We start from the raw sequence: 56,357 nt of genomic DNA, 5'->3' as shown, positions 1-56,357 counted from the left end.
GCACCCGGAACGCGATCAGCGACCCGACGCTCCAGGCGGCCCCGGCCAACACGGAGCCGGCGGTGAACAGCAGCAGCGCGGTCAGGTAGGTGCGGCGGGCGCCGAAGCGACCGATCGCCCAGGCCGCGGTGGGCATCACCGCGACCAGGGCGAGCGCGTAGCCGCTGGTGACCCAGCCGATCGTGGTGAGGTTGGTGTCGAGGTCGTCGACCAGCCTCGGCAGGGCCACCACGGTGACCGTGGTGTCGATCACCGCGAGCAGGCCACCCAGGGTCAGGTACCAGCCGAGCCGTCGCGCGGACGTGTCCATGTCGTCTGCTCAGGGCCGGACCCGGCGGGCGGTGCGCAGCGCCTCGGCCCACCAGGCCAGCTCGCTGAGCGTGGCGTCGGCCGCCTGCCGCAGCGGCTCGTCGTCGACCAGCCGCCCGTCGACGTCGAGTCGTTCCCAGGGCGCCCGGAGCACCACTCCGGAGCGGGTCGTGGCGGCCTGCACCTCGGCGAACACCAGCCGGAGCTGCTCCACCGCGCGGATGCCGCCGGAGCTGGCGCCGTACGACACGAAGGCCACCGGCTTGCGGGCCCACTCCCGGTAGTGCCAGTCGATGGCGTTCTTCAGGGCGGCCGGGAAGCTGTGGTTGTACTCGGGCGTCACCACCACGAATCCGTCGGCGGCGGCCAAGCGGGCACTGATGGGGCTGGTCGAGTTACCGCCCGGAGGGGTGTCGGCGAACGGTAGCGCCACCTCTGCGAGGTCGACGAGGTCCAGTTCCAGGTCCGCGCGGCGGCTCCCGTGCGCGACGAACCAGTCGGCGATCGAGCGGCCCACCCGAGGATGCCGGACGCTCCCGACGAGCACGGCGACGGTCGGTGCGGTGTCCTGTTGCGTAGTCATGCCTCGGACGCTAGGACTTGAAGTAATGATGAAGTCAATGGCGGCGGGGGAATGGCGATGGGCGCGTTGACGGTCGGCGAGGTGGCCCGCGAGAGCGGGGTCAGCGGCTCCGCCGTGCGGTTCTACGAGCGGCAGGGACTCATCACGGCTGCCCGCACCGGCGGCAACCAGCGGCGTTTCGACGCGGACGCGGCCTGTCGGATCAGGGTGGCGCGGGTGGCCCAGCGCGTCGGTCTGACCGTCAACGAGATCCGCGACCTGCTCGCGGCCCTGCCCCCCGACCCTCAGCTGGCGGACTGGCAGGGCCTGCACGATCGGCTCACCGCCGAGGCCGAGCGCCGCATCCGCGACCTGCACGCGGCGCTTGACGACATCGGCTCCGGCCGCCGTCTCTGCGACCTCTGAACCCGCCCGTTCCATAGTCCGCTGATCGTCGCCCGCGTGCCCTGATGATCAGGGCAGGTGCCCCGGCTGGTTCAACCACGGCCATCCGGATGACGGCGGCGAGCAGTTCGCCGACCCGGGCCCAAGCCCCAAGCCCCAAGCCCCAAGCCCCAAGCCCAACGCCCAGGGGCCCCCTTGACGTCCTTTGCTCTGCTTCAACGGAGGCAACACCAAGGGCCTCACACTGTCTCCTCCGTTGAAGCAGAGCAAAGGACGCGTGAGGGGTGCGGTGGGCCCTGAGCCGGCCAGCTTTCCACAGGTTTATCCACAGGGGTTGAGTGGTGGGTTTCGGCCGAGAATGGTTGTCGGATGGCTTCCGCGCTCGTTCCTCTTCCGCCACCCGGCCCGACTGCCGGGCGCTTTCCCATCACCGGCCTGGTCCGGCGGGCCCGCCGGATCAAAGGGCTGGGCCAACGTCAGATGGCCCGCTTTGCCAGGGTCTCTCCGTCGACCGTGGGCAAGGTCGAGGCCGGCAGTCTGACACCGAGTCTGGCCGTGCTCGAGCGCCTACTCGGCGCGGCCGGGCTCTATCTGGTCGTGGTGGACCAGGACGGCCGGATCATCCAACCTATGGCCGACCGGGATGACGTCCACGACGGCGCCGGACGCCGCTACCCCGCCCACCTGGATACGATCCTCGATCCCGAGCCGGGGGAGTGGTGGGGGGACATCTACGGGCTGGCACGACCACCGGAGACCTACCACCGCAGCTCGGCGGACCGCGAGGCGCGACGCCGACGTAGCCAGTGGGAGGTGCGGGTCGCGCAGCATCGGCACCTGCCACCGCCGCCGATCACCCGGGAGTACTACTGACACGCCGAACGGCCCACCCTCCGCGCGAACCCGGAGGGTGGGCCGTCAGCGCCAGCGATCAGTCGTCGTTGGTGATCGTTCCGGTGGCGAGCGGGTCGGCCAGTCGCAGGCCGGGCACGCCGGCCACCAGCAGGGTCAGCTTCTCGTCCGACTCGCGTCGCCGGTCACCCCGCACGCTGACCGGGAAGGTCACCGAGGTGTCACCGGCGGCCAACACCTTGCAGCCGGCGTACGTGTCGAAGTCCGAGCCCGCCTGCGCCGTGAGACCGACGGTCGCGGCACACAGCAGCACGGGCTGCGACAGCGGCCGCGAGACGGTGGCGGTGAACACCATCTGCCGGGTGCCCTGGTCGCCCTCGACCACCGAGGTGTCGGCGACGGTTAGCGACGCCCGCGAACGGAACCTCGCCACCTGCGGGTCGTGGTCGCTGGAACCCCGTGAGCCGTCACCGGTGAACTCCGCCGGCCAGTCGGCGTTGACGTGCGCCGCCCGCACCTGCACCAGGTCGCCGTAGAGCGCGTCGTTCACGAACAGGTGGTCGAGCGTCTGCGCCTGCCCCTCGAAGCTGTACGAGTACGCCGAGGCCGGCACGTCCGCCACCAGGTTGTCCCACAGGTTGTGCAGGCCCGCGTCGTACAGCGGGGCGAGCTGGTCCGACGGAGTGGGCTGGGCGGCGGTGGCGATGGGATCGTCCGGGCGGGGGAAGACGTTCAGGTCACCGCCGTACACGACCCGGGCGTCCTGGTCGGCCGCCTCGATCGCGGTGACGATCGCCGCTCCGTACGCCGCCTGCTCCCGCCGCTGCCCGACCCGGCTGTCCGGACCGGAGGAGTAGTGGTTGCTGAGCGCCCACAGGGTGAACCGCTCGGTCGAGCCCGGCGCCGCGGCCACGATGAACTTGCCCAGCTGGGGTGCCCGAGTGAAGACGTTGTTCCCGTCCTTGCCCGTCGACGTGTCCACGTCGGACGGCAGCACCGCGTTGAGCGCCTTGGGGTTCTGCACGTCGGCGTTGCCCGGCAGGCCGGCGGCGCGGTACTGGACGGTCGGCGTCGCGCCCAGCAGCGGGTCGCTCGCCGTCACGGCCGCCAGCGACAGCCGGTCGGTGCGGTACAGGAACGCGGCGGTGATCCCGCGGGCGTCCGCCCCGGTCCGGTCGTAGGCAGCGGCGTACGCCGGCCCGCCGGCCGCCGCCACCGCGAGCGCCAACTCCTGGATGCTGTCCGGAGCGCCGTCGGCGTTGTTGGTGTCGCCGCAGGCCAGCGCCGCCCCGGAGACCGTGCAGATGTCCTGGTCCTCGGCCTCCTGCACCAGGATCAGATCCGGTGCGTGCAGATCCTTGACGATCTGGTCGGCGAGCGACGTCAGATGCTGGCGGTAGTCCTCTTCGCTGCTCGGCACGTAGTCGAACGGCGGGCTGACACCGGTACAGCCGGCGTTGCCGGTGAAGTCGCAGCCGTCGAACGGGTCGTCGCGGTAGTCGTACAGGTTCTCCACGTTGTAGGTCGCGATCGCGACCTCCTGGGAGCGGTCGGCGGGCTTCGGCGGGTTGTTCTTCGACGGGTCGGCCCCGGCGTCGAACTCGGCCCGCTCGACCTGCACGCCGTACTTCTCGAACGAGTAGTAGACGCCGCCCACCGCGTCGGCGCGCAGCGTGTCGAAGGTGTGCGCTGGCGGGAGCAGCGCGGTGCTGTCACCGGCGGTCGCCTTCACACCCATGCTGCCGAGCAGCACACGCTGCCCGTTGCCGTCGTCGAAGCGCCGGGTCGGGTCATTGTCCAGCGGGTGCGAGTCCCGGAAGACCCGCCGGGCGTACGGGTCGGCGCGGTCCAGCAGCGGATCGTCCCGATCGACGACCCACAGCTCCGCGTCGGCGGTGGACGAGAAGACGTCGCGGCCGCTCACCGCGCCGCTGCCCGCGCGCACCCGCAGTCGGGCGCCCTCGTGCCGCTCCCACCAGCGCTGCGCCTCGGTCAACTCGACCGGAGGCGTCGCGTCGGTCACCGTGACCGCAGTGTCCACGTCCAGGCCGGTGGCGATCCGACGGACCAGCGAGGCGCCGGAGAGCTGAGTGAAGTTGTAGTACTCCGACACCCGCGCCCGCAGCACCACCTCGTCGCCGACCGTCGGCACGTAGCCGCCGACCAGCGACGTGAACGTGCCCATGAAGACGAAGATGCCGTCGGAGCTGGTCGGGTCGCCGTCGGTGTCGCCGCTGCGGCTCTGCAGGAAGAACCCGTTCTGCTCCGCCCCGGCCGACGTACGGGCCAACGTCCGCTGGGTGATCACGCCACGGACGTCGTACATCGTGCTGCTCGTGCCGTTGCCGCTCGCCGGTGCGAGCGGTGACCGGTCGGCGGCGGACTCGGCGTCGGTGGTCGGACCCTGCACCTCCCCGACGGTCAGTTCCCGGGTCACCTGCACGGCCAGCGCGCAGCTCGCGGTGCCACCGCCCGCATCGGTCGCGGTCACGGTGACGGTGTACGCCCCGGCCGTGAGGTCGGCGCTCGCGCCGACCGTGGCGCGGGCCGTGCCGCCCACCGCGTCGGCGGGGTTGAATGCGGTACGGGTGATCGAGCCGCTGGCCGGCGGCGGGCTGACAGCGGTCACCGCCAGCTCGACGATCTCATCGTCCGGGTCGGTGGCGGTGACCTCCCGGCTCGCCGCCGTTCCCGATGCGGTGACCAGTGGACCGCCGCAGGTCACCGTCGCCGGGACGTCGACCGGCCCACCGCCGTCCACGCTGTGCGAGCCGAGCCCGTCGAAGGTGTCGACCGGGAAGCCGGACCACTGGGCGGCGGGGTCGAACGCGTCCGACGGGTCGGTGTCGCCCGCGGTCACCGAGGGCAGGCGGCGCAGCGTGTTGTCCGCCGTGCTGGTGGTGCCCGTGCCCCACTCGGTGCCCGGGTCGATGCCCACCTGCCCGATCGAGTCGAGCACGGTCGTGCCCCGGCGCAGCACGATCGCGTCGTCGCCGTTGAACAGGCTCGCCCCGGTGGTCTGGTCCGCCTGGGCGAGGATGGCCGCCCCGGCCGAGGCGCTGGCGAACACGAAGGCGTCCCCGGCGGCGACCGTCCCGGTCAGCGCGATCGTGGTCGCCGTCGTGGAGCCGTTGAAGTAGAGCTGGAGCTGGTAGCCGCCAGCGGTGAGGTCGACGGGAGCGCCGGTGCCGTTGAACAGCTCGATCGCCTTGTTGTTCGACGAGCCTTCGACGTACTCGGAGATGAACAGGTCGGTAGGCGCGGCGCTGGCCGCGCCGGGGGTGACGCCGAGGGCCGTGACGGTCACTGCGGCGGTGGCGATCGCGAGCGCGGCTGTTGTGCGGCGCGGGCGCATAGGGCCTCCACGATGGGTGGACGGGGTCAACGCACGTTAAGGTGCCCCACTGTCCACCGTCCATCCCCTAGTGGACACTTTCGTGAATTCCTCAGCGTGGCGGATCGAGGCGGTGCACCAGCTCGGCGACGTCGACGCTGTATTCGCACCAGTCCCGGTCGGGCCGGTAACCCAGCTCCGCGTTGACCTTGAGCATCGCCTCGTTGGCCTGTGCGTTCCAGGTCTGTACCTCGGCCAGCTCCGGCTCGGCGGAGCGCAGCTCCAGCAGCATCCGCGCCTTGATCGCCCGGTCGATGCCGTAACCCCGGTGGTCCTGCCCGACGATCGTGTCGTACTGGTCGGCGCGGGTCGGGTGCTGCGCGGGCACCACGACCTCGGTCAGGCCGGCCACCTCATCGCTCTGCTCGTGCCGGGCCAACACGATGTACGGCTTCATACCGCGCCGGTGCAGGGTGTCCAGGCTGTCCCGCAGGCGCTCCGGGTCGTAGGAGCTGGGACGTAGCTCGCCGTCCTCGACGTCGCGCACCTCGGCCTTGGCCCGCGCGTACGACTCGATCAGGTCGTCCGGTGGGCCGCCCGGGTAGAACTCCAGGTGGTAACCCGCGCCGATCCCGCTGGCCATCTCGGTCAACTCGGCCCAGTTGACCGAGGTCAGGTCGAGCACGCTGCGCGTCTCCACGTACTCACGGGTGAAGCCGAGCGACTCGTAGAAGGCCACGGCCGGCGTGTCGCCGACCACCTCGACGCCGATCGACTGGAAGCCCTCCTGGTAGACCCGCCGCGCCGCGCGCAGAACCAGGTCACGACCGAGGCCGCCGCGTCGTACGGACGGGTGGACCAGCACCTCGAGCACACCGATGTCACCGAGCAGCAGCACGTGGACCTGGCCGAGGACGGCACCGACCTCGCCGGGAGCGCTCGGTTCGGCCTGGGCGAGCCAGGAGATCCGCCGCTCACCCGGCATCACCTCGCCGAGATACTCCCGTAGGGAGGTCTCCCGCCACGGCGGGTCCTGCGGCAGATCGGCCGCGAGCACCGCGTTCAACGTGGTCAACAGCGACGCGATCTCGGCGGACGAAGCGGTCCTGGGGTCCCACTCGCGCACCATCACCCGTCTAGCTTGCCGCTAACGGCTGCCCGGGGGAAGTGTCCGGTCCTCCAATGTGCGTGGACGATCACATCACAGGCGGCTGGCCCGTCCGTACCGGTCAGCGGTGTCGTAGACGGCCTGGGCGTACCGCCGTACGTCGTTGTACGACAGGATCGCGTTCCACCAGTCTCCCGGGATGCTGAGGTTGCGGCCACCCTTGCAGAGGTAGTTGCCGGCGGCCAGCGCCGCGTCGTCCAGGTCGTGCGGGTCCTTGATCCCATCCCCGTCGGCGTCGGCCCCGATCTCCTGCCAGGTCGTCGGGATGAACTGCATCGGCCCGATCGCCCGGTCGTAGATGCTGTCCTTGTCGAGCGCCCCGCGGTCGGTGTCGATGATCCGCATCCGGCCACCGTTGCCGTCCAGCGGCAGCCCGATGATCGGGGGTAGCGCCTTGCCGTCGGCACCCAACTGCGCGCGGTTGGCCGAGCCGTGCCCGGACTCGACCTGACCGATCGCGGCCAACGTCGTCCAGCTCAACGCGCAGCTACGGTTGGTCTGGGCGAGCATCTGCTCCGCGTACCCGTACGCGCGCATGGCGGTCGGTGGGATGCCGACCTTGGCCCCGACCTCCTGCGCCCAACCCGCGAGGGCGTCCGACGGGCGACCGCCGACCGTCGGAGCGACGGCCGGCCCGGTCGGCACGACGCCGGTGGGGAACGCGCCGGTCGGCACCGCGCCCGTCGGCACCATCCCGGTGGGCAGCGGGCCGGTCGGCCGTGGGTCGAGTGGCAGCGCCGGCGGCACGGCCACGGTCGGTGCGGCCGAGGCGTCGACGGCCACCGGCTTGGACCCGCCGATGGTCGCCGGGACGAGCAGCGCTCCCGCTGCGGCGGTCGCCGCGACCAGGGCGAGCAGGAACACCCCGGGAACGGTGAGTCGACCGCTGGGCCGGCGGGACCACTCCCGGGTCGCCCGGGCGGCGGTCACCGCGGCCTGGCGCGGCGGTGGCAGACGGACGGCGTGCGCGAAGGGCACGCGCCGCCGCCGACCGGGCGTGACCGCCGGTACGACGGCGACGCCGTCCACCTTGGTAGCCGTCAGGTCGGTGGCGCCCGCCGCGACTGTCCCGTCGTCGGTCGTGGCGGTACCGGCCTTACCGTCGCCCGTCTTCGCCTTCGCCTTCGCCGGATCGACGGCCGTGGTGTCGGCCTTTGTCGTGTCGTCGCCGTCGGTGTTGTCGCGCGCCGGGTTGTCGGCGCCTCCCTCGGCCCGGTCCGCGGTGGCGGTGGCCGTACCGGCGGTGTCCGCAGCGGCGGTGTCCGCGTCGGCGGCATCGGCGGTGGGGGCCACCTTCGCGGCAATGTCGTCGGCGGCGTCCTCGCCCCGGTCGGCGGCGGGGGCGTCGACTGTCGAGGCAGGAGCAGCGTCGGCCGAGGCCGGGGATTCGCTCTTCGCGTCGGTCGTGCCGCTGTTCAACCAGGGACGGCGCGGGCGAGGCACGGCCGCAGGCGCCGGATCCGGCGCGGCGCCCGACTCCGCCAGGGGCCCGTCCAGCGGCGCGGCCGGTCGAAGCGGTTGCACACGCGTCTTGTCCTCGCCGTCCACCACCCGTCGAGTATCACTCATGTCCCGACGGGCGTCAGGTCGACGTACCCTTGGTCGCATGCCCCGGTACGAGTTCCGATGCCGCGCCTGCGGCGACACCTTCGAGGTCAACCGTCCGATGGCGGAGGCCGGAGCGCCGGCCACCTGCCCGCAGGGTCATGCCGACACGGTCAAGTTGCTCTCGGCGGTGTCGGTCACCGGTCGCGGCACCGGCGCCGCGCCGGCGGGCGGTGGTGGCGGCTGCTGCGGTGGCGCCTGCGGCTGCTGACCCGGCGGTTTCGGCGGCAGACTCGTGAACCGCCCTTGCCGGGACCGGGTTCGAGTGGCACCTTGAGGCGGCACGTGCCCGGCCGTTCTCACGATGCGTGACCGCTCGGACTCAGGCAGCATGAACCCGACGTCACGGGCGGAGGTTCCACGCATGTCGCCACGGATCCAGCTCCCGAGCGGTTGGGTGACCTTCGTGTTCACCGACATCGAGGGCTCGACCCGGCTGGCCCAGTTGCTCGGCGCGGACTACCGCCCGGTGCTCGCCGAGCATCGACGGTTGCTGCGGCGCACTCTGGCTGCCACCGGTGGTGCCGAACTGTTGACCGAGGGCGACTCGTTCTTTCTCGCCTTCGACGACGCGGCGGCGGCCTTGACGGCCTGCCTGACCGCCCAGCGGGCCCTGGCCAGCCACGAATGGCCGACCGAGGAGGCCGCGCCCCGGGTACGGATGGGCCTGCACACCGGCTACGCCGAGCCCCGCGACGGGGAGTACGCCAGCCCCGAGGTGCACCGGGCCGCCCGGGTGGCCGCGGCGGCGCACGGCGGCCAGGTGCTCTGCTCGGCGTCCACGGCCCGCCGGGCCGATCCGCTGCCACCGGGCGCCACGCTGCTGGACCTGGGCCTGCACCGGCTGCGTGGCTTCGACGACCGGGAGCGGCTGTTCCAACTGGTCGCGCCCGGGCTGGAACGGCAGTTCCCCCGCCCGCGTACCGCCGAGGCCGTGGCGCACAACCTGCCGACCCAGGTGACGTCGTTCGTCGGGCGGCAGGTCGAGCGCGCCGAGCTGAGCGCGCTGGTGGAGCGGCACCGATTGGTCACGGTGCTGGGCGCGGGCGGCGCGGGGAAGACCCGACTCGCCGTGGAGCTGGCCGGTGGCGTGGTCGAGGCGTACCCCGATGGGGTCTGGTTCGTCGACATCGCCGCGGTGACCGACCCGGGGTTGGTGGCGTTCGCGATCGCCGCGGTGCTCGGGCTGCGGCCCGAGCCGGGCCGCCCGATGCTGGACACGCTCGTCGAGTACGCGGCGGCCCGCCGGATGCTTGTCGTGCTCGACACCTGCGACACACAACCGGCCGCGTGCGGCGAGGTCATCTCGCGGCTGCTCTCCGGTGGGGGCGGCGTGCGGGTGCTGGCGACCACCCGCGAGTCGTTCAGTCTGCCCGGTGAGGTGGTGTGGCGGATCCCGCCGCTCTCGGTCGACAAACGTGCCGACGGCGCGGAGAGCGATGCGGTCGCGCTGCTGCTGGACCGTACCGCTGCGGCCCGTGGCGGCCGGCAGCCGGAGCCGGCCGAGTCGGCCGATCTTCGCCGGGTGGTGCAGCGGTTGGACGGGCTGCCGCTCGCCATCGAGCTGGCGGCCGCCCGGCTGCGGGTGCTCTCCGTCGGTCAGCTCGCCGAGCGGCTGGACGACGTCCTCGGCACCCTAGACGCCGGCCGGGAGGACCCGGAGCCGCCGCCGGTGGAGCGGGGCTGGTCCGGCAACCAACAGGACACCGTGGACCTGGTGGCCGCGGCGATCGGTACGCCGCCGCCCACCGCGGCGAGCCGGGCCGTGCAGCGGTCAGCCACCGAACGGCACCTGACCATGCAGGCCACCGTCACCTGGTCGTACCGGACGTTGGGGCCGCGGGCCGCGCGGCTGTTGCGCTGGATGGCCGTCTTCGCCGGGCCGGTGGACCTGCCGACGGTGGAGTGGCTGCTCGGCGACGACCCGCTGGATCCGCTGTCGGTGCTGGTGGACAAGTCGATGGTGTTGGCCGAGCCGCGGGCCGCCGGCAGTTCGTACCGGATGCTCGACCCGATCCGGGCGTACGCGGCGCGGCGGCTGGCCGAGGCGGGTGAGGAGCAGGCCGCCCGCGACCGGCACGTGGCCTGGTCGGCGCACGCTCTGGATCGGGCCCACCTCGGCCCGGACGGGCGGCCCGTGACGCTCTCCCTCTACACCCTCGATCCGCTGGCCGACGAGCTGCGGGCCGCGCTGCGCTGGTGTGCCACCGGTGGCAGCGCCCGCGCCGGTCTGCGCCTGACGGGCGGGCTGGACCAGTGGTGGCGCGAGCGCGGGCTGGCGCGGGAGGGTCGACTCTGGCTGTTCCGGCTGTACGGACGGATCGCCGAGACGGGTGAGCGGATCCCGGACGCGGAGCTGGCGGCGGCATACCACATGCACTCGCTGCACGCCGGCGCCGACGGGGAGTTCGCGGAGGAGTTGCGCTACTCGCAGCGGGCGGAGGCCGCCGCCCGGCAGGCCGGTGACGCCGGTCTGCTCGCCCGGGTGCTCGCCGGCCGGGCTGCACCGCTCGTGGACATGGGCCAGTTCTTTGAGGCCGAGCGGGTCTGCCGGGAGGTCATCGACTGGGCGCACGGGCAGGACGTGGTGGGCGAGGCGCTGTTCGCGGTGTTCAGCCTGGCCGAGCTGCTCTGGCGGCGGGGCGCTCTGGCGGAGGCGGCGGACCTGCTGGGCGCGGCGCGTCCGGTCGAGGCCGCCCGCCCGGTCGAGCGCGGCCGTCGTTCGGTGGACATGCTGCTCGGGATGGTCGCGCTGGCCCGCGGCGACGTGATCGCCGCGCACGAGCACCTGTTGGTGGCGCTGCGCTCGCGGATGGGGCACGGCTACCACGGCCGGGCCTGCGACACTCTGCACGCGATCGCCGTTCGGTGCGCGCTGGGCGGGGACCCGACGACCGCCGCGCGGCTGTTCGGCGCGGCGCAGGCCACCCGGGCGAGCATGCGGGCGACGCCGGGAATCTACGGCGGCTACTGGGCCGACCAGCAGGCGGAGCTGCGGGCGATGATGGGCGACGTCGCGTTCGACGACGCGTACTCGGAGGGCGCCGAGTTGAGCCTGGACGAGGCGGTAGCGCTCGCCCTCGACGTGGAACACCCGGACCTCGCGGTGGACTCGACCCGCTTCAGCACCGACCTCTCCCACCCCGCCCCACCCCAACACCCCGCCACAAAAACCGAACACGCCTAACCGCCCACCCCCACCCCCACCGCCCCCCGTGAACCTTGTTGATCAAGAGGTTCGCGTCAAAAATCGTGCCTCCGCTGACGCAAACCTCTTGATCACCGGGCGAGGGGTGGGGGTGGGGGTGGGGTTAGGGGCGGGTGCGGGCGTTGGATTCGGCTTGGGCCTTCATCTGGGCGGCTCGGTCGATGTCGGACTGTTGGACTGCGGCTACCGAGCCGAAGATGTGGACCGCCTGGTAGTAGGTCCAGGCCAGGCTGTAGCAGGCCGGGCGGACGACCGTGTTGTACGTGGCGCAGACCCGCTTGAGGTCGGCGTAGAAGGCGCTGTCGAGGCGGGCCTTGTTGGCGGAGAACTGGCCGACCGCCTTGTAGTTGCGGTAGCCGAAGTCGTGCCGGTAGCAGCCCAGGTTGAAGGTGAAGCCGAGCGGGTTGTCCGGGCTGGACGAGCAGTAGTCGGTGGACCAGACGAAGTTGTACTCGGCCCAGGGGGCCCGGTTGAGGCGGGCGCTGTTCCAGGAGTTGTGGCTGGACGCGCTGGTCTGGGTCCAGCTCGACAGCACGGACAGCTTCTCGGCGGGGGTGACGGCGGCGGCGGGGGAGGCGATGGCGAGGGTGGCGAGCAGCGCGAGCGCGCCCGAGGTGAACAGGGTGGTGAGACGTCGGGGCACGGTTTACCTCCGCGGGGTGGGCGGTGGGACGGAAGTTACCGGCTGGTCACCGGATGTCGACAAGTTTCGATCAATTGATCAGCCTGCCGGTATGCGCCGCGCCAACTATCGGTGACATGCGTTGAAACAGACGAATGCCCCGGACGCGGGTGCGTCCGGGGCAGTCATCGGACCTGGTCAGCGCAGCAGGAACGCCGGCGGGCTGACGTGGCTCTCGTTGGCCGTCCGGTCGAGCGCGGTCACCAGGTAGGTGTAGCGCCGGCCCGGCTCGGCCGACGGGTCCACCCAGGACTGGACGCCGCCCGGGGTGGCCCGGACGGTGTCGACCAGTCCGGTGGCGTCGGTGGTGGCGCACTGCCCGGGCAGCGTTGTTCCGTCGAACCGGTAGATCGCGTACGAGGTGGCCGTGCCCAGGGGGCCCTTGCCGTCGGCCGGCTGACGCCAGGTCAGCCGTACCCCGTCGGTGTCCCGCGCGACCCGGGTGACCACCGGCGGCAGCAGCGGCTTCGCCGGCAGGTGTGGCATGGCCGGCACGAGGGCCGGGCGCGAGTAGTGCTCGGCCGCGTAGATGTCGGTGGCGTCGAGCCGGTTGGCCCGTACCTGGACGGCGGAGAAGTGCACGTTGCCCTGCACCTCCGGGTACGACCGGTTGAGCGTCAGGTGGTCGGACAGCTCACGCGGGTTCTGCCAGTACGGCCCGTACGCGGGGTCGCCGCTCTTGTAGTCGGCCTGGCCGATGTAGAGCTGCACCCGGGTTCCGCGTACCGTCTCGGCCCACCACGGCACGAGTCGCGCGTAGTCGGCCGCCGGGTACTGACCGATGTACCAGTAGAGCTGCGGCACGACGTAGTCGATCCACTCCTGCTTGATCCACTTGCGGGTGTCAGCCGAGATGATGTCGTACGACTGGCTGCCGGTGGTGTCCGAGCCGAGCGGGTCGGCGCTGGCGTTACGCCAGATGCCGAACGGGCTGACCCCGAACTTCACCCACGGCTTGGCCGCTTTGATCTTGCCGTTCATCTCCTGGATCAGCAGGTTGATGTTGTCCCGCCGCCAGTCGGCCCGGTCGGTGAAGCCCCGGTTGTACGCCGCGAACGTGGCATCGTCGGGCACCTGCCAGGTGCCGCTGGGGTAGGGGTAGAAGTAGTCGTCGAAGTGGACACCGTCGATGTCGTACCGCTGGACCGCGTCCATCATCGCGGTCTGGACGAACTCGCGGACCTCGGGGATCCCGGGGTTGTAGTAGAGCCGGCTGCCGGCCACGCCGGCCGGCGGATAGGCGAAGGTCCAGTCGGGGTGCTGCCGGGCCGGGTGGCCGGGCGCGAGCTGGCCGAGGTCGGCGCCGGCGCCGCCGGGCGCCGGCATGGAGGCCCGGTACGGGTTGAACCAGGCGTGGAATTCCAGGTTGCGCTTGTGCGACTCCTCGACGAGGAAGGCCAGCGGGTCCCAGCCGGGGTCCTGGCCGCGCACCCCGGTCAGGTACTCCGACCACGGCTCGTACGGCGAGGGCCAGAGCGCGTCGGCGGTGGGCCGGACCTGTACGACCACAGCGTTGTGGTGCAGTCGTTCGGCGAGGTCCAGCAGGCCGCGGTATTCGGCCTGCTGGGCGGCGATCCGGTCCGGGCTGGTCTGGGAGGCCTTGCTGGGCCAGTCGATGTTGACCACCGACGAGATCCACATGGCCCGGAACTGGCGCTTGGGGGTGGCCGGGTTGGTGACACAGGCGGCGGCGGTGGGGGTGGTGGCGCTCGCCGGGGTCGCGGCGGCGAGTGAGCCGAGCAGGATCGCGGTCAGGCCGGCGGCGGTGAGGCGGAGTGCTTTCATGCGGTATGTCCCTTCGCTGGGGCTCCCGGTGCAGTCTGCGAGCGACAAGATTCGCCGCTGCCTATCTGTGTACAGAAGGAAATTTTCACAATCGTGTCGCCGCCGCAAGTGTTCGTGGTTGACCATTCGTCCCGCTGGGTAGCAACGCCGGTCACTGGCCGCCACGGTGGTGGTCGCACGGTGTGAAGGGGTGAGCGCATGTCCGTGCTGCGAACCAAACCGATCAAGGACGTCATAGCCCAGGGCGAGGCCGACGGCAGCGACGGCAAGCTCGGGCTGAAGAGGCGACTCGGCGCCCTCGACCTCACCGGCTTCGGCATCGGCATCGTGATCGGCACCGGGATCTTCACGCTCACCGGCATCGAGGCCCGCGACAGCGCCGGCCCGGGCGTGGTGATCTCCTTCGGCATCGCCGGCGTGGTGGCCCTGCTCGCCGCCCTCTGCTACGCCGAGCTGGCCTCCAGCGTGCCGACCGCCGGCAGCGCCTACACCTACGCGTACGCGACGATGGGCGAGATCGTCGCCTGGATCATCGGCTGGGACCTGCTCCTGGAGTTCGCGCTCGGCGCGGCGGTGGTGGCGCGTGGCTGGTCCGGCTACCTGGCCGAACTGCTCGACCTGCCGACCCGGTGGTTCGGCGAGGAGGGCAGCGTCGTCAACGTGGGCGCGATCGCCATCGTGCTGATCCTCGGCATCGTCGCGATCGTCGGCATCCGGGAATCCGCCCGGATCACCAACCTGCTGGTGCTGGTCAAGGTGGCGATCTGCGTCTTCGTGGTGGTCGCCGGCCTGTTCTTCGTCAAGGCCGCCAACCTCACCCCGTTCATCCCGCCGGCCGAGCCCGCCGGCAGTGGCGACGACGGCATCAAGCAGCCGGTGACGCAGGCGCTGTTCGGTCTGGAGCCGTCGGTCTTCGGCTTCGTCGGGGTGCTCAGCGCCGCCGCGGTGGTCTTCTTCGCGTACACCGGCTTCGAGGCCGTCGCGAACCTGGGCGAGGAGACCCGCAAGCCCAAGCGGGACCTCACCCTGGGCCTGCTCGGTACGCTGCTGATCTCCACCGTGCTCTACATCGGCGTCTCGCTGGTGGTCGTCGGCATGGTGCCGTACACCGAGATCGACCGGGGCGCTCCGATCGCGTCGGCGTTCGAGTCGGTGGGCGCCGGCTGGGCGGCGACGCTCGTCTCCATTGCGGCGGTCGCCGGTCTGACCAGCGTCATCCTGGTCGACCTGGTGGCGATGGGCCGGATCGGCTTCGCCATCGCCCGGGACGGGCTCATCCCGCCCTCGATCGCGGCCGTGCACCCGCGCTGGGGCACCCCGTACCGGATCTCGGCGATCATGACGGTGGCGGTCGCGCTGCTGGCCGGTTTCCTGCCGCTCTCCGCCCTGGCCGACCTGGTCAGCATCGGCGCGCTCTGCGCGTTCGTCTTGGTCTCGCTCGCCGTGCCGATCCTGCGCCGCAAGCGTCCGGACCTGGACCGGCCGTTCCGGGTGCCGTTCTCGCCGGTGCTGCCGATCGTCTCGGCGGTCGCCTGCCTCTACCTGATGCTCAACCTGTCCGTGGAGACCTGGCTGCGGTTCCTGGCCTGGATGCTGCTCGGCGCGGTGATCTACTTCGGCTACGGCTACCGCCGCAACCGCCTCGCCCGCCACGAACCGGCCGTCGCTCCGGAGCAGCGCGAGCCGAGCGCCTGACCGGCCGTCGCGCCGGAGCAGCGCGAGCCGAGCGTCTGACCGATGTGCGTGCGGAGGGGTCGAGCACCCCTCCGCACGACCGACTCAGGGACGGTGTTGCGGCGTACCGGTCGGACCCTTGACGACCGGCTTGCCGTCGACCCAGGTCACCTCGTCGAGCCACACCTGCCGGCCCGGGTCGGTGCTGCCCTCCTGGCCGGGCGGCCAGGCGTGGTAGACGAGCCAGGTACGGCCGTCCTTGACCACCATCGAGGCGTGACCCGGGCCCGAGGCGGCGTCGCTGCTCTTCAGGATCGGGTTCTCGGCGGCCTTCACGCACGGGCCGGTGGGGCTCTCGCAGACCGCGTAGCCCTCGGCGTACTCGGCGCGGTCGTAGGCGTTGGCGGCGAAGAACAGGTACAGCCGGCCGTCCTGGCGGTGGAGGAACGGCCCCTCGATCAGGGTGCCCTCCCACGGTTCGGTCTGCTTGAGCAGCCTGGTCGGCTCACCGACGAGGGTCAGACCGTCCTCGGCGAAGCGCTGCGACCACAACCAGGTGTCCACCCCGATCGCGTTGCCGTCGTTCTTCCAGAGCAGCCAGAGGGTGCCGTCGGTGTCCCGGAACGGGCTCGCGTCGATCGCCCCGCCCAGCTCCGCCTGGCAGATCAGCGGGCCGGACGCGTCGTCGGAGTACGGGCCCTGCGGTGCGCTGGCCACCGCCCGCCCGACGCACTGCCGGCCGGACTCCCGACCGGCGACGGTGTAGTAGAGCAGGAACCTCTCCGGTGCCAGTTGGATGACCTCCGGCGCCCACGTCTTGCCGGGGTCCGCCCAGTCCGGCAGTGTCGGCAGCGCGTCCCCGGCCTCGGTCCACTCGACCAGGTCCGGCGAAGTGCGCACCGGAACGTTGCGGCCCTGCGCGTTGGTCGAGAACAGGTACCAGGTGTCACCGACCTGGATCACCTGCGGGTCCGGGGCGTCGGTGCTGATGACGGGGTTGGTGAACATGCGACTCCCGTTGCTCGTGTCGGTGGCCTTGTCGCCGTTGGAGCAGCCCGTGACGAGCAGCGCGGCGGCGAGGGTGATCGCCGCCGCGCCGGATCGCCGGGCGGTTGCCCGGGTCATCCCTTCAGGCCGCTGCGGGAGACGCCCTGGATGATGTGCCGCTGCGCGAGCACGAACAGGATCAGCACCGGCAGGCTCGCCAGCACCGCACCCGCCATGATCACCGGGTAGTCCGTGACGTACGAGCCCTGGAGCAGCCCGAGGCCCGGCGGCAGGGTCAGCTTCTCCGGGCTGAACAGCACGAAGATGGGCCACAGGAAGTCGTTCCAGTTGGTCAGGAACGACAGCACGGCAAGGGTGGCCAGCGCCGGCTTCGACAGTGGCAGCACCACCTTGTAGAAGATCTGCCACTGGTTGGCGCCGTCGAGGATGGCCGCCTCCTCCAACTCGTTCGGCAGCGAGAGGAAGAACTGCCGCAGGAAGAAGACCCCGAACGCGCTGGCCGCGCCGGGCACCACGATCACGGCGAGCGTGTCGATCCAGTTGAGCTGGTCGACGATCAGGAAGTTCGGGATGATCAACGAGGTCGGCGGGATGAACAGCGTCCCGACGATCAGCGCGAAGCTCACCCCGCGCCCGGCGAACTTCAGCCGGGCCAGGGCGTACGCGGCCATCGAGGCGGTCACCAGCACCAGCAGCGAGTGCAGCGTGGCGGCCACCATGCTGTTGAGGAACCAGCGCAGCACCGGATTCGCCGAGTTGGTGAGGATCTGCTCGTAGCCGTAGCCGGAGAGCGGGTTCGGCAGCCAGCTCGGCGGGATCTGCTGGGCGGCGGTGTAGGTCTTCAACGAGGTGATGACCATCCAGGCCAGCGGAACCAGGAAGATCAGGGCCAGCGCGACCAGGGTGGCGTAGAGCGCGACCCGGCCGGTGGCGGCACCGCGGTTGGTCCGCGTGGGCGTCGTCATGGGGGTCCCCTCAGTCTTCCCGGTAGCGGAAGAGGCGGAAGTTGGCGATGCTCACGACCGCCAGCATCAGGGCGAACACGATGCTCATCGCGGCGGCCCGGCCGGCGTTGTTGTTGCGCAGGCCCTCCTCGACGATGAACCACACCACCGTGCGGGTCTCCGTGCCGGGCGTCCCCTGGGTGATCAGGAAGGACTGGCCGAACATGTTCGCCGAGGCGAGCACGGTCGTCGTGATCACGAAGAGCAGGACGGGACGCAGGCCGGGCAGGGTGACGTTGCGGAACCGCTGCCAGGCGGTCGCGCCGTCCACCCGGGCCGCCTCGTACAGCTCCGGCGAGATGTCCTGGAGACCGGCCAGGTAGATCACCGCGTTGAAGCCGGAGGTCCACCAGACCGTGACCCCGACCAGGGAGATCCACGCCCAGGGCAGGTTCGTCACCCAGGGGGTGTCCGACGGCAACCCGACCACGCCCAGGAGCCGGTTGACCAGGCCCAGGTTGGCGTCGAGCAGGAACCGCCAGAGCAGGCCGATGACCGCCACGCCCAGCACGTACGGGGCGAAGTAGATCGCCCGGAAGAAGGTCCGGCCCGGGAAGGAGCGGTTCAACAGCAGAGCCAACCCCAGGGGTACGACCACCAGCAGCGGAACCGACAGCACCGTGAAGATCGCGGTGGCCCGTACGCTCTGCCACCAGTCGCCGTAGACGGCGGAGTCGCTGGAGAAGAGCTGCTGGTAGTTGTCCAGCCCGACGAACGGCCGGTTCGGGAGCTGGAAGTCCCACTGGTGCACGCTCAGCCAGAGGCCCAGGACGATCGGCAGCAGGCCGAAGACCCCGAACAGGACCAGGTACGGGGCGAGGAACAGGTATGGCGTCGCCCGTCCGGTCCGGCGCACGGAGGCGGCCCGGCGGGCTGCTTTGGCCGCCGGGGGCGGCGCGTCACCGCGCGCCGCCCCGACCTCGATCACGTCCGCCACGGGTGATCAGCTCCCGTACTTCTTGCGGTTGTCCTCAAGCTGCTTGTTGGCCTTCGCCACGCCGTCGTCGAGAGCCTGCTTGGGCGACTTCTTGCCCAGCGCGGCCTCGTTGAAGGAGTTGTAGAAGGTCGTCATGACCTCGCCCAGGCCCGGGGCGGCCGGCGGGAAGGCCGCGTACTCCAGCTCGGGGGCGAGCGACGAGATCTCCGGCAGCGCCTTGAACTCGGCGCCCTCGCGGACCTCCTTGCGGGCCGGGATCTGCCCGCCCTTGGCCCAGTCCAGCGAGTGCTGGCTCAGCCAGTTGATGAAGACCTTCGACCCGGAGACCTTGTTGGCGTCGTTGGCCCGCTGCTTCACGATGGTGAAGTTGTGCGAGTTGGCCCAGGCCGCCGGCTTGCTGCCGATCTGCGGGAGCGGCGCGACGCCCCACTGCACCTCGGGGCTCTTCTTGAGGTCGTTGATCTGCCAGATGCCGTTCCAGGTGAAGGCGTTCTTGCCGCTCTTGAACGCCAGGTAGTCGGCGTCCTGGCCGACGTTGGCCGGCGAGTAACCCTGCTTGATCATGTCGACCAGCCAGGTGCACGCCTCGACCGCCGGGTCGGAGTTGAACGTCGCCTTGCTCACCTCGGCGTCGAAGAGCGTGGCGCCCCACTGGTTGAGCACGGAGTAGAAGGTCATGCCGCCGGTGAACTGGAACGGGCTGACCCAGAAGCCCTGCACACCGGCCTTCTTCAGCTCGACCAGGGCCGCCGTGTACTCGTCCTTCGTCGTCGGCGGCTTGTTCGGGTCGAGGCCGGCCTTCTGCATGACGGCCTTGTTGTAGTAGAAGCCCAGCGGGTGCATGTCCAGCGGGATGCCGTACCGCTTGTTGTTGTAGATCCCGCCCTTCCACACGGTCGGGGCGAAGTCTCCCTCGGAGAGCTCCAGGTTCTTGGCCACGTCGTCCAGCTCGGTGATCACGCCACGGGCGGCGAAGGTGGCGAGCTGGTCCATGTGCATGACCGCGATGTCCGGGCCGTTGCCGGTGGAGGCCGCGCCGGGGAGCTTGTTGTAGTAGTCCTCCCACTGGTACGTGGCCACCGACACCGCGATGTTCTTGTGCTCGGTGTTGAACTGGTTGACCAGCGCCTTGAAGATGTCGCCGTCGCCGCCGGTGAACCCGTTCCACAGCTTCAGGTCGACCTTGGGGCCGGTGTACTCCTTGCCGCCGTTGCCGGCGGCCGGGCCGGAGGCGTTGTCGCCTCCACCGCAGCCGGCGAGGGTCAGCGAGGCCGCCGCGCCGATTCCGAGACCGAGGCCGAGCAGGCGTCGCCGGCTCATGTCGTTCTGGATCATGCTTTATCTCTCCTTGCAGGGGGACGGTATGAATTGTGCCTGCTCGAACCCGGTACGCCTCAGGCGTGGGCCGGCCCGAAGCGCAGCACGCTCCAGGAGACGGCGGGCAGGCGCACGGTGCACCGGCCGCCGTCGGGGGTGGGGGTGGGCATGTCCCGCGGCGTCACCCGGTCGGGCTCGGCCTCGGTGTTCGTCGCCGACGGGTCGGACCCGGCAGCGATGCTCTGGAAGGAATAGCCGGACAGTCCCGGCAGGCCGCGCAGATCGATCTCCAGTGCGAGGTCCGTCGTGTCACGGTTGACCGCGAAGACGGTCAGCTCGCCGGTCTCCTCGTCGTGCACGGCGACCGTGTCCAGCACGGGCACGTCCCCGTACTTGTTCGTGTCGTAGCTCGGCGAGACCGGCTCGGTCCGCAGCACGGTGCCCCGCGCGTGCCGGGCGGTCAGCGCGAACGGGTGGAAGATGCTCTGTCGCCAGGCCGGGCCGCCGTTGCGGGTACGGATCGGCGCGATCACGTTGGCGAGTTGGGCCTGGGCGGCCACGCCGACCCGGTCGGCGTGCCGGAGCAGGGTGATCAGCAGGTCGCCGACCACCACGGCGTCCACCGCCGTGAAGTCGTCCTCGATCAGCGCGGGCGCCTCGACCCAGCCACGCCGGTCCAGGTCGGCCTGGAGCCGGGACTCGTACCAGACGTTCCACTCGTCGAACGAGATCTTGAGCTTGCGGCGGTGCCGCTGCCGGGCTGCCACGTGGTCGGCGGTCGCCACGACCTCGGTGATGAAGTTGTCCATGTCGACGGCCGAGGCCAGGATGCTCGCCTGGTCGCCGTCGGACGGGTCGTAGTAGGTGTGTGCCGAGATGTAGTCGACGTGCTCGTAGGTGTGCTCCAGCACGGTCGCCTCCCACGCGGCGAACGTGGGCATCCGCCGGTTGGAGCTGCCGCAGGCGACCAGGCTGACCGACGGGTCGATCATCTTCATGGCGCGGGCGGCCTCGGCGGCGACCCGGCCGTACTCGTCGGCGGTCTTGTGGCCGACCTGCCAGGGGCCGTCCATCTCGTTGCCGAGGCACCAGAGCCGTACGCCGAAGGGATCCTCCGCGCCGTTCTTGCGCCGCAGGTCCGAGAGCGCGGTGCCGCCCGGGTGGTTGGCGTACTCCAGCAGGTCGAGTGCCTCCTGCACGCCCCGGGTGCCGAGGTTGACGGCCATCATCGGCTCGACGCCGGCCTCGTCGGCCCAGGTCATGAACTCGTGCAGGCCGAACGCGTTGGTCTCGATCGTCTTCCACGCCAGGTCGAGCCGGCGGGGCCGGTCGCCGACCGGACCGACGCCGTCCTCCCAGCGGTAGCCGGAGACGAAGTTGCCGCCGGGGTAGCGGACCACCGACACGCCCATCTCGCGGGTCAGGTCCAGCACGTCCCGCCGCAGGCCCCGGGCGTCGGCGTTCGGGTGGCCGGGCTCGTAGATGCCGCCGTAGACGCACCGCCCCATGTGCTCGACGAACGAGCCGAAGAGACGTCGGTCGGCCGGGCCGATCGCAAAGGCCGGATCGATCGTCAACTGCGCGGTCCGCAAGGGATGCCACCTTTCCTGGGGTGCCGGAACCGGGTGACCGCAGTCACCGCCCACCCGGCGTCCCCCGTTTCTACAACGTTGTAGGCAACGTTGTAAAGAGCTGGTGACGAGGTATGGTGCGCTGGGTTACATCGGGGAGGTTGCGGGGTGCGACACAGGCTCAAGGACGTGGCCGAGCGGGCCGGCGTCTCGGTGAAGACCGTCTCCAACGTGGTGAACGGCTACGTGCACGTGCGTCCGGACACCCGGGCCCGTGTCGAGGAGGCCATCGCCGAGCTGAACTACCGGCCCAACCTCTCCGCCCGCCACCTGCGCAAGGGGCGGACCGGGGTGATCGCCCTGGCGGTGCCGGAACTGGACATCCCGTACTTCGCCGAACTCGCCCGGCACGTCGTCACCGCCGCCGCCGAGTACGGCTGGACCGTGCTGATCGACCAGACCGGCGGCCGGCGTGAGCAGGAGCGGGTCGTCGCCTCCGGCATCACCGACCACCTGATCGACGGGCTCATCTTCAGCCCGCTGGCGCTGACGGCGGAGGATCTGGCCAGCCTCGACGGCACCCCGATGGTGCTCCTCGGCGAGCGCGTCGACCACGGCCCCGCCGATCGCGTGGTGATCGACAACGTCACCGCCGCCCGGGAGATCACCGACCACCTGATCCGGCTCGGCCGCCGCCGGATCGCGGCGATCGGCGCGCAGCGCACCGACGAGGGCGCCAGCGCCCGCCTCCGCCTGGCCGGCTACACCGAGGCGCTGCGCGCCGCCGGCCTGGCCTACGACGAAACCCTCGTGGCGTCCGCGACGGCCTGGCACCGCGCCGACGGCGCGGCCGCGATGCGCGGCCTGCTCACCACGGGAGTACGCCCCGACGCCGTGTTCTGCTTCAACGACACTCTCGCCCTTGGCGCGCTGCGCGCCCTGCACGAGGCGGGCCTGCGCGTGCCCGAGGACGTGGCGGTGGTCGGCTTCGACGACATCGAGGACGGGCGTTTCTCGGTCCCCACGCTGAGCACCGTCGCTCCCGACAAGGAGCAGATCGCCCGGCTGGCCGTCGAACTCCTCGCCAATCGCCTCGACGGTGACCGCGCCGCCCCCGCCCGCGCGCTCAAGGCCCCGTACCAGCTGGAACTGCGCGAATCCACCAGGTCCTAGTCGAAGAATCGGGCCAGGTGGGAGTTCGGAGCGGGCTCGGCGTCGGCGGGGAGGGGCGTCAGGTCGGCGAAGATCGACGCGCCGTCGCACCCGGCGTGCAGCGGATACCAGCGCGGGGTGCCCGGCGGCCGGAGCTGGCAGATCCCCTTGAAGGTCTGCACATCCATCAGCCGGACGTGGGTGGGGTCGGCCACCGCGTTGACATGCCCCCACCACGGGCTCATGACGTGCAGGACACCACCCGGGCGCAGCACCCGGTGACACTCGTCCACCAGGGGCAGGAAGTCGATCAGGTGCTCCAGGATGTGCACCGCGAACAGGACGTCCACCGAGTCGTCGGCCAGCGGCAGCGAGCCGGAGAGGTCCGCCACCGCGTCCACCCCCGGCGCGGGATAGATGTCCAGCCCGAGGTTGGTCGACCACTGCTTGGTCGGGCCGCAGCCGAGATCCACCACCACCGGCGCGCGTCCGCCGACGCCGACCTTGCACCAGACGCCGTAGACGCCGGCCAACCGTCCCACCAGGTCCCGTACCAGCCGGAGGTCGGCCGGCTCGGCCACCTCTCCGTTGAGGTGGGCGACCCCTCGGTCGAACCGCACCTCGACGGCCAGGCCCCGGAGCCGGTCGTCGTGCCGGACCTGGTCCGCCCACGCCTGCGCGAGGGATTCGTCGATCAACCGCAGCCGGTCGGCCGAGGGCGGAGTCTGTGCCAAAGCGACCATTCGGGCCACCTCCCGCCGCGCGTTACCCGCCTACGCGCCCGGTATTCCCGTTTCGCCGTCCCGCGCCTGCCCGCGGGCGTGTCGGGCGTCCCGAACACCTACCTGTCGAGCCTGATGACTGTGCGGCATCTTGATGCCCCACAGTCATCACACTCGTCGGAGTGCCGCCCTCCGGTCCAAGGCCCGCGCTCCGGTCCGGGCCCGCGTTCCGGGTCCGAGGACCGGCGCTCGGGTCCGAGGCCCGCGCTCCGGTCCAGCGCCGTCGGGGGTCAGCCGGACAGCGTCCGGCGGCCTCCCCGCATCCGCTGCCGGGGCGGGGGAGCGGCGGGCTTCGGCCGCTTGAGGTGGTAGCGGTGCAGTTCGTGGTTGCCGGGCAGCGACGGGTCCTCGCTCATCGCGACCAGCTCCCAGCCCTGGTCGCCGGCCCGGTTGAGGTGGGCCAGCGACGTGTCGCCGTACGGCGTCACGTCGACCATCGAGCCGTCCGGGCCGTACCAGACGAAGACGACCTCCCAGCCGAGGTCGTTGGTCGCAGCCTGCCGGCGGCGGACCAGCAGGGCGTACTCCCACTTGAGCATGGCGTCATTCTCACCCCGCGCCGGCCCGCGGACCGGCATCAATCCTCGGCGATCCGCCCGGCGTCGACCCGCAGCCGCCGGTTGGTCTCGACGGCGGCCAGCATTCGCCGGTCGTGCGTGACCAGCAGCAGCGTCCCGGGGTAGCTGGCCAGCGCCGATTCGAGCTGTTCGATGGCGGGCAGGTCCAGGTGGTTGGTGGGCTCGTCCAGCACCAGCAGATTGACGCCGCGCCCCTGGAGCAGGGCCAGCGCCGCCCGGGTGCGCTCGCCGGGCGAGAGGGTCGCCGCCGGTCGGGGGACGTGCGCCGCGCGCAGGCCGAACTTGGCCAGCAGGGTCCGTGCGTCCGCCGGCGACATCTGGGGTACGGCCGCCTGGAACGCGTCGATCAGCGGCGCGTCGCCGAGGAACAACCCCCGGGCCTGGTCCACCTCACCGACCACCACGCCCGGCCCGAGCGAGGCGGTCCCCTCGTCCACCGGCAGCCGCCCGAGCAGCGCGGCCAGCAGGGTGGACTTGCCGGAGCCGTTCGCCCCGGTCACGGCGACCCGGTCCGCCCAGTCGATCTGGAGGTTGACCGGCCCGAGCGTGAAGGCTCCCCGGCGTACCACGGCGTTGCGCAGCGTGGCCACGACCGCGCCGGCGCGGGGCGCGGCGGCGATCTCCATCCGCAGCTCCCACTCCTTGCGGGGCTCCTCGACCACGTCGAGCCGTTCGATCAGCCGCTCGGTCTGCTTGACCTTGCCGGCCTGCTTCTCGGTGGCCTCGCTCCGGAACTTACGGCCGATCTTGTCGTTGTCGGTGGCCTTGCGGCGGGCGTTCTTCACGCCCTTCTCCATCCAGCCCCGCTGGGTACGGGCGCGCGCCTCCAGGCCGGCCTTCGTCTCGGCGTACTCCTCGAAGTCGGCGCGGGCGTGCCGCCGCGCCACCTCGCGCTCCTCCAGATAGGCCGCGTAGCCGCCGCCGTAGTGGTTGACCTGCTGCTGCGGCAGGTCCAGCTCCAGCACCCGGGTCACCGTACGGGTCAGGAACTCCCGGTCGTGGCTGACCAGCACCGTGCCGGCCCGCAGCCCGGTGACGAACTCCTCCAGCCGCTCCAACCCGGCCAGATCCAGGTCGTTGGTCGGCTCGTCCAGCAGGAACACGTCGTACCGGCTGAGCAGCAGCGACGCCAACCCCGCCCGGGCCGCCTGACCGCCGGAGAGCCCGGTCATCAGGTGGTCCAGGTCGACCGTGAGCCCCAGATCGGCGCTCACCTGCTCGGCGCGTTCGTCGAGGTCCGCGCCGCCGAGGGCGAGCCAGCGCTCCAGCGCGTCGCCGTACGCGTCGTCGGCGCCCGCCGACCCGGCCGTCAACGCCTCGGTCGCGGCGTCCAGCGCCGCCTGCGCGCCGGTCACCCCGGTCCGGCGGGCCAGGAACTCCCGTACCGTCTCGCCCGGCCGCCGCTCCGGCTCCTGCGGCAGGTGCCCGACGCTCGCGGTGGGCGGGCTGAGTCGCACGCTGCCGGCCTCGACCGGCAGCAACCCGGCGAGGGTACGCAGCAGCGTCGACTTTCCGGCCCCGTTCGGCCCGACCAGGCCGACCACGTCGCCCGGGGCGACCACCAGGTCCAACCCGGCGAAGAGGGGGCGGTCGCCGTGCCCGGCGGCCAGGTCCTTGACGATCATCGTGGCGCTCATCAGGACGGCAGCCTATCGGGCCGCCCGCATGAGAACGGCTTCGAGCGGGCAGACTCCATGACGTGGTGACCACACTGGCGATCGACTGCGGTGGCGGCGGCATCAAGGCGTCGGTGCTCGACGAGGCCGGCACGATGCGCGCCCGACCGCTGCGGGTGCCGACCCCGTACCCGCTGCCGCCAGCCCTGTTCGTGCAGACCCTGCTGGACCTCGGTGGGCGACTGCCCACGGCCGACCGGCTGACCGTCGGCGTCCCCGGGATGATCCGGCACGGCGTCGTGGTGGCCACCCCGCACTACGTCACCCGCAGCGGACCCCGGTCCCGGGTCGACCCGGAGCTGCTGGCCGAATGGTCCGGCTGGGACGCGCGGGGAGCGCTGGCCGACGCGTTCGGGGTGCCGGCGCTCGTGCTCAACGACGCCGAGGTGCACGGGGCCGGTGTGGTGGCCGGCACCGGCTGTGAACTGGTGTTGACGTTGGGGACGGGGTTGGGTAGCGCCCTGTTCGACGGTGGCGTCCTCGCGCCGCACCTGGAGTTGTCGCACGCGCCGGTGCGCTGGGGCACCACCTACGACACGTACGTCGGCGAGCCGGAGCGGCGACGGCTCGGCGACGCCTTCTGGTCCCGCCGCATCCGGCAGGTGGTGGACGGGCTGCGTCCGGTGTTCCGGTGGGACCGGCTCTACCTGGGCGGGGGCAACTCGCGGCTGATCCGACCGGAGCAGCTCGCCCGGATGGGCGACGACGTGGTGGTGGTGCCGAACACGGCGGGGATCGTCGGCGGCGTCCGGGCCTGGGAGCTGTCCGCCGGCCGCCGGGACGCCCGCACCTGACCCCAATTCGACCCGGGGAACAGTCGCCAAACGCCGAGTGTTGTGCCAGCGTCGGAACAGGTGACGGCGCGACCCGAGGAGGTGGGCAGATGGATCTCCTGGCGGACTACCGACGGGCGACCATGTTCTTCGAGACCGGTGACCCGAGCGGCGCGGCCCGACTGCTGGAGCCGATCGTGGACGCCGAGCCCGGCAACGCGGCCGTCCGGCAGTTGCTGGCCCGGGCGTACTTCCAGTCGGCCCAGCTCAACCGGGCCGAGGAGCAGTTGCGGGAACTGGTCGACCGGGACCCGAGCGACCATTACGCGCACCACGTGCTGGGTCGGACGCTGGAGCGGCTGAACCGGCACACCGACGCGCTGCGGCACCTGCGGATCGCCGCGGCGATGTACGCGGCCAACGACGACTACCGGATCGCGCTCCAGCGGGTGGAGACCCGCGTGGGCGGCACGCGCTGAGTGCGGAGCAGGCGGTGTACGAAGGGGCGGTCCCACGGGACCGCCCCTTCGTCGTCGCGCGGGGCCTGCCGAAGCGGCGTGCCTAGGATGGCGGACATGGGACCTGACCGGCCGGGGGCTGCGGCATGAAGCTCAAGCTGGACCTGCACGACATCTTCAACAAGGGCCAGGACATCGACCGCGCGCTGCGCGGGATCATGGACGAGGCGGTCGCGAAGAAGGCCACCCTCGTCGAGATCATCCCGGGCAAGGGGTCGGGGCAGCTCAAGAAGAAGGTGCTGCGGTTCCTCGACCAGAAGGACGTCAAGCAGCTCTACCACCGGGTCGAGAAGGACTCGAAGAACTTCGGCCGCCTCTTCGTCCACTTCCGCTGGAAGTAACAATCTCGGCTGCCTGGCCTCGCGCGGGACCGCCGCGGAGGCTGGCGGTCTACCACGCAGCGTTGCCGATGACCGCGCCTACCTGGGGAGTGGGTTGGCGACGTAGACGCCCTTGCCCTGCCGTCCGTCGATCAGCCCTTCGGCTTTGAGCAGGAGCATGGAGGCGCGGATCACCGTATTGCTGACCTCGTAGTGCTCGCACAGGGCGGCAAAGGACGGCAGCTTGTCGCCCGGCTTCAACTGGCCGGAGCTGATCTGCTCGCGGATATCTCGGGCGACCTGTAGGTACGCAGCTTCAGACATAGGTGGTGCTCCCAGCTTGGCGGCTGGTGCAAGCACACCACATCCCCGGCTCGACTTACAACGCTATGTGTCGTAGCTGTTGACCCTGCGCACATTGCGTCCTAAGTTGCTTGTGGGGCTACCCAGCTTGGCGGCCGGGTCGTCCTGCCGTGGGTGCCCTGTCTCCGGATACGGCTGACCGGGTGCCCACGGAACCCATGCGTCGACGGGAGGCGGTGTGACCAGACCGAAGGATGCAACTGCCTCAACCGCAGGTGCCAGCAGTTCGGCTGCGGATTTCGGCCGTTGGCAGCGAAGGTCGGAGAGCAATCGGCGGCGGGTGTCCTACGACGAGTACGTCATCGCAACGGCGCTCACCCTGGCTCGCCGCCACCGGCCCATCTGGTCCTGGCGGCAATGGCGACGCGTCTGCCGCTGTGGAGCCGACCTGCCATGCAGAAGCCGCCACCGCATCCCCATCAACCGCGGTCACTGGCCGAGTCAGGACGGCCCGCAATGACGAGCCACCTTCCGATCACCCCGGCCTGGACCTGCGCCGGCTGCGGTGTCGACTGGCCCTGCCACACCCGCCGTTGGGAGCTGCGAGCAGAGTACGACCGAGCCCCGGTGTCGCTCGCGCTCTACCTGGCAGCCCAGCTCGTCAACGCCGCCCACGACCTGGCTCACATCCCCGCCGGCCACCTGTACCACCGATTCCTCGGCTGGACCCGATGAGCATCCTGCGACTCGGGGACGAGAAGTTCCACTACGGCGACGGCTCCCACAAGTGGATCCCACCGGACCCCGACTACGACCAAGAGGTCTGGGACGAGCAGGTCCGTCAACACAAGCACGGCCATCTGAGGAACGAGCGCCCGAAGGCCCGCATTCGGCGGCTGATCTGACGTCAGCAGTACAGCAGCTGGCAGTAGGCGTCTTTCGGCCGTCAAAGGCTGGCGGTGAGGAGGCCGCACACGGCCAGCGGTAGCACCGCGCTCAGGGTGCCCACCAGGGCCGACGAGCGATTCCGCGTACGGGAGACCAGCATTGCGAGCGTCGCCAGGCTGACCAGCAGCGCGAGGAACATCGCCGGCAGGGCGACGTAAAGCCCGAATAGCAGCATCCGGGACCCTTCGGAGTCGCACCCCTCGCCGCAGCCTGCCGGGACCGAGCCGGAGAGCGTTCCGAGGAACAGACCGAAAGCCACGACGACGGCCAGGTACCAGCCGATCATCACCAGGAATGCGGCCCTGCTGCTGACGTCGGAGCCTGGCGGCGACAGGGTCATGGCAGAAGTATCCGCTGTCGTGCGCCTTGTCCCATTCGGACTACTCATATCAGCCGCCGGGCTTACCGGTCGGGAGCGGGGGACCCGCGGTGACGAACCGGACCGTCGGTTTCAGCTTGGCGCAGAGCTTGCGGGGAAAGGCCGGAGCCGCCTTGACGATCGCACCGCACCCGCCCGACGTGGTCCGGGCGACGGTCGACCATCCGGCCGGCTCATTACGTAGGAAGTAGCGCCGTACGGCGGTGTCCACCTCGCACCCGGGGCGCGGCTCGACGCCGCACGACGTCGGGTCGTCCGGCACCGTCATGATCAGCCAGTTGCCGTCGCAGGCCTCGACGTGGCCCTGCGAGTGGCGGGACACGTCCATTCCCCGTACGGCCGCACGCGTCCAGGTCGGATCGCAGCGGTCCTCCGGTGGCTTGCAGCCAAGGGTCTCGTCACACGGGCTGTACGCGCCGTTCTTCAGCGCCCACGTCTTCTGGTTGAGCGACAGCGAGCGGTCGCCGATCGGCTCCGCCGACGTGAGGGTCACCTCGGCCGGCGCGAAGGTCGGGCAGGCGCCAACGGTGGCGGACCCGGCCGATTCCTGCACGATGTCGGCGAAGATGACGCCGTTCTCCTCGGTCTGGTTGTCGACCCGCACGTTGCGGGAGCAACCATCGCCACCAGCGAGCGCCTTGACCTGCACGGTGACCTCCCGGACACCCGGACCGGGCGTCACGCCGCTCACCTCGGCCTGGTAGGTGCCCCACACCGGGCTCGGTTTCGAGGCGCAGGCGGTCGCCCCCGGAACCGTGGCGGTCAGCAGGGTGAGAAAGATGGCGAGCCGGCGCATGGATGGCATCCTGCCCGTCTCCGCCGGGTTTCGTGGTCCCCGTCGAGTGACCGACGCGGGGTCGGCCCCGTGGGTCAGGCGTCGGTGCGGGAGGTGTGCGCGACCGGTCGTCGGGACCAGCACTGCGGGCGCTGACGAACAGCCAGCTCCAGTGCGAGGTGGTCGGACTCGATCATTTCCCGGGCTATTCGACGCGCCATCTCGAGGCGGTCGACGTACGCGTCAAGATCGGTCGGGCCGGCGCCAGCCATAATCGAACTCCTCGTCCCATTCGCACTAGTCGCATCATGCACCGTGCCGGCGAGCCACCACCATTCTCCGATCGGTGGAATCGATCCGCCGTACGGCTCCGGGTGTCGTACCCCCGGCTGGGCCGATGGTAACGGCGTGTCCACCACCTCGCCCGGGAACTGCCAAAAGTGTCCACGGGATACGTCGCGATCAATGGTGACGGGTGGATTTGCCGGTGCTCGCTACATTGCACGGTGCACGGTGCGCGGATCGGGGGGCGCGACGTGCCCGGTGAGGGATCTTCGATACGAGAGGACCGCCGTGCGACAACCGAGCAGAACCGATCCGTTGTTCGTGGCCGTCGAGTCCGAAGCGATCACCCGCGCGGACGTCGCCGGTCTGGTCGCCGGGCGGATCGCCGCCGTCCGGGTGCCGGGGCTGCTGCCGGCGGCCCGCTGCCACGCCATCACCACCGCGCTCGCCGACGCGGAGATGGACCGCTACGACGAGAGTCGCGTGTTTCCCGTCGTCGCCAAGTTCGGCCCGGCCATCAACGACCACCGCGATGGTGGTGACCTGCGCGAGGACTACTGGGAGGCGGCCGACGCCGCGGACAAGGGCTGGTCCACGTTGGGCCTGCCGGACTCGCCCCGCGAGCTGTGCCTGGCCGCGTTCCGGGCGGCCTGGCCGGACGTGTCCCCCGGGCGGCGGCAGGACCGGCAGATGCATGTCGGCATCGTCCGTGAGATCAACGCCGGCCTTCAGGTGCACTTCGACGACGCGGTCCGGGAGTACGCCGGCCGGCTGCTCGACAGCGAGGTGGTGGCCCAGTTGGCGTTCAACATCTACGTCCAGGTGCCGCCCGGGGGCGGTGAGACGGTGCTGTGGCGTCGCCGGTGGCAGCCGGACGACGAGGACCTGCGGATCCCCGGCGGGTACGGCTACCGGGAGTCGGTGGCCGACGGTACGCAGTCGTTGACGTTGCGGCCGACACTGGGAGAAGGATTCCTCTTCGACCCGCGCCACTATCACACGGTGCGTCCGGCGACGGATGGCCGGCGAATCTCCATAGGATGTTTCGTCGGGCTCACCGACGACGGTCGACTGACTCTCTGGTCGTAGTGAAGGGCGTTTCGCCATGGTGGACAGAAGCGACGTCGAGGCGGCTGCCGCGCGGGTCGAGGGGCGGGTCCGGGAGACGCCGGTCATCACTGTCGACGGCGCCGACCTGGGCGTCCCCGGGTTGCTCAGCCTCAAGCTGGAGCTGCACCAGCACACCGGTTCGTTCAAGCCGCGGGGAGCGTTCAACCGGATGCTCCAGGGGCCGCTGCCATCGACCGGGGTGATCGCCGCCTCGGGGGGCAACCACGGCCTTGCCGTCGCGTACGCGGCCCGCTCGCTGGGCGTGCCGGCGGAGGTCTTCGTGCCGGTCACCGCCTCGCCGGTAAAGGTGCAGCGGCTGGCCGGTCTGGGCGCGCAGGTACGGCAGGTGGGCCAGCACTATGCCGAGGCGTTGGCGGCCAGCACCGAGCGGGCCGCCGAGACCGGGGCGCTCGTGGTGCACGCCTACGACCAGCCGGAGGTGGTGGCCGGGCAGGGCACCGTGGGCCGGGAGTTGGAACGCCAGCTCGGCGGGGTCGACACGGTGCTGGTCGCGGTCGGCGGCGGTGGGCTGGTGTCGGGCATCGCCACCTGGTTCGACGGGTCGGTGCGGGTCGTCGCCGTCGAGCCGGAGCGGATCCCCACCCTCAACTCCGCCCTGAAGGCGGGCCGGCCCGTCGACATCGAGGTGGGCGGTATCGCCACGGACTCGCTGGGCGCCCGCCGGATCGGCGAGATCGCCTTCGACACGGCCCGTCGGACCGGTGTGGTCTCGGTGCTGGTACGCGACGACGACCTGACCCGCGCGCGTCACCTGCTCTGGTCGGAGTTGCGGGTCGCCGCCGAGTTGGGCGGCGCCGCCGCGTTGGCCGCGCTGGTCGGCGGGGCGTACGTGCCTCGGGCGGGGGAGCGGGTCGCGGTGATCGTCTGCGGTGGCAACACCGACCCGAGCGACCTGGGTCCCTCGGCGCCGCACTGAGCGGTCACCCGCCGTCGCGGAGGCGACGCAGCGCATGTTCCACCTGGAGGGTGTCCAGGTGGAAGTCCCCGAGCAGCCGCCGCCGGTCGGCCAGCAGGCGTTCGTACACCTCGATCGCCTCGTCGACCCTCCCGTCGAGCAGGAGCACCACGGCGAGGGTGGCCCGGATGGCGAGCACCTCGCTGCGGTCGGCGTGCCGGGGATCCACGGTGGCCAGGGTGGCCCGCAGCTCCCCCTCCGCCTCGGCGAGGCGGCCCTGCTCCTGCATGCACCGGGCCAGCGTGTGCCGGGCCTGCCACGTCTCCGGCTGGTTCGACGGCCACAGCCGGTACCGGACCTCGAGGATCGCGTGCAGCATCTCCTCCGCCTCGGGGGCGCGGTGCTGAGCGAGGACGGCCAGCGCGAGGCTGTGCCGCACGACCATGGTGTCCCAGTGCTCGGGTCCGCGTACCTCGTGCTCCGCGGTGACGATCTGTCGTAGTTCCGACTCGGCCTCCGGCCACTGGCGCTGCGCCATGATCGCCTTGGTGAGCTTGTGCCGGCTGGCGAGCGTGTCGGGGTTGTCGCTGCCCAGCACCCGGGTGCGGTCGGCGATCACGTCGCGCAGGACCCGGTCCGCCATCTCCGGCTGGTTGCGCTCCAGCCAGGTGCGGCCCAGCTCGTGGCGCAGCGCCAGCACCTCGGGCCGGTCCAGGTCGTGGTCGTACGCGGCGCAGCCGCGCACGATGGGGTCGAGGATGTCGAAGGCCGAACCGGGCAGGCCGACGGCGATGAGGTAGCGAGCGGTGAGCCGGGTCAGTTCCAGCGCCCGGCGTACCGTCTCGGGGTCGTGCTTGTGTTTCTGCGGCACCAGGTATTCGCGCACGGCCTCGACCAGGTGTGGCACCAGCACGTCCCAGTTGGACCAGACGGTCGGATCGTCCGGATTTTGGCCCTCGGTGGCGGCGAGCAGCAGCTTCATGACCACGGCGTGGTACTCGGCGATCTGTTCGCGGACCTCGTCGCGGTCGCGGAACATCGCGTGCACCAGCGGGTGCAGCGACAGCACGTGCGCGAAGGCCGGGTCGGTGACGTCCTCCTGGACGTCGAAGTCGACCAGGGCGAGGTCGCCGATGCCCTCCAGCACCTTCACCCGCTGCCGGGCGGTCAGCTTCTCGAACAGGGGTGAACCGGCCAGGATGGCCGGCTTGAGGACCACCTCGTAGGGCACCGGGGAGATGCTCAGGCACGCCAGCACGTTGAGTAGCGGCCGGCTCTGTTCGAGCCCGCGGCGGGCCAGCAGGTCCAGGGAGATGTCGTCGACCTCGCGGACGATCTCCAGGCCGAGGGATTCGTCGAGGTCGACGTCGGGGGCGTCGAGCGGCGCGCGGAAACGCCGTTCCACCGCCCTGCGGTAGTCGTCGAAGGTGGTGATGGTGGAGGAGCCGCGCCAGACCAGGCTGGCGTTGACCGAGCGCAGGTAGTTGCCGGCGGCCCGCAGGGCCAGTGGCAGGCCGCCCAGGTCACGGGCCAGTTCACGGGCGTCGTCGAGGTCGCCGGCCTGCGCGCCGGCGCGGTCGACGAGCACCTGCGCCCCGGCATCGGCGTCGAGTGGACGCACCTGGTGCAGGGTCGACCAGGTGCCCCAGGTGGCCCGGTTGCCGTCCCGGGTGGTCACCAGGACCATGCCGTCCTCGGCTTCCGGCAGGCGTAGCCAACCGGTGCCGTCGGCGAGCACGCCGTCGGTGGGGCCGAGCGTGGCGGGCTCGTCCACGCTGTCGAAGATCAGCAGCCACGGCTGTCGGGCGTGGTTGAGGTATCGCCAGACCAGGTCGGTGGCGCTGATCATGCCGGACCAGGCCTGGTCGACCTGGCTCTCCGACGCGCCGAGCTGGCTGACCACCTCGCGCATCCCGGAGTTCAGCCGGCCGGCCTGCACCCACCAGACGGTGCGACCGTCCGCCCGGGCCCGACGCGCTATCTCCAGGGCCACGTGACTCTTGCCGGACCCGCCCATGCCGCACAGGATGTGCACCGACGGCTCTTCCCCGTCGGTGTCCGCCGGATGCATGATCTCGTCGATCAGGTCGTCGCGGCCGTGCAGTGGACTGTCCAGGCGCCCGAGTGGCGGGTCGACGGAGACGCGGCTCGGTCGGTCGTAGGCCGGCCGGCGCACGCCCGCATCCTCGGGTGGAACGTCCGCATTCAATGCGGTCCCCCTTCGGTGGCGAAATTGCGGCGCGGCGGGTGGCAGAAGAGATCATGTCCACTGGATGGACATTCGGAGGGGTCGTCACCCGCCCTACGTCAACCGCAAGGGTATCCACCGCCGTACTGGGTTGCACACTCTCCGTTTAGGTCACCCGACCGACCGGAATCGACACCGCCATTTACAATTCGTCGGCCATTCGGACCGATCCGCCGTCCTCGACGTTCGCGTGGTGCATCCACGATGGACGCATGAACTGGTTGCCGTACGACGATGTGGCCGACTGGGGTTCCGTGCCGGACTGGTTCGGCGCGCTCGGCTCGATCGCGAGTGTGCTCTTCGTGTACCTCGGTCTGCGCCGGGAGATCCGCGCCCGTCGCGTCGACGAGATGCGGGTCCGGGCCACCCAGGCCCGGCTGGTCTCCGCGGTCACCGAGATCCGGGGCAACGCGGTGCTGCGGGTGACCGTGACCAACGAGAGTGACGCGCCGGTGCTCGATGTGACGGTACTGCCGCGACTGGCGCCGTCCGAGGATCCGGACGGCCCGCCCGTCGACCTGGCCGGAGTGAAACAGGTCGGACGCATTCACGGCCGGAAAAGCGCGGAACTGTTCGTCACGGTCACCGCCGAGCGTCGGCTGCACGCTGCGACTGACAACGTTCTGGTGGAGTTGACCTTCACCGATCACGACGGAAACCGGTGGCGGCGTATCGGCTCCGGTCAACCCGAACCAGTGAACTGACGGAAACCCGATTCACAAAGCGGTGGTCCGGCGGCAAACATGCGCCGCCGAACCACCGCTTTGTCTTTCTCAGACCGGATATGTGCGGGCGACGGCCAGCATCTCCGAGCTGTGCGACCCGACGACACCGACGGCCGGCGGCCGGGGCCGGAAGCCGGGCAGCGCGTCCAGCCCGTCGCTGGCGTCCATCGCCCGCAGCGCCACCTGCGCGGCGATCGGTCGCAGCGTCAGCGTGACCTCGACGCCCTCCGGCGGCGGAGCGTGGAAGACCAGACCGAACCCCCACCTGCCCGCGCGCGGCTCCACCGGCGCCGCGCGCCCGGCGACGTCGGCGCGCAGCACGGTGGCGGTCGTCGTGTCGACGTGCAGGGTGGCGAGGCGGACCGCCCGCTGCGGATTGAGGCGCAGCCGCAGCGTGCGTTCCCCGCCGGCACTGGTGTCGGCCAGCACGTCGAGCCTCGGCGCCGGCAGGTTGGCCGCCTGGGCCGGGCCGACCCGCAGCTCACCGTCGCCGAGGCCGGGGAAGTCGTCCGCCACGCCGGCCACCCCGCCGACGTAGCCGTCCGTCCACGGCTGCGGGTCGGTCTCGTGGCTCAGCCAGCGGGCCTGCCCGGTGCCGGCGTCCATGGCGTACATCAGGTGGGTGGGCGCGGGATGGGCGGCGTCGAAGCGGTCCACGACCAGCCCGACCCCGGCGAGCACCACCGCCGCCACGGCGGCGGCACCGGCCGGCAGCGCGGCGCGTCGCCGGGCCCGCAGCGCCAGCAGGCCGCGCTGCCCGCCGGCCTGCGGGTGCAGCAGGTCGACCACCGGCAGCGCGGTCAGACCGAGCAGCACCGCGACAAGCGCGGCCACCCCGCCCATCGCCATCCCCAGCGCGGGGAAGAGCAGTACCACCGTCGGCAGGAGGATCACGACGCCCACCGCGGCGGCGGCGGTCACCGCCACCACCGGCCACGGCCCGGTCTGCCGGGTACGCAGCGCGACCAGGCCGCCGAGGGCGCCGGCCAGGGCCGGCAGCGTGGTCAGGTACGCCCCGCCGGGTACCGCCACGGCGAGCAGCACCCCGAGCAGGGCCAGCCAGGCCAGACCGCCCACGGCCAGCGCGGCCGGGCCGATCCGGCGGCGCGTCAGCGCGTACCAGGTGAACAGGATCGCGGCGGCGAGCGCCAACACGGCCATCCGGTACCAGATCGGGCGGTACGGGTCGAGCAGCTCCGCGTAGCCCGGCCGGATGGTGGTGATCGCCAACCAGAGCAGTTGGGCAGCGACCGGCGCGGCCACGATCGGCACGAGGGCGAGGCCGAAACCGGCGACCAGCCGGCCCGTGCTGGCCCGTCCGCTGCGGCGGGTCAGCCAACCCAGCGCCGCTACCGCGAGCACCGCGAGCAGGGCCAGCGGCAGGACCAGCCAGCCCGGGTAGCGGGCCAACCCGCCCGGCAGTGGGAAGTAGGTGGCGTCGTGCCCGGAGCGCAGGTCGGTCAGGTCGACCGCGCCGAACTCCCGGGCCAGGCCCAGCGCGTTGTCCCCGTGCTGCTGGAGGCTGCCCCGGTCCATGGCGGCCGGCGTGTCCAGCGGCGTGTGGTAGATCGCGCCACCGTCGATGTAGGCCGAGTTCAACCCGACGAAGTTCTCATCGAGGAAGGCGGTGAAGTCGGTGTCGTTGGGCAGCGCCCGATAGATCTCCACCGCGAACGAGGTGCCCACCGGGTGGGGTGCGGCCCGACCGAAGACATCCACCAGCTTCGCGTTGTTCTTCGAGGTCTCGAACATGATCACCGGACCGGTGGAACCGCGCGCCTCCAGGTTGAGCACCACACCGCCGTCGGCGGCGAGCGGGTTGCTGGCGGCGAACGCCGCCGCGCCGCAGAGGCACGCCTCCTCGGCGTCCGTCAGCACGAAGACGACGTCGTTGCGGGGCCGTGGGCCGGTGGACAACGCGCGGGCCACCTCGAGGATGGCCGAGGTGCCGGCCGCGTCGTCGTTGCCGCCCGGTCCGGTCTGCACCGAGTCGTAGTGGGCGACCAGGAACACCCGGCCCGTCGGGTCCGTCCCGGGTAGCCGGGCCACCACGTTGCGGACCCGGGCGAAGGTCGCGCCGCCGGCCGCCCCACTGAGCTGGCCGGCCTCCGGCGCGACGGTGTCCTGCACCTGGGTCTCCAGGCCCAGGCCGCGCAGCTTCTGCTCGATTTGCGCGCGGACCTGCTCGTTGGCGGGGCTCCCCGCGACGTGCGACCGGGCCGCGATCACCTGGACGTCCTCGTACGCCCGGGCGGCGCTGAACTCGCCCGCCGGCGCGTCCGCCGGCCGTGGCGCCGGGGTCCGCAGGTCGAGCAGGCTGCCGGCGCCGACGGCCGCCAGCGCGACCAGCGCCGCCGCGGCGGCCGCAAGACGCCGTCGCGGTCGGGTCAGCGCACGGTCGGCAGGGGGTACGCGCGGAGGTGGCGCCAGGGGTACGTCCGTCGCGACGGGGGTGGGGGGTGCGCCCATCCGAACTCCTCGAAGGTAGTTGGGGCCGACGGGCAGTGATCCTGCCCATCCCTGCCCCGTGCCGCGGCCATCGTGTTGTGTGCGACCGTTGTCTAATACAGGATCAGCAGGGCACTCGGAAGGAGCCCGACATCACCAGCGAACTCCCGCGTCTCGCGGCGGTGACCCGGCCCCACCGGGGAGGCGGCCTGGCCGGCTCCCCTGTCGTGCCGTACCCGCACGGCGGGCTGGCACGGCACGGCAACCTGCCGCCCGGCGAGCGGCTGCGGGTACTGCTGGTGGAGGACGACGAGGGCGACGCCTTCCTGGTCGGTGAGCTGCTCGCCGAGACGAACTCGATGATCGACCTGCTGGTCGCCACCAGCCTGCGGGAGGCACGGCAGCGGATCGGCGACGTGGACTGCGTCCTGCTCGACCTGGGCCTGCCGGACGCCCAGGGGCTGGACGGGCTGCGTCAGGTGCTGGAGATGTCCAGCGGCGCGGCGGTCTGCGTCCTGACCGGCCGCTCGGACGAGCACCTGGGCGTCGTGGCGGTCGCCGAGGGCGCGCAGGACTACCTGGTCAAGGGTCAGGTGGACGGGGTGTTGCTGACCCGGGCGCTGCGCTACGCGGTCGAGCGTAAGCGCGCCGACGAGAACGCCCGCCGGCTGCGCGAGGTCGAGCTGCGCCAGGCCGAGTCGGCCCGCCTCGAACGCGGCCTGCTGCCGCAGCCGCTGATGACGACCGACCAGGTGGCGGTACACACCTTCTACCGGCCGGGCCGGCACGCCGCGCTGATCGGCGGGGACTTCTTCGACGTGGTGCAGACCCGTCCGGACCGGCTCGACCTGATCGTCGGGGACGTCTGCGGGCACGGGGTGGACGAGGCCGCGCTCGGTGTGGAACTGCGGGTGGCGTGGCGGGCCCTCGTGCTCGCCGGGGTGCCGGACGACGAGGTGCTGCCCGCCCTGGAGCAGGTGCTGATGAGTGAGCGCCGCCTTCAGGAGATCTTCGCGACGGTGGCCACCACCCGACTCGACCTGGACGCCAACCGGGCCACCGTCCGACTCGCCGGGCATCCGCCGCCGCTGCTGCTCTCCGGCGGCCGGGTCGTCCCGGTGCCCGCCCCCGGTGGCCTGCTGCTGGGCGTACGACCCCGCCGGCCGATCGCCTTCGACCTGGAGTTCGACACCGATGACTGGTCCCTGCTGATGTACACCGACGGCCTGATCGAGGGGCGGGTGGGCACGGGCAACGAACGGCTCGACGTGCCGGGCCTGAGTGGGCTGCTCGACGAGCCCGCCAACCGGGAGGTGTCGCTGCCCGAGCTGCCCGCCTGGCTGGTGGGCCGGGCCGAGCAGATCAACGGTGGTCCGCTCGCCGACGACGTGGCGATGCTGCTGGTCAGCCGCGGTGGTGGCCGATGACGCCGATGGTCGGCGGCTGGAGTCTGCGCCGCCGGGTCATCACGCTGCTCACCGTCGTGGGGGTGCTGCTGATCGGCCTGGCCGTCGCGGAGGCGGCCATGGCCGCCCGCAACCGCACCCAGATCGACGCCATCCTGAACCAGACCGGGCCGCTGCGGGTGCAGTCGCAGGAACTGCTCAACGCGGTGCTCGACCAGGAGACGGCGGTCCGCGGGTACGCGGTCAGCGGTGACCCGGCCGACCTGGGTCCGTACGACGCGGGCCTCGAACAGGAGAAGGCCACCGTCGCCGCGATGCGGGCCCTGCTGCACGACTACCCGCAGATCGGTCAGGAGCTGCGGACCGTCGAGGAGCGTTCGGCACAGTGGCGGGAGGCCGTCGCCCAGCCGGTGATCACCACGACGGAGCGCGAGGGCACCCGGGCCGGTCAGGCGCTCGTCACCGAGCAGGCCCGGCAGCGGTTCGACCAGGTCCGGTTGGCCGTCAACGACCTGCAGAAGGAGATCCTGGACGCCCGGGAGCGGGCCGCCGCGGACGTCCGCAACAGCAGCAACGTGCTCGTCGTCCTGCTGATCGTCGCGGCCCTGGTGGTCGTCGTGGCCGGCGCGGTGCTGCTGCTCTCGCTGGACCGGATGGTGGTCCGGCCCCTGACCGGCCTCGCCGACCAGGTCCGCGAGGTCGCCGCGGGCGACTACCAGCACCGCGTCGCCACCGTCGGCCCGCCGGAGTTCATCCAGCTCGGCGACGACGTGGACGCGATGCGTCAGAAGATCGCCTCCGACCTGGCCGAGGTGCGGGAGGCCCGCGAACGCATCGAGTGGGTCAACAGCCAGCTCCAGAAGCAGGCCGAGGAGCTGACCCGGTCCAACCGTGACCTGGAGCAGTTCGCGTACGTGGCGTCCCACGACCTGCAGGAGCCGCTGCGCAAGGTGGCCAGCTTCTGCCAGTTGCTCCAGCGCCGCTACGCCGGGCAGCTCGACGAGCGGGCCGACCAGTACATCGCCTTCGCGGTGGACGGCGCGCAGCGGATGCAGCGCCTGATCAACGACCTGCTCGCGTTCTCCCGGATCGGCCGGCTCACGACCGGCTTCGTGGACGTCGACCTGAACAAGGTGATGGGCGACGTGGCCGGCCAGACCGAGGCCGCCCGGCAGTACGCGGACGCGGAGCTGACCTGGACAAATCTGCCGGTGATCCGTGGCGAGGAGCCGCTGCTCACGAACCTGCTGGCCAACCTGGTCAGCAACTCGATCAAGTTCCGTCGTCCGGACGTGCCACCGAAGGTGCACATCTCGGCTCGGCTGGTCGACGCCGAGTGGGAGATCAGCTGTCAGGACAACGGCATCGGTATCGAGCCGGAGTTCGCCGACAAGATCTTCGTGATCTTCCAGCGGCTGCACTCGAAGGACGCGTACCCGGGCACCGGCATCGGGTTGGCGATCGTCAAGAAGATCGTGGAATATCACGGCGGCCGGGTGTGGGTGGACACCGACGTGCCGGAGGGCACCGCCATCCGGTTCACGCTCCCGGCGCGTCCCGAGGACGTGGAGGCGGCAGCCGCCGGCGAACCGGTCGAGGAGCCGCAGGAGGGTTCGGAGGGCGACGCGCCGCCCACGGACGAGGCTTCTCCCGCACTGTCGGAGCACTCCGCCGGGGCGGACCAGCCGGACCGGGCCGACGGGCCGCCGGAAGGCGGTAGAACGGGTGACATGAGGGAGACGGTGGGATGACCGCGCCGGCGGACGGCAAGAGCCCGATCGAGGTCCTGCTCGTCGAGGATGACCCGGGTGACGTGTTGATGACCCAGGAGGCGTTCGAGGAGCACAAGCTGCGCAACCGGCTGACCGTCGTCTCCGACGGCGCCGAGGCGCTGGCCTACCTCCGGCGGGAGGGTCAGTACGCGGACGCCGTGGCGCCCGACCTGATCCTGCTCGACCTCAACCTGCCGCGCCGGGACGGGCGGGAGGTGCTGGAAGAGATCAAGAACGACCCGGAGCTGCGCCGCATCCCGGTGGTCGTGCTCACCACCTCGCAGGCCGACGAGGACATCCTGCGCAGCTACCAGCTGCACGCCAACGCCTACGTGACCAAGCCGGTCGACTTCGAGCGCTTCATCTCGGTGGTCCGGCAGATCGACGAGTTCTTCGTCAGCGTGGTCAAGTTGCCGCCGCGTGGCTGACACCCTGCTCGACGACGTCGGCGACCTCCTCGCAGAGGCCGCCGACCAGGTCGTGCTGCCGCTGTTCCGCAAGCTCGACGCCGACGACGTGTCGGAGAAGGCGCCCGGCGAGGTGGTCACCGTCGCCGACCGTCGCGCCGAGGAGCTGATCTCCGCCGGGCTGCGTCGGCTCCGGCCGGGCTCGGTGGTGGTGGGCGAGGAGGGCGTCGCCGACGACCCGGAGCTGCTGGGCCACCTGCGCGACGCCGGGGACGTGTGGCTGGTCGACCCGATCGACGGCACCGCCAACTTCGCCGCCGGCCGCCGACCGTTCGCCCTGATGGTCGCCCTGTTGACCGACGGCCGGCCGAAGGCGGGCTGGATCCTCGACCCGCTGGCGGGGACGCTCGCCGCCGGCCTTGCCGACGAGGGCACGCTGCTCAACGGCCAGCCGGTCGGCACCGCCGACGTGGTGCCGTCCCTGGGCGACATTCGCGGCGTGGCGATGACCCATTTCCTGCCGCCGGAGGCCCGCGACCGGGTCCGTGCCGGCGGTCGCCGGCTCGGCGAGCTGCTGCCCGGCCAGCACTGCGCCGGCCGGGAGTACCTGGACATCCTCACCGGCGAGCAGCAGTTCGCCCTCTTCTGGCGCACCCTGCCCTGGGACCATGCCCCGGGCAGCCTGCTGGTCCGCGCGGCCGGTGGCGTGGCCCGCCGGTTCGACGGCGTGGACTACCACCCGGCCGACGATGGTCGCGGGCTGCTCGTCGCGGCCAACGAACAGGTCTGGGCCCAGGTCCACGAGGCGCTGCTCAGCTCCTGAACCGGAGCCCTCGCGTGCGGCACGCGACGACGCCGGCACGCTGCGTCGACACCGCGGCCGGTGGGCGGTCGCGGGACTGGTCACCGGCGCGCGTTCCGGTATCGTGACCGGCGGTCTCCGCCAGCAGGCCGCCGCCCGGCGCCGGCGGGGACGCCGCCGCGCAGAGTTTCACCGGGGGCCGGCGGTCGACGGAAGGACGCTTTCGTGCCCACGACCAGGCTCAGTCAGCCGCGCGTTCGCCGCGTACTGCTTCCTCTGCTCGCCGCCCTGGCGCTGGTGCTCGCGCCAGGCGTGCCCGCGTCGGCGGAGCCGGACGAGGGCGGCACCAAGAAGTTGCGGGACGCGCTGGAACTGACCGCCAAGGGCCACATCGAGGCCAAGGCCAAACTGGACAACTCCAAGCGGCGGCAGACGGCGTTGAACGGCGAGCTGAAAGCCGTCGAGGTTCGCCTGGTCGGGTTGACCGCCCAGGTCGGCGAGGTGGCCGCGCAGTCGTACCGGGCGGGTCGGCTCACCCCGACGGCGATGCTGCTCAACACCGCGACTCCGCAGGCGTTCCTGCAACGGGCGGCCGACCTGGACCTGATGGCCCAGCGGGACAGCAAGCGGTTGCGTGACCTCACCGAGGCCCGGCAGCAGGCCCAGCAGGCCAAGATCGCCATCGACACCGAGGTCCGTGAGCAGCAGAAGCAGCTCGCCGTCATGGCCAAGAAGAAGAAGGAGGCCGAGGCGGCGCTGGCCGAGGTCAGCTCGGGCGGCAGCAGTGGCTTCAGCGGCGGCAGCTCGTCCTCGGCGAAGCCGGCGCCACGGAACTCCGACGGCTCGTGGCCGTCGGAGTCCTGCTCGGTGAAGGATCCGACGACCTCGGGGTGCATCACCCCGCGCACCCTGCACGCCCTCAAGGAGACCCAGGCGGCCGGCTACAAGCGGCACGTCTCCTGCAAGCGCAGCGGTGGCGGCGGCGAGCATCCGAAGGGTCGGGCCTGTGACTTCTCGGCCGCCACGAACGGCTTCGAGGACAAGAACGCGACCGGCGGCGACAAGGCGTACGGGGACAGCCTGGCCGCCTGGCACGTCCGTAACGCCGAGCGTCTGGGTGTGCTCTACGTGATCTGGTACCGGCAGATCTGGCATCCCGGCACCGGCTGGCGTGCCTACAGTGGCAGCGGCAGTCCCGCCGCGTCGCACACGAACCATGTTCATCTCTCGATGTACTGACCCGGAGCGGCAGCTTCGCTGCGTACCATCGCGACGATGAGTTCCCCATCGTCCGACGTAGCGGCTCCCGAAGCTCCGCCCGTGCCGGTAACCGGCGGGGCGCTGCCCAATGGCCTGGCCGCCTTCCTGGTCTTCTTCGCCAGCGGCGCCGTGCTGGTGCTGGAGACGGTCGCGCTGCGCCTGGTCGGCCCGTACGTCGGGGTGACCCTCCAGGTGACCAGCTCGGTCATCGGCATCGCGCTCGCCGCGATCGCGTACGGCGCGTGGTCCGGCGGCTGGCTGGCCGACCGGCGCGACCCGCGCGGCCTGCTGGCGCCCGCCCTGGTGCTGGCCGGGATCGCCACCGCGATCACCCTGCCCGTGGTGCGCTACGCCGGCGAGGTGCTCCGTGGTGGGGCGGCCAGCGCCATCCTGCTGCTCGTGGCGCTCGCCGTGTTCGTGCCGGCGGCGCTGCTGGCGGCGGTCACCCCGCTGGTTGTGAAGCTCCAACTCGCCGACCTGCGCCGGACCGGCCAGGTGGTCGGCCGGCTGTCCGGCATCGGCACCCTGGGCGGCATCACCGCCACTCTGCTCACCGGCTTCGTGCTGGTCGCGGCACTGCCCAGCACGGTCATCCTGCTGGCGTTGGCGATCTCCCTCGGCCTGGTCGGTATCGGTCTCGGCTGGTATCTGCGCCGTCAGACGCGTACCGGCCTGCCCGGTCGGGCCCGGGCCCGGGCCGCGCTGGCCGTCCTCGGCCTGCTCGGGGCGGGACTGAGCACCGTCGCGCCGAACCCGTGCGACATCGAGACGGCGTACCACTGCGCCCGTGTCACCACCGACCCGAACCGGCCCAGCGGCCGGGCGCTGCTGCTCAACTCGGCCCAGCACTCGTACGTCGACCTGGCCGACCCGACGCACCTGGAGTACGCCTACACGAAGTGGATCGGCGCGGTCGCCGACGTGGCAACGCCGGCCGGGCAGCGGTTGGACGCCCTGCACCTGGGTGGCGGCGGCTTCACCGTGCCGACGTACCTGACCGCCACCCGGCCGGGCACCGACAACCTGGTGTTCGAGATCGACGGTGGGCTGGTGGAGCTGGGCGAACGGGAACTCGGCGTACGCCCGGGCCAAGGTCTGCGGGCGGTGGTGGGCGACGCCCGGATGCTGGTCGCCGGCGAGCCGGCGGACAGCCGCGACCTGGTCGTCGGCGACGCGTTCGGCCACCTGGTGGTGCCCTGGCACCTGGCGACCCGGGAGATGGCCGCCGAGATCCGGCGGGTGACCCGCCCCGGCGGGGTGTACGTGCAGAACGTCATCGACTACCCGCCGCTGCGGTTCATCCGCGCCGAACTGGCGACGGTCGCCGCCGAGTTCACGAACGTCGCGCTGATCGCCCCGCCGGAGGCGCTCGCCGAGGAGCGGGGCAGCAACTTCCTCATCGTCGCCTCCGACGCGCCGCTGCCGCTGACCGCCGTCCGCGCCCGCCTCGACGTGGTCGACGCGAGCGTCAGCCTGCTCTCCGGCGCGGACCTCGCGGATTTCGTCGGCAAGGCGATGGTGCTGACCGACGACTACGCGCCGGTGGACCAACTGCTGGCGACCGCCTGATCGGGTGATATTCGTGACCGATTCCGATCCTTCAGGTGTAGACCGGTCCGTGCTGGGCAACAACGGCCACCATGGGCGGTGGGGACCGTAACGGCGCGCAACTCCTCGACGAGCGGTATCGGCTCGTCGAGCAGCTCGGCGCGGGTGGCATGTCGGTGGTCTGGCGCGGTTACGACGAGGTGCTGGGCCGCCAGGTCGCGGTGAAGGTGTTGGCGTCACGGCTGGCCACCGACCGGGCCTTCCGGCACCGCATCCGCGTCGAGGCGCAGGCCGCCGCGCGGCTCTGCCATCCCAACATCACCAACGTGTACGACTACGGCGAGTCCCACCAGGTCGGCCTGACCGTGCCGTACGTCGTGATGGAACTGGTCGACGGCGGTTCGCTGGCCGCCCGGCTCGGCCGCGAGGTGCGGCTGCCGTGGCGTGAGGCGGTGACGATCGGCGCGGAGGTCAGCTCGGCGCTGGCCACCGCCCACAGTCGTGGGGTCGTGCACCGCGACGTCACCCCGGGCAACGTCATGCTCACCCCGACCGGGGTGAAGGTGGTCGACTTCGGGATCTCCGCGCTGGTGGGGGAGAGCGAGAAGGGTCCGGACGGCGCGTTGCTGGGCACGCCCGCGTACCTCGCGCCGGAGCGGCTGGACAACGGTCAGGTCTCCCCGGCCACCGACGTGTACGCCGTGGGGCTGCTGCTCTACCGGATGCTCACCGGTCGGTTGCCCTGGGAGGCGACCACGACCACCCAGATGCTGCGGGCGCACATGTACAGCGACCCGGAGCCGATGCCCGCGGTGTCCGAGCTTCCTGACGCGGTGACCGACCTGGTCCGGCGCTGCCTCGCCAAGCGCCCCGCCGACCGGCCGGACACCGCCGAGCTGGCCCGGACCCTCGCCGAGGCGGCCGGAATGCTGTCGGCGGTACCCGTCTCACCGGCGGGCGGTCCGCTGGACCCCGCCGCGCTGGCCAACGCGGGCACCACGATCCTGCCCTGGTCGGCGGAGACGGACGCTCTTCCGCTGTCGCGGACCCGGCGTGGCCGCATCCGGCAGGCGAACCGGCGTCGGCGGGTGGAGGCCGGGGTGGCAGCCGTCGGGTTGATCGCGGTCACCGGGGCGATGTGGGGGCTCACTTCCCGCAGCCCGGCCAGCGGCCAGGACCGGCCCACCACCGAGGCGCGGATGGGTCTGCCGGAGAAGGCGCCCTGCGAGGTGGCGTACGCGCTGCGCACCGACTCCGGCAAGGACTTCACGGCCGAGCTGACCCTGACCAACACCGGCGACCGGGCGCTGAGCGACTGGACGATGAGCTTCACGTTCCCCGGCCAGCAGAAGGTGACCAAGGCCGAGCCCGCCCCGGCGCAGCAGCAGGGCGGCGCGGTGCAGATCCGCCCTGCGGCGCAGGGAAAGACGCTGGCGCCCGGCGCGGCCGAGAAGCTGACGCTGGCCGGTACGTACACCGGGGCGAACCCGCTGCCGGTGGAGTTCCGGCTCGGCGACGCGACCTGCGGGGTACGCGTCTCCGGGGTGGCCGGGTCGACCCCGTCCACCGCCCCGGCCGTCAAGGTCGCCCCGACCAAGGCCGCACCGAAGAAGACGACGAAGACCACCACCAAGGTCGCACCCAAGGCACCGGCCCAGCCGAAGGCGCCCGAGAAGGCGAAGGCGCCGAAGAAGCCGTCCGAGGCCAAGGGGCCGGGTGGTCCGGGAAAAGGGTGAAAGCGCCTGAGGGGCACGCGCGCCACCCGAAGTGAGGTGTCAGCGCCGCCCCGCGAAGCGCTGCACCTGGTCTATCCCGCCCTCCACGACCAGCACTCCGCCGTCCACGAGCGCCGTGTCGTCCGAGGCGTACCGGAAACGCTCGCCCGGCACCTTCGCGCCGATCACCCGGACCCCGTCGCGCTCGTGCGGACGCAGGTCGTGCAGTGTCCGACCGGCCAGGGACGGCGGAACCCGGACGGTGGCGATCGCGAAGGCGTCGTCGAACTCGATGAAGTCGAGCAACCGACTGACGATCAGGTGCGCCACCCGGTCACCGGTCTCCGCCTCCGGAAAGATCACGTGGTGCGCGCCCACGGACGACAGGATCTTGGCGTGCTTCTGCGACGTGGCGCGGGCCCAGATCTGCGGCACGCCCAGCTCGACGAGCGCCAGCACGGTGAGCACGCTCGCCTCCACCGATGCCCCGATGGCCACCACGGCCCGGCCGAAGCTCGCGACGCCGAGCTGCCGCAACGCCCCCTCCTCCGTCGCGTCCGCCTGCACCACCCGGTCGAGCTGGGCCGAGAAGCGCTGCACCTGGTCCGGATTGCGGTCGACGGCCAACACCTCGCGTTCCATCCGGGCGAGGGACCCGGCCAGGTGACAGCCGAACCGGCCCAGCCCGATCACGACGACGCCACCGCCGTCCGCTCGTCTCGTCGACACCTCGACCTCCTCGTCGCTAGCCGACAATCGGCTGTTCCTGGGGATAGCGGTAGAGCCTGCGTCGGGTGTTCAGGGCGATCGCCGACCCGAGGGTGAGCGGCCCGACCCGACCGATGAACATCAACACCGTCAGCACCACCTGACCACTGCCGGGCAGTTCGCCGGCCAGGCCGATGGTCAGCCCGGTGGTGCTGAACGCGGACGTGACCTCGAACAGCACCGCGACGAACCGCACGCCCTCGGTGAGCAGCAGCAGGAGCATCGTCCCGGCGGTGACCAGCGCGACGCTCAGCAGAGCGACGGTGACGGCCTGCCGCTGGCTGGCGGTGGCCACCCGGCGGTGCCCGACCGTCACGTCGGGCTCCCCACGCAGCTCCGCCCAGATGGTGAACGCCAGCAGGAAGAACGTGGAAACCTTGATACCGCCGGCCGTGCTGGCGCTCCCGCCACCGATGAACATCAACACGATCAGCAGCGGATAGCTCTCCTCCTGCAGGTCGGCGATGTTCAGGACACTGAACCCGCCGGTCCGGCTCAACGCGATCTGCGTGAACGACGCGAGCGTCTTTCCGGCGGCGTCGTACGGGCCGATGGTGCTGGCGTTGGTCCACTCGGCGGCGAGCAGGCCGACGAAGCCGAGCACCAGCAGCGCCACACTGCCCCAGATCGTCAGCTTGGTCGCGACCGCCCAGCCCGCCGGCCTGCGCCACTCGCGGACCGCCTCGAACAGGGCGGGGAACCCCAGACCGCCGACGATGGCGCCGAACGCCAACGGCAGCGACACCCACGGGTCACGGTCGAAGGCCAGCAGGCCGTCCGAGTAGAGCGCGAACCCACCGTTGTTGAACGCCTGGACGGAGTGGAACACCCCCGACCAGAGGGCCCGGCCGGGCGCGTAGTCGTACGCCCACCAGAGGCGGCCGGCGACCAGCGCCGTCATCACCGCCTCGCAGGCGAAGACGGTCACCGCGATCCGGCTCAGCAACCGGGTCACGTCTCCAACGCCGAACTCCGCCGTCTCGGCCTGCACCAGCAGCCGGTTGCGCAGGCCGAGCTGGCGGGAGACCACGAGGATGACAAGCGCCGCGACGGTGAGGATGCCGAGACCGCCGAGCTGCGTGAGCAGGGTGATCACCAACAGGCCCCCGCCGGACCAGTAGTTCGGGGTGTCGGTCACCGCCATGCCGGTGACGGACACCGCCGAGGTGGCGGTGAACAGCGCGGTGACCAGGGGTGGTCGCTGGTGCTGGACGGTCGACCAGCGCGTCATCAGCAGCCCGGTGCCGAGCAGGATCGGCACCAGGAACCCCAGCGGCACGAGCCGCACGGGGTTGCGGAGTAACCGACGCACCAGACAATCTTCCTTTTCCGTACGACCGCCGGAGTCGGAACGCTCATTCCGGAGATTCACCTGCCGGTCAGACATCGACCAACTCCCGGCCAATCGCACCGGGTCTGCTGTCTGCGACACCCTCGATGACAGGAGACGGCGTTGCGACGTACCCTCTCGACCCTCGGTGTGGCCGGCGCGCTGCTCGCCGCCGCCGTGGCCGTGCCCACCATGGCCGCCGCCGGCCCCTCGTCCGACGCGGACCGCGCCCGGCCCACCGACCGGCCCATCGTCATCGGTCACCGTGGGGCCAGCGGTTACCGGCCGGAGCACACCCTTGAGGCGTACCGGCTGGCGATCCGGATGGGCGCCGACTACATCGAGCCGGACCTGGTGCCCACCTCCGACGGCGTGCTGGTCGCCCGGCACGAGAACGAGATCTCCGGCACCACCGACGTCGCGGCCCACCCGGAGTTCGCGGCCCGCAAGGCGACGAAGACCATCGACGGCGTCGCCGTGACCGGCTGGTTCACCGAGGACTTCACCCTCGCCGAGCTGAAGACGCTGCGGGCCAAGGAACGGCTGCCGCAGGTACGCGTCGCGAACACCGCCTTCGACGGCCGCTTCGAGGTGCCCACCCTCCAGGAGGTCATCGACCTCGCCCGAACCGAGGGGCGGGCACGGGGCCGCACCATCGGCATCTACCCGGAGACCAAGCACCCGAGCTACTTCACGTCCATCGGCAAGCCGCTGGAGGAGCCGCTGCTGGCGGTGCTGCGGCAGAACAAGCTGGACCGGAAGAACTCGCCGGTCTTCATCCAGTCGTTCGAGACGGCCAACCTGCGCCGGCTGAGCCGACTCACCGAGGTCAAGCTGATCCAGCTCCTGGACGCGACCGGCCGCCCGTACGACTTCACCGCCGCCGGTGACACCCGCACCTACCAGGACCTCGCCACGGCCGCCGGCCTCAAGTGGATCGCCGGGTACGCCGACGGCATCGGCGCGAACAAGAACCTGATCGTGCCCCGCGACGCCGCCGGCAACCTGCTCGCCCCGACGAACGTGGTCCGTGACGCGCACCGCGAGCGGCTGCTCGTGCACTCCTGGACCTTCCGCGCGGAGAACCAGTTCCTCCCCGTCGACTTCCGCATCGGCACCGACCCGAACGCTCGCGGCGACATCACGGCCGAGTACGAACTGTTCTTCGGCCTCGGCCTGGACGGCGTCTTCAGCGACCACCCGGACACCGCGGTCGCCGCCCGCGCCGGCCTCTGACCTCGCCGACACGACCCGGCCGCTGACCCACCGCTGGTCCTCGGCCCGGCCGCTGACCCACCGCTTGTCTTCGGCACGGCCGCTGACCCGCTCGCGAGCCTCGGGTCGTCCGCTGACCCGCTCGCGAGCCTCGGCTCGAAGCTGACCCACCCCCGAGCCTCGGCTCGAAGCTGACCCACCCCCGAGCCTCGGCTCGAAGCTGACCCACCCCCGAGCCTCGGCTCGGAGCTGACCCGCTCCGCGCCGACCACCGGGCCGATCACGTCCGGCCCACACGCTGGCCCGTCGTCCGTCACCTCGGACGCCGGGCCAGCGGCGTCCCCGGCGCGGGCGCGGGCGCAGGCGCAGGCGCAGGCGCAGGCGCAAGATCGTGCTCGATCTAGGAAGTAGTGGCATCGCCGCGCCCCCGAGGCCACTACTTCAACGATCGAGCACGATCTTGATGGGGCGAAGGTGGCGTGGGGGCAGCAACTTCCCTGTTGTTGCTGCTTCAGGGCCGGCGGAGACAGCAACAACAGCGAAGTTGCGCGGATCTTCGCCCGGCGGCGGCGGCAACGGCAGCAGGCGGCGGCAACGGCGGCCGGGACGGCGACGGCGCTCGGCGGCGGTGCCCGCGCTCGGCGGCGGTGCCCGCGCTCGGCGGCGGGTGCCCGCGCTCGGCGGCGGGTGCCCGCGCTCGGCGGCGGGTGCCCGCGCTCGGCGGCGGGTGCCCGCGCTCGGCGGCGGGTGCCCGCGCCCGGCGGCGGTGCCCGCGCCCGGCGGCGGGTGCCCGCGCCCGGCGGCGGTGCCCGCGCCCGGCGGCGGTGCCCGCGCTCGGCGGCGGCTGCCCGCGCTCGGCGGACCACGCCGGGCAGGGCGGCTGACGGCGGATGGCTCGGGGCGACACACCTGTCGATCTGTCCGTGGCGCTGCGGGCCATCGGGAGATCCGGGTCGGGGGTGGTAGTGCGGCCGGTTGTAACCTCGGGCCACCCCCCTGGCGTTACTTGTGTGTTTCCGCCACATAGCCCGTGGGTGACGTCACTTCTAGCGTGAGCCGACAACCAAGCATCTTGTCCTCACCTGGAGTCGCGATGACGGTCCGGCACACGCGGCGGGCGTTCCTCTCCGCCGCCACGATGATGGCCGCGGCGCTGGCCGCCACGGCCTGCGGTAGCCCGCAGGACACCGCCACCGGCGGCGGCGACAGTGCCGCCCCGGTCAAGGTCGGCCTGGTGTACTCCCAGTCGGGAGCCCTGGCCAGCTACGGCAAGCAGTACATCGAGGGTTTCAAGGCGGGGCTCGACTTCGCCACCAAGGGCACCGGCAAGGTCGGTGACCGGAAGATCGAGTTGACCGAGGTCGACGACGCCGGTGACCCGGCCAAGGCGGTCTCCGCCGCGAAGGACCTGATCGGCAAGGGCACGAAGATCATTGCCGGGTCGACCGCGTCCGGGGTGGCGTTGCAGGTCGCGCCGATCGCGGCGCAGAACAAGGTTCTCTTCATCTCCGGCCCGGCCGCGACCGACGCGGTGACCGGGGCGAACAAGTACACGTTCCGGTCCGGCCGGCAGTCCTACCAGGACGTGGTGACGGCCAAGTCCTTCATCGGCGACCCGACCGGCAAGAAGGTCGTGGTCTTCGCCCAGGACGGCGCGTTCGGCGACGCCAACGAGGCGGCCGTCAAGACGGTCATCGGCGGCGCGGGCGCCACCGTGAGCAGTGTGCGGGCGCCGGCCAGCGCCACCGAGTTCACGCCGTTCGCCAGCCAGATCAAGGCCGCCAAGCCGGACCTGCTCTTCGTCGCCTGGGCCGGCACCACCGCCCCGGCGATGTGGCAGACCCTCGACCAGCAGGGCGTGCTGTCGTCCACCACGGTCGTCACCGGCCTGGACATCCGCGCCTCGTGGCCCACCTTCGGGGCGGCCGGCGCGAAGATCTCCTTCCTGTCGCACTACTTCGACGGCGCGTCCGACACCGAGGCCAGCAAGGCGCTCAAGGCCAAGGTGAGCACCATCGACCTGTTCCACCCGGACGGCTTCGCCGCCGCCCAGATGGTGGTGCGGGCCGTGCAGGAGGGTGGCGACGACGTCGACAAGATGGTCAAGGCTCTCGAGGACTGGAGCTTCGACGGGGTCAAGGGCAAGATGACCATCCGCGCCGCCGACCACGCGCTGCTGCAGCCGATGTTCCAGGCCAAGCTGACCGGCAGCGGCACCGACTTCACGGCGACCGCGCAGAAGAGCCTCACCGGCGACGAGACCGCGCCACCGGCCGTGGCCATGAAGGGCTGAGAAATGCTCGCCACCCGCGGTCTGACCTGGCGGATCGGTGAGGTCGCCATCGTCGACAGCGTCTACCTCGACCTGGCGCCCGGGGAGTTCCTGGGCGTGATCGGGCCGAACGGCGCCGGCAAGACCTCACTGTTCAACCTGATCACCGGCCTGCGCCGGGCCACGGAGGGCCGGATCACCCTGGACGGGCAGGACATCGGAGGGCTCCCGCCGCACCGGCGGGCCCGCCTCGGTCTGGGCCGTACCTTCCAGGCGTCCTCGGTCTTCGGCTCGCTCAGCGTGCGGGAGAACGTCCGACTCGCCGTGCAGGCGTACCGCGGGGGCTCGATGGCGTTGTGGCGGCGGGCGGCGGCCGACCGGGAGGTCGCCGCCGCCGCCGACGCGGCGCTCGACCGGGTCGGCCTCGCCCACCGGGGTACGGCACTCGCCGGCACCCTGGCCCACGGCGAGAAGCGCAAGTTGGAGATCGCTCTGCTGCTCGCCGGTGAACCACGGGTGATGCTGCTCGACGAGCCGATGGCCGGGGTCAGCGCCGAGGACGTGCCCGAGCTGGTGACGGTCATCAAGTCGTTGACCGGCGACAGCGGCCGGTCGGTGCTGATGGTCGAGCACCACATGGACGTCATCCTGGAGCTGGCCGACCGGATCGCCGTCATGCACCACGGCGCGCTGCTGGCCTGCGACACCCCGGAGACGGTGATGGCCAACCCCACCGTGCAAGAGGCCTACCTGGGGGAGTCCCTCTAATGGAACCAGTCCTCACCGTGGAGGGCCTGTCGGTCCGGATCTCCGGGCTGCACATCCTCCAGGGCGTGTCCTTCACGGTCGCCCCGACCGGCGTGACCGTCCTGCTCGGGCGCAACGGCGTCGGCAAGACCACCACGTTGCGCGCGATCGTCGGCCTCACCCCGCCCGCCGGGGAGGTGCGCGGCACCATCCGGATGGGCGCGCAGAGCCTGCTGGCCCGGCCCACCCACCGGCTGGTCCGCGGTGGGCTCGGCTACGTACCGGAAGACCGGTGCGTGTTCGCCGGCCTCACCGTCGCCGAGAACCTACGGCTCGCCGAACGGCGCGGCACCATCCCGGCGTACGACAAGGTCTTTGCTCTCTTCCCGGAGCTGGACCGGCGCGGACGCCAACGGGCGGGCTCGCTCTCCGGCGGGCAGCAGCAGATGCTCGCGATCGGGCGGGTGCTGCTCAACGACAACCGGCTGCTGCTGGTCGACGAGCCGACCAAGGGGTTGGCGCCGAAGGTGGTGACCGAGGTGGCCGAGGTGTTGGAGCGGGTCGCGGAGTCGGTGCCGGTGCTGCTGGTGGAGCAGAACCTGGCCGTCGTGCGCCGACTGGCCCGCGACGCCGTGGTGCTCTCCGCCGGCCGGGTCGCCTGGACGGGCGACGCCCAGGACCTGCTGCTCGAGACCGCGCTGACGAAGTCGCTGCTGGGCGTCGGTTCGGCGGAGGTGAACCACTGATGAGCACGGTGATCCTGCTGGCGTTGACCGGCCTCGGCCTGGCGGCGCTGTACTTCCTGGTCGCGTCGGGCCTGTCGCTGGTCTTCGGCCTCGCCGACGTGCTCAACTTCGCGCACGGGCTGTTCCTCGGCGTCGGCGCGTACGGCACCTGGTGGGCGGCGGGCAACCTGCCGGGCGCGGGCCCGGACGGGTTCGGCTTCGTGCTCGCGGTCGCCTTCGGGGTGGCCGCCGGCACGCTCGTCGCGGTGCTGGTCGAGCTGGTGCTGATCCGGCCGCTCTACTCCCGCACCATCGAGCAGGTGCTGGTCACCGTCGGCCTGTCGCTGGCCGGGGTGGCGCTGCTCCAGGCCACCTGGGGTGCCGACGCCCGGCCGTTCCCGCGCCCCGCCTGGACCCGGCAGGTGACCGGGATCCTCGGCGCGCAGGTGCCGAACGGCGGCCTGCTGCTGATCATCGCGGCGGTGCTGGTGCTCGGCGCGATCCTGGCGTTCCTGCGCTGGACCCGGTACGGCCTGGTGATCCGGGCCGGGGTGGAGAACCGGGAGATGGTGACCGCGCTCGGCATCGACGTCCGCAAGGCGTTCACGCTGGTCTTCGCGATCGGCGGGGCGGCGGCCGCGCTCGCCGGAGCGCTCGGCGGCGTCTACTTCGGCACCGTCTCGCCCGGTCAGGGCGGCTCACTGCTGATCTTCGCGTTCATCGTGGTGGTGATCGGCGGGATGGGCTCGGTGGTCGGCTCCGCGTACGCGGCGGTCGTGGTCGGGCTGGTGCAGCAGTTCGTCAACTACTACGGCACGTCCGGGCTGGGCGACATCTGCGTGGTCGGGCTGCTGGCCGTGGTGCTGCTGCTGCGCCCGCAGGGCATCGCCGGAAAGGTGGCAACGGCATGACGGTGATCGACGCGCCTCCCGCTCAGGTGCCGGACGAACTGACTCCGCAGCGGGGGCGGTGGCATCGGGTCCGCCCGTTCCTGCCGCTCGTCGCGCTGGCGGTGATGGCGATCCTGCCGTACTCGACGATCTCCCTGCCGGGGATCTTCGAGGGGCCGGTCAATTCGCCCGGCACTCTGCAGATCCTCGCCATCTGCCTGATCTTCGGCGGGCTGGCGGCGGGGTACGACCTGCTCTTCGGCCGGACCGGGATGCTCTCGTTCGGGCACGCGCTCTACTTCGCGGCCGGCGTGTACGGCACCGACATCCTCGTCACCCGGGCCGGACTGCCGCTGTGGCAGGCGGCGCTGCTGACGATCACCGGCGGCACGATCCTCGCCGCGCTGCTCGGCGCGGTTGCCCTGCGGACCGTGGGCATCGCGTTCGCCATGGTCACGTTGGCGTTCGCCCAGGTCGGGGCGATCCTGGTGGCCCGGGATTTCGGCGGGCTCACCGGTGGTGAGGAGGGCCTACCGCTGGACGTGTCCGGGCTGCCGGCCGGACTGGTCGGGGTGACCAACACGGTCAATCTGTACTGGTTGGCGCTGGCGTACCTGACGCTGGTGGTCTTCGTGGTGCACCGGGTCAGCGGGTCGCCGACCGGGCGGGTCCTCGCCGGGCTGCGTGACGACGAGCGACGGATCGGCGTGCTCGGGCTCGACCCGTACCGCTACAAGCTGGTGGCGTTCACCCTGGCCGGCGGGTTGGCGTCGGCGGGCGGCGTGGTCTACGTCCTGATCGTCGGCGGCGCCTCGCCGCACATCACGTCCTCCGAGCTGACCCTTTCGCTCCTGGTCATGGTGGTGCTCGGCGGACCGGGCACCCGGTGGGGACCGGTGCTCGGCGGCGTCCTCTACATGTATCTGGACCACCGGCTCACCGCGTTCGGCACGAGTGACGCGGTCGACAACCTGCCGGCCGTCCTCAGTCACCCGCTGAGCCAGCCCCTGTTCGTCCTCGGCACGGTCTTCATCCTGGCGGTGTACTTCTTCCCCGGCGGTCTGACCAGCCTGGCCCCCCGCCTGACCGCCCTGACCAGATCCCTCCGTCCCACCCCCCGCCCCTGACCGCCGGCCGTATCCCGGCCGCTGAACCCGGTCGATCATGGAGTTATCGTCACGACACGCCGTGCCAGATGGCGATAACTTCATGATCGACGGGGTTCGGGGACGGGGTTCGGGGATGGGGAGGTTGGTCGATGGGAGCGCGGCTTGCGGTGGTTAGCGGGGGTGGGACCGGGATCGGGGCGGCCATCGCGGGGTCGCTCGCCCGGGACGGGTACGACGTTCTCGTCGTCGGGCGACGGGCGGACGTGTTGGCGGCGACCGCCGAGCGCATCGCCGTCGACTGTGGACGGCCGGGCGCCGTCACCCCGGTGCCCGCGGACCTGACCGACCCGGAGCAGCTCGACCCGGTCCTGGCAGCGGTCGACGGTCGGCCGGTCGACGTGGTGGTCAACAACGCGGGCGGCTACCTGGGTGGGGAGACCGACACGCTGGCGGGGACCGCCGCACACTGGCGGGCCAACCTGGACGCCAACGTCCTCACCGCGGTGCTGTTGACCGAGGCGCTGCGGCCGGCGCTGCGTCGACCCGGTGGGCGGGTGATCCTGGTCAGCTCGATCGCCGCACAGCGGGGTGGTGCTGACGCGTACGCGGCGGCGAAGGCGGCCCTGCACGGCTGGGCGTACACCCTGGCGGCGCAGCTCGGTCCGGAGCAGATCACGGTCAACGTGGTGAGCCCGGGCTACGTCGCCGAGACCGACTTCTTCGGCGACCGGATGACCCCCGAGGGGTACGCGAAGCGGGTCGCGGAGACGCTCCTCAAGCGTCCCGGACTACCCGACGACATCGCCGAGGCCGTCCGCTACCTAGCCAGCCCGGCCGCCGGCTACGTGACCGGCCAGGTCCTCGGCGTCAACGGCGGCTCAGTCCTAGGCCGCTAACCCCCAACCCCCCACCCACTGACCCCACCCCACCCACCCACCCCGGTGATCAAGAGGTTCGCGTCAGAATCCGGCCGGAATGTTACCCGGACAAAATTTTGAAAAATGGTGGGAGGTGGGGGGGGAGGGGGTGGGGGT

The 56,357-nt window shown here is 71.5% G+C and carries 51 protein-coding genes (1 of these 51 only partly in view); 28 read left to right on the top strand and 23 right to left on the bottom strand.

All coding sequences use genetic code 11. From position 1 onward, the window contains the following. Window positions 1–310: the start of a DHA2 family efflux MFS transporter permease subunit gene (locus ACIA3K_RS08240; protein ID WP_396799870.1), read on the bottom strand. It extends 1,217 nt beyond the left edge of the window; only the first 310 of its 1,527 coding nucleotides appear in the window; it begins with the start codon at window positions 308–310; its stop codon lies off the left edge, out of view. A 9-nt stretch (window positions 311–319) separates the two neighbouring features. Beyond that, window positions 320–892, bottom strand: coding sequence for an NADPH-dependent FMN reductase (locus ACIA3K_RS08235; protein WP_396799869.1), 573 nt, complete (start codon window positions 890–892; stop codon window positions 320–322). Window positions 893–949: 57 nt separating this feature from the next. Here ACIA3K_RS08235 and ACIA3K_RS08230 point away from each other — a divergent pair, with 57 nt between their 5' ends. Both ACIA3K_RS08230 and ACIA3K_RS08225 read left to right on the top strand, forming a co-directional pair. After that, window positions 950–1,297, top strand: a complete 348-nt coding sequence (locus ACIA3K_RS08230) for a MerR family transcriptional regulator (RefSeq protein WP_396799867.1) — start codon at window positions 950–952, stop codon at window positions 1,295–1,297. 348 nt (window positions 1,298–1,645) lie between these two features. Then, on the top strand, window positions 1,646–2,149 hold the full coding sequence (locus ACIA3K_RS08225; protein WP_396799865.1) for a multiprotein-bridging factor 1 family protein: 504 nt from the start codon (window positions 1,646–1,648) through the stop codon (window positions 2,147–2,149). Between the two features lie 58 nt (window positions 2,150–2,207). Here ACIA3K_RS08225 and ACIA3K_RS08220 read toward each other — a convergent pair whose 3' ends face one another. The 3 genes from ACIA3K_RS08220 to ACIA3K_RS08210 all read right to left on the bottom strand — a co-directional run bounded on the left by ACIA3K_RS08220 (window position 2,208) and on the right by ACIA3K_RS08210 (window position 8,199). Beyond that, window positions 2,208–5,483, bottom strand: a complete 3,276-nt coding sequence (locus ACIA3K_RS08220; protein WP_396799864.1) for a lamin tail domain-containing protein — start codon at window positions 5,481–5,483, stop codon at window positions 2,208–2,210. Between the two features lie 91 nt (window positions 5,484–5,574). Next, complete coding sequence (locus tag ACIA3K_RS08215; RefSeq protein ID WP_396800289.1) at window positions 5,575–6,591, bottom strand: GNAT family N-acetyltransferase; 1,017 nt, start codon at window positions 6,589–6,591, stop codon at window positions 5,575–5,577. A gap of 72 nt (window positions 6,592–6,663) precedes the next feature. Next, complete coding sequence (locus ACIA3K_RS08210; RefSeq protein WP_396799862.1) at window positions 6,664–8,199, bottom strand: lytic transglycosylase domain-containing protein; 1,536 nt, start codon at window positions 8,197–8,199, stop codon at window positions 6,664–6,666. A gap of 37 nt (window positions 8,200–8,236) precedes the next feature. Between ACIA3K_RS08210 and ACIA3K_RS08205 the strand changes: the two genes are divergently transcribed. After that, window positions 8,237–8,446 carry a zinc ribbon domain-containing protein gene (locus tag ACIA3K_RS08205; RefSeq protein ID WP_396799860.1) on the top strand — a complete coding sequence of 70 codons (210 nt, stop codon included), beginning with the start codon at window positions 8,237–8,239 and terminating at the stop codon, window positions 8,444–8,446. Between the two features lie 153 nt (window positions 8,447–8,599). Continuing rightward, on the top strand, window positions 8,600–11,422 hold the full coding sequence (locus ACIA3K_RS08200) for an ATP-binding protein (protein ID WP_396799859.1): 2,823 nt from the start codon (window positions 8,600–8,602) through the stop codon (window positions 11,420–11,422). A 124-nt stretch (window positions 11,423–11,546) separates the two neighbouring features. Here the strand turns inward: ACIA3K_RS08200 and ACIA3K_RS08195 are convergent, their stop codons facing one another. Then, the gene (locus ACIA3K_RS08195; RefSeq protein WP_396799858.1) at window positions 11,547–12,086 is read right to left on the bottom strand and encodes a phospholipase; all 540 of its coding nucleotides are present in this window, start codon (window positions 12,084–12,086) and stop codon (window positions 11,547–11,549) included. A gap of 177 nt (window positions 12,087–12,263) precedes the next feature. Next, window positions 12,264–13,910: a family 10 glycosylhydrolase gene (locus ACIA3K_RS08190; protein WP_396799857.1), complete on the bottom strand. Its 1,647-nt coding sequence runs from the start codon at window positions 13,908–13,910 to the stop codon at window positions 12,264–12,266. Window positions 13,911–14,108: 198 nt separating this feature from the next. On the opposite strand from ACIA3K_RS08190, the gene ACIA3K_RS08185 reads away from it, so the two are divergent. Further along, window positions 14,109–15,605 carry an amino acid permease gene (locus tag ACIA3K_RS08185; RefSeq protein ID WP_396799856.1) on the top strand — a complete coding sequence of 499 codons (1,497 nt, stop codon included), beginning with the start codon at window positions 14,109–14,111 and terminating at the stop codon, window positions 15,603–15,605. 84 nt (window positions 15,606–15,689) lie between these two features. On the opposite strand, the gene ACIA3K_RS08180 is transcribed toward ACIA3K_RS08185, so the two are convergent. Genes ACIA3K_RS08180 through ACIA3K_RS08160 form a run of 5 tightly spaced genes read right to left on the bottom strand, consistent with a single transcriptional unit; the run spans window position 15,690 to window position 21,442 of the window. Continuing rightward, window positions 15,690–16,709, bottom strand: coding sequence for a glycoside hydrolase family 43 protein (locus ACIA3K_RS08180; RefSeq protein ID WP_396799855.1), 1,020 nt, complete (start codon window positions 16,707–16,709; stop codon window positions 15,690–15,692). Then, complete coding sequence (locus tag ACIA3K_RS08175; RefSeq protein WP_396799854.1) at window positions 16,706–17,557, bottom strand: carbohydrate ABC transporter permease; 852 nt, start codon at window positions 17,555–17,557, stop codon at window positions 16,706–16,708. Before ACIA3K_RS08175 ends, ACIA3K_RS08180 begins: the two co-directional genes overlap by 4 nt. Before the next feature lie 10 nt (window positions 17,558–17,567). Beyond that, entirely contained in the window at window positions 17,568–18,533 is a 966-nt protein-coding gene (locus ACIA3K_RS08170) for a carbohydrate ABC transporter permease (protein WP_396799853.1), read from the bottom strand. Window positions 18,534–18,539: 6 nt separating this feature from the next. Beyond that, entirely contained in the window at window positions 18,540–19,868 is a 1,329-nt protein-coding gene (locus ACIA3K_RS08165) for an ABC transporter substrate-binding protein (protein WP_396799851.1), read from the bottom strand. A gap of 59 nt (window positions 19,869–19,927) precedes the next feature. After that, the gene (locus ACIA3K_RS08160; RefSeq protein ID WP_396799849.1) at window positions 19,928–21,442 is read right to left on the bottom strand and encodes an alpha-N-arabinofuranosidase; all 1,515 of its coding nucleotides are present in this window, start codon (window positions 21,440–21,442) and stop codon (window positions 19,928–19,930) included. Between the two features lie 147 nt (window positions 21,443–21,589). Between ACIA3K_RS08160 and ACIA3K_RS08155 the strand changes: the two genes are divergently transcribed. Further along, window positions 21,590–22,594: a LacI family DNA-binding transcriptional regulator gene (locus ACIA3K_RS08155; protein WP_396799847.1), complete on the top strand. Its 1,005-nt coding sequence runs from the start codon at window positions 21,590–21,592 to the stop codon at window positions 22,592–22,594. Here the strand turns inward: ACIA3K_RS08155 and ACIA3K_RS08150 are convergent. The 3 genes from ACIA3K_RS08150 to ACIA3K_RS08140 form a co-directional block, all read right to left on the bottom strand. Beyond that, on the bottom strand, window positions 22,591–23,316 hold the full coding sequence (locus ACIA3K_RS08150) for a methyltransferase domain-containing protein (protein WP_396799845.1): 726 nt from the start codon (window positions 23,314–23,316) through the stop codon (window positions 22,591–22,593). The genes ACIA3K_RS08155 and ACIA3K_RS08150 overlap by 4 nt on opposite strands. Before the next feature lie 269 nt (window positions 23,317–23,585). Next, window positions 23,586–23,933 (bottom strand): hypothetical protein, encoded by a 348-nt coding sequence (locus tag ACIA3K_RS08145; protein ID WP_396799844.1) that lies wholly within the window; start codon window positions 23,931–23,933, stop codon window positions 23,586–23,588. After that, window positions 23,933–25,570, bottom strand: a complete 1,638-nt coding sequence (locus ACIA3K_RS08140; RefSeq protein ID WP_396799842.1) for an ABC-F family ATP-binding cassette domain-containing protein — start codon at window positions 25,568–25,570, stop codon at window positions 23,933–23,935. The genes ACIA3K_RS08145 and ACIA3K_RS08140 overlap by 1 nt, the downstream gene beginning before the upstream one ends. A 62-nt stretch (window positions 25,571–25,632) precedes the next feature. Here ACIA3K_RS08140 and ACIA3K_RS08135 point away from each other — a divergent pair, with 62 nt between their 5' ends. The 3 genes from ACIA3K_RS08135 (at window position 25,633) to ACIA3K_RS08125 (ending at window position 27,241) form a co-directional block, all read left to right on the top strand. Next, complete coding sequence (locus ACIA3K_RS08135) at window positions 25,633–26,403, top strand: ROK family protein (RefSeq protein WP_396799841.1); 771 nt, start codon at window positions 25,633–25,635, stop codon at window positions 26,401–26,403. Between the two features lie 89 nt (window positions 26,404–26,492). Then, window positions 26,493–26,861 (top strand): M48 family metallopeptidase, encoded by a 369-nt coding sequence (locus ACIA3K_RS08130; protein ID WP_234582401.1) that lies wholly within the window; start codon window positions 26,493–26,495, stop codon window positions 26,859–26,861. A gap of 125 nt (window positions 26,862–26,986) precedes the next feature. Further along, entirely contained in the window at window positions 26,987–27,241 is a 255-nt protein-coding gene (locus ACIA3K_RS08125; protein ID WP_396799839.1) for a Smr/MutS family protein, read from the top strand. A gap of 78 nt (window positions 27,242–27,319) precedes the next feature. On the opposite strand, the gene ACIA3K_RS08120 is transcribed toward ACIA3K_RS08125, so the two are convergent. Beyond that, on the bottom strand, window positions 27,320–27,544 hold the full coding sequence (locus ACIA3K_RS08120; RefSeq protein ID WP_387137823.1) for a winged helix-turn-helix domain-containing protein: 225 nt from the start codon (window positions 27,542–27,544) through the stop codon (window positions 27,320–27,322). Between the two features lie 495 nt (window positions 27,545–28,039). Between ACIA3K_RS08120 and ACIA3K_RS08115 the strand changes: the two genes are divergently transcribed. Further along, window positions 28,040–28,258, top strand: a complete 219-nt coding sequence (locus tag ACIA3K_RS08115) for a flavin reductase (protein WP_396799837.1) — start codon at window positions 28,040–28,042, stop codon at window positions 28,256–28,258. Beyond that, window positions 28,255–28,428: a hypothetical protein gene (locus ACIA3K_RS08110; RefSeq protein ID WP_396799835.1), complete on the top strand. Its 174-nt coding sequence runs from the start codon at window positions 28,255–28,257 to the stop codon at window positions 28,426–28,428. The genes ACIA3K_RS08115 and ACIA3K_RS08110 overlap by 4 nt, the downstream gene beginning before the upstream one ends. Before the next feature lie 41 nt (window positions 28,429–28,469). On the opposite strand, the gene ACIA3K_RS08105 is transcribed toward ACIA3K_RS08110, so the two are convergent. From ACIA3K_RS08105 to ACIA3K_RS08095, 3 genes are all read right to left on the bottom strand, one after another. Then, on the bottom strand, window positions 28,470–28,811 hold the full coding sequence (locus ACIA3K_RS08105) for a hypothetical protein (protein WP_396799834.1): 342 nt from the start codon (window positions 28,809–28,811) through the stop codon (window positions 28,470–28,472). 49 nt (window positions 28,812–28,860) lie between these two features. Continuing rightward, on the bottom strand, window positions 28,861–29,646 hold the full coding sequence (locus tag ACIA3K_RS08100) for a hypothetical protein (protein ID WP_396799832.1): 786 nt from the start codon (window positions 29,644–29,646) through the stop codon (window positions 28,861–28,863). Window positions 29,647–29,720: 74 nt separating this feature from the next. Then, on the bottom strand, window positions 29,721–29,897 hold the full coding sequence (locus ACIA3K_RS08095) for a hypothetical protein (protein WP_355053517.1): 177 nt from the start codon (window positions 29,895–29,897) through the stop codon (window positions 29,721–29,723). Window positions 29,898–30,231: 334 nt separating this feature from the next. On the opposite strand from ACIA3K_RS08095, the gene ACIA3K_RS08090 reads away from it, so the two are divergent. Together ACIA3K_RS08090 and ACIA3K_RS08085 are read left to right on the top strand one after the other, a co-directional pair. Next, on the top strand, window positions 30,232–30,999 hold the full coding sequence (locus ACIA3K_RS08090; RefSeq protein WP_396799830.1) for a hypothetical protein: 768 nt from the start codon (window positions 30,232–30,234) through the stop codon (window positions 30,997–30,999). Window positions 31,000–31,015: 16 nt separating this feature from the next. Beyond that, window positions 31,016–31,957, top strand: coding sequence for a threonine/serine dehydratase (locus ACIA3K_RS08085; protein ID WP_396799829.1), 942 nt, complete (start codon window positions 31,016–31,018; stop codon window positions 31,955–31,957). Between the two features lie 4 nt (window positions 31,958–31,961). Here the strand turns inward: ACIA3K_RS08085 and ACIA3K_RS08080 are convergent, their stop codons facing one another. Then, complete coding sequence (locus tag ACIA3K_RS08080) at window positions 31,962–34,112, bottom strand: tetratricopeptide repeat protein (protein WP_396799827.1); 2,151 nt, start codon at window positions 34,110–34,112, stop codon at window positions 31,962–31,964. 284 nt (window positions 34,113–34,396) lie between these two features. On the opposite strand from ACIA3K_RS08080, the gene ACIA3K_RS08075 reads away from it, so the two are divergent. Continuing rightward, window positions 34,397–34,888 (top strand): hypothetical protein, encoded by a 492-nt coding sequence (locus tag ACIA3K_RS08075; protein WP_396799826.1) that lies wholly within the window; start codon window positions 34,397–34,399, stop codon window positions 34,886–34,888. Between the two features lie 69 nt (window positions 34,889–34,957). On the opposite strand, the gene ACIA3K_RS08070 is transcribed toward ACIA3K_RS08075, so the two are convergent. Beyond that, complete coding sequence (locus tag ACIA3K_RS08070; protein ID WP_396799825.1) at window positions 34,958–37,378, bottom strand: M28 family peptidase; 2,421 nt, start codon at window positions 37,376–37,378, stop codon at window positions 34,958–34,960. Between the two features lie 206 nt (window positions 37,379–37,584). On the opposite strand from ACIA3K_RS08070, the gene ACIA3K_RS08065 reads away from it, so the two are divergent. From ACIA3K_RS08065 to ACIA3K_RS08035, 7 genes are all read left to right on the top strand, one after another. Further along, window positions 37,585–38,784, top strand: a complete 1,200-nt coding sequence (locus tag ACIA3K_RS08065; RefSeq protein ID WP_357134396.1) for a fused response regulator/phosphatase — start codon at window positions 37,585–37,587, stop codon at window positions 38,782–38,784. Then, window positions 38,781–40,514 (top strand): ATP-binding protein, encoded by a 1,734-nt coding sequence (locus ACIA3K_RS08060; RefSeq protein WP_396799824.1) that lies wholly within the window; start codon window positions 38,781–38,783, stop codon window positions 40,512–40,514. The genes ACIA3K_RS08065 and ACIA3K_RS08060 overlap by 4 nt, the downstream gene beginning before the upstream one ends. Next, complete coding sequence (locus tag ACIA3K_RS08055) at window positions 40,511–40,963, top strand: response regulator (RefSeq protein ID WP_007465485.1); 453 nt, start codon at window positions 40,511–40,513, stop codon at window positions 40,961–40,963. Before ACIA3K_RS08060 ends, ACIA3K_RS08055 begins: the two co-directional genes overlap by 4 nt. Next, window positions 40,956–41,765: an inositol monophosphatase family protein gene (locus ACIA3K_RS08050; RefSeq protein ID WP_396799822.1), complete on the top strand. Its 810-nt coding sequence runs from the start codon at window positions 40,956–40,958 to the stop codon at window positions 41,763–41,765. Before ACIA3K_RS08055 ends, ACIA3K_RS08050 begins: the two co-directional genes overlap by 8 nt. A 246-nt stretch (window positions 41,766–42,011) precedes the next feature. Continuing rightward, window positions 42,012–42,983, top strand: a complete 972-nt coding sequence (locus ACIA3K_RS08045; protein ID WP_396800288.1) for a coiled-coil domain-containing protein — start codon at window positions 42,012–42,014, stop codon at window positions 42,981–42,983. A gap of 36 nt (window positions 42,984–43,019) precedes the next feature. Beyond that, window positions 43,020–44,573, top strand: coding sequence for a fused MFS/spermidine synthase (locus tag ACIA3K_RS08040; RefSeq protein WP_396799821.1), 1,554 nt, complete (start codon window positions 43,020–43,022; stop codon window positions 44,571–44,573). A gap of 71 nt (window positions 44,574–44,644) precedes the next feature. Continuing rightward, window positions 44,645–46,288, top strand: a complete 1,644-nt coding sequence (locus ACIA3K_RS08035; protein ID WP_396799820.1) for a serine/threonine-protein kinase — start codon at window positions 44,645–44,647, stop codon at window positions 46,286–46,288. Between the two features lie 39 nt (window positions 46,289–46,327). On the opposite strand, the gene ACIA3K_RS08030 is transcribed toward ACIA3K_RS08035, so the two are convergent. Further along, the gene (locus tag ACIA3K_RS08030; protein ID WP_396799819.1) at window positions 46,328–46,996 is read right to left on the bottom strand and encodes a potassium channel family protein; all 669 of its coding nucleotides are present in this window, start codon (window positions 46,994–46,996) and stop codon (window positions 46,328–46,330) included. Between the two features lie 16 nt (window positions 46,997–47,012). Then, a complete protein-coding gene (locus ACIA3K_RS08025; protein WP_396799817.1) occupies window positions 47,013–48,347 on the bottom strand; it encodes a TrkH family potassium uptake protein in 1,335 nt (444 codons plus the stop codon). Between the two features lie 141 nt (window positions 48,348–48,488). On the opposite strand from ACIA3K_RS08025, the gene ACIA3K_RS08020 reads away from it, so the two are divergent. The 7 genes from ACIA3K_RS08020 (at window position 48,489) to ACIA3K_RS07990 (ending at window position 56,219) form a co-directional block, all read left to right on the top strand. After that, window positions 48,489–49,601 (top strand): glycerophosphodiester phosphodiesterase, encoded by a 1,113-nt coding sequence (locus ACIA3K_RS08020; protein WP_396799816.1) that lies wholly within the window; start codon window positions 48,489–48,491, stop codon window positions 49,599–49,601. A 1,072-nt stretch (window positions 49,602–50,673) separates the two neighbouring features. After that, window positions 50,674–51,873, top strand: a complete 1,200-nt coding sequence (locus ACIA3K_RS08015; protein WP_396799814.1) for a substrate-binding domain-containing protein — start codon at window positions 50,674–50,676, stop codon at window positions 51,871–51,873. A 3-nt stretch (window positions 51,874–51,876) separates the two neighbouring features. Beyond that, on the top strand, window positions 51,877–52,620 hold the full coding sequence (locus ACIA3K_RS08010; RefSeq protein WP_396799813.1) for an ABC transporter ATP-binding protein: 744 nt from the start codon (window positions 51,877–51,879) through the stop codon (window positions 52,618–52,620). Next, on the top strand, window positions 52,620–53,345 hold the full coding sequence (locus ACIA3K_RS08005; RefSeq protein WP_396799812.1) for an ABC transporter ATP-binding protein: 726 nt from the start codon (window positions 52,620–52,622) through the stop codon (window positions 53,343–53,345). Before ACIA3K_RS08010 ends, ACIA3K_RS08005 begins: the two co-directional genes overlap by 1 nt. Continuing rightward, window positions 53,345–54,235, top strand: a complete 891-nt coding sequence (locus ACIA3K_RS08000) for a branched-chain amino acid ABC transporter permease (protein WP_396799811.1) — start codon at window positions 53,345–53,347, stop codon at window positions 54,233–54,235. Before ACIA3K_RS08005 ends, ACIA3K_RS08000 begins: the two co-directional genes overlap by 1 nt. Then, entirely contained in the window at window positions 54,232–55,341 is a 1,110-nt protein-coding gene (locus tag ACIA3K_RS07995; protein ID WP_396799810.1) for a branched-chain amino acid ABC transporter permease, read from the top strand. The genes ACIA3K_RS08000 and ACIA3K_RS07995 overlap by 4 nt, the downstream gene beginning before the upstream one ends. Window positions 55,342–55,472: 131 nt before the next feature. Beyond that, a complete protein-coding gene (locus tag ACIA3K_RS07990) occupies window positions 55,473–56,219 on the top strand; it encodes an SDR family NAD(P)-dependent oxidoreductase (RefSeq protein ID WP_396799809.1) in 747 nt (248 codons plus the stop codon). The last annotated feature ends 138 nt before the right edge of the window (window positions 56,220–56,357 follow it).

Origin of the sequence: Micromonospora sp. NPDC051543 (assembly GCF_044454415.1) — a bacterium.
Taxonomy (GTDB): Bacteria; Actinomycetota; Actinomycetes; order Mycobacteriales; family Micromonosporaceae; genus Micromonospora.
Note: the sequence above shows the minus strand (reverse complement) of the source record. Positions and strands in the feature narration are given on the sequence as shown.

Excerpts from the sequence above, each read along its gene's own strand:
- ACIA3K_RS08235 (WP_396799869.1), bottom strand. The coding sequence starts at position 892 with ATGACTACGCAACAGGACACCGCACCGACCGTCGCCGTGCTCGTCGGG.
- ACIA3K_RS08230 (WP_396799867.1), top strand. The coding sequence starts at position 950 with ATGGGCGCGTTGACGGTCGGCGAGGTGGCCCGCGAGAGCGGGGTCAGC.
- ACIA3K_RS08225 (WP_396799865.1), top strand. The coding sequence starts at position 1,646 with ATGGCTTCCGCGCTCGTTCCTCTTCCGCCACCCGGCCCGACTGCCGGG.
- ACIA3K_RS08220 (WP_396799864.1), bottom strand. The coding sequence starts at position 5,483 with ATGCGCCCGCGCCGCACAACAGCCGCGCTCGCGATCGCCACCGCCGCA.
- ACIA3K_RS08215 (WP_396800289.1), bottom strand. The coding sequence starts at position 6,591 with ATGGTGCGCGAGTGGGACCCCAGGACCGCTTCGTCCGCCGAGATCGCG.
- ACIA3K_RS08210 (WP_396799862.1), bottom strand. The coding sequence starts at position 8,199 with ATGAGTGATACTCGACGGGTGGTGGACGGCGAGGACAAGACGCGTGTG.
- ACIA3K_RS08205 (WP_396799860.1), top strand. The coding sequence starts at position 8,237 with ATGCCCCGGTACGAGTTCCGATGCCGCGCCTGCGGCGACACCTTCGAG.
- ACIA3K_RS08200 (WP_396799859.1), top strand. The coding sequence starts at position 8,600 with ATGTCGCCACGGATCCAGCTCCCGAGCGGTTGGGTGACCTTCGTGTTC.
- ACIA3K_RS08190 (WP_396799857.1), bottom strand. The coding sequence starts at position 13,910 with ATGAAAGCACTCCGCCTCACCGCCGCCGGCCTGACCGCGATCCTGCTC.
- ACIA3K_RS08185 (WP_396799856.1), top strand. The coding sequence starts at position 14,109 with ATGTCCGTGCTGCGAACCAAACCGATCAAGGACGTCATAGCCCAGGGC.
- ACIA3K_RS08180 (WP_396799855.1), bottom strand. The coding sequence starts at position 16,709 with ATGACCCGGGCAACCGCCCGGCGATCCGGCGCGGCGGCGATCACCCTC.
- ACIA3K_RS08175 (WP_396799854.1), bottom strand. The coding sequence starts at position 17,557 with ATGACGACGCCCACGCGGACCAACCGCGGTGCCGCCACCGGCCGGGTC.
- ACIA3K_RS08165 (WP_396799851.1), bottom strand. The coding sequence starts at position 19,868 with ATGATCCAGAACGACATGAGCCGGCGACGCCTGCTCGGCCTCGGTCTC.
- ACIA3K_RS08150 (WP_396799845.1), bottom strand. The coding sequence starts at position 23,316 with ATGGTCGCTTTGGCACAGACTCCGCCCTCGGCCGACCGGCTGCGGTTG.
- ACIA3K_RS08145 (WP_396799844.1), bottom strand. The coding sequence starts at position 23,933 with ATGCCGGTCCGCGGGCCGGCGCGGGGTGAGAATGACGCCATGCTCAAG.
- ACIA3K_RS08140 (WP_396799842.1), bottom strand. The coding sequence starts at position 25,570 with ATGAGCGCCACGATGATCGTCAAGGACCTGGCCGCCGGGCACGGCGAC.
- ACIA3K_RS08130 (WP_234582401.1), top strand. The coding sequence starts at position 26,493 with ATGGATCTCCTGGCGGACTACCGACGGGCGACCATGTTCTTCGAGACC.
- ACIA3K_RS08125 (WP_396799839.1), top strand. The coding sequence starts at position 26,987 with ATGAAGCTCAAGCTGGACCTGCACGACATCTTCAACAAGGGCCAGGAC.
- ACIA3K_RS08120 (WP_387137823.1), bottom strand. The coding sequence starts at position 27,544 with ATGTCTGAAGCTGCGTACCTACAGGTCGCCCGAGATATCCGCGAGCAG.
- ACIA3K_RS08115 (WP_396799837.1), top strand. The coding sequence starts at position 28,040 with ATGACGAGCCACCTTCCGATCACCCCGGCCTGGACCTGCGCCGGCTGC.
- ACIA3K_RS08110 (WP_396799835.1), top strand. The coding sequence starts at position 28,255 with ATGAGCATCCTGCGACTCGGGGACGAGAAGTTCCACTACGGCGACGGC.
- ACIA3K_RS08105 (WP_396799834.1), bottom strand. The coding sequence starts at position 28,811 with ATGACCCTGTCGCCGCCAGGCTCCGACGTCAGCAGCAGGGCCGCATTC.
- ACIA3K_RS08100 (WP_396799832.1), bottom strand. The coding sequence starts at position 29,646 with ATGCGCCGGCTCGCCATCTTTCTCACCCTGCTGACCGCCACGGTTCCG.
- ACIA3K_RS08095 (WP_355053517.1), bottom strand. The coding sequence starts at position 29,897 with ATGGCTGGCGCCGGCCCGACCGATCTTGACGCGTACGTCGACCGCCTC.
- ACIA3K_RS08085 (WP_396799829.1), top strand. The coding sequence starts at position 31,016 with ATGGTGGACAGAAGCGACGTCGAGGCGGCTGCCGCGCGGGTCGAGGGG.
- ACIA3K_RS08075 (WP_396799826.1), top strand. The coding sequence starts at position 34,397 with ATGAACTGGTTGCCGTACGACGATGTGGCCGACTGGGGTTCCGTGCCG.
- ACIA3K_RS08070 (WP_396799825.1), bottom strand. The coding sequence starts at position 37,378 with ATGGGCGCACCCCCCACCCCCGTCGCGACGGACGTACCCCTGGCGCCA.
- ACIA3K_RS08060 (WP_396799824.1), top strand. The coding sequence starts at position 38,781 with ATGACGCCGATGGTCGGCGGCTGGAGTCTGCGCCGCCGGGTCATCACG.
- ACIA3K_RS08055 (WP_007465485.1), top strand. The coding sequence starts at position 40,511 with ATGACCGCGCCGGCGGACGGCAAGAGCCCGATCGAGGTCCTGCTCGTC.
- ACIA3K_RS08040 (WP_396799821.1), top strand. The coding sequence starts at position 43,020 with ATGAGTTCCCCATCGTCCGACGTAGCGGCTCCCGAAGCTCCGCCCGTG.
- ACIA3K_RS08035 (WP_396799820.1), top strand. The coding sequence starts at position 44,645 with ATGGGCGGTGGGGACCGTAACGGCGCGCAACTCCTCGACGAGCGGTAT.
- ACIA3K_RS08015 (WP_396799814.1), top strand. The coding sequence starts at position 50,674 with ATGACGGTCCGGCACACGCGGCGGGCGTTCCTCTCCGCCGCCACGATG.
- ACIA3K_RS08010 (WP_396799813.1), top strand. The coding sequence starts at position 51,877 with ATGCTCGCCACCCGCGGTCTGACCTGGCGGATCGGTGAGGTCGCCATC.
- ACIA3K_RS08005 (WP_396799812.1), top strand. The coding sequence starts at position 52,620 with ATGGAACCAGTCCTCACCGTGGAGGGCCTGTCGGTCCGGATCTCCGGG.
- ACIA3K_RS08000 (WP_396799811.1), top strand. The coding sequence starts at position 53,345 with ATGAGCACGGTGATCCTGCTGGCGTTGACCGGCCTCGGCCTGGCGGCG.
- ACIA3K_RS07995 (WP_396799810.1), top strand. The coding sequence starts at position 54,232 with ATGACGGTGATCGACGCGCCTCCCGCTCAGGTGCCGGACGAACTGACT.
- ACIA3K_RS07990 (WP_396799809.1), top strand. The coding sequence starts at position 55,473 with ATGGGAGCGCGGCTTGCGGTGGTTAGCGGGGGTGGGACCGGGATCGGG.